Raw genomic sequence first — 51,841 nt, forward strand, 5'->3', positions numbered from 1 at the left:
ATGGGCAACAGGCAAGGTGCGCGTTCCCACCCTTCGAGACGCATCGCTGCGCGATGCTCCTCAGGGTGAGGTCGTTGTTTGAATGTTCGGCTTGATTCAATCTCGCCCAGAAGCGCTCTAGGGTTTGGCCAGCCGGTGACGCTCGGTCGCCGGGATCAAGGTGAGATTGCCCAGGATCCTGTGCTGCGGGTCGGCACTCGCGGCCAGCCGGGGCTGCAGGTCGAGCAGCGCCTTGCCGAAAAGAGTCTCGTCCCAAAGCCAGGCCTTGCGCTTCTTCGCCGTGCCGGGATCGGGGAAGGCCGAGGCGGCTTCCAGATAGTAGGCCCGCAGATCGTCGACCGCTTCCTTGAGCGTCTGGGCCGGCGGCAGATCGCCGGCCAGCGCAGCGGAGAGAAGGGCGCCGGCCGCTGGCATGTCGAGGCCGGAAACGCCCACGGTGGTGCGGCCGGTTCTCGCCACGCTCTGGTCGTGCCAGGTCGCCAGACGGTCGATCTCGGCCGCCAGCGTGTCGGTTGCCTGGGGCGCCAGGTTGATCGGGCAGGCCCAGCCGGTGAAGTCGGCCTCCTCGGCGACTTCCTCGGGATAGTCGGCGATCAGCGGCCCGTCGGTCCGCTCCAGCAGCTCGGCCGTTGCGCGCAGCACGCGCCGCTGGAAGTCCGCATCGTCGGGGATGCCGAGCGGTCGGCCCAGCTCGAACGTCACCCAGAGGGCGCGCGGCGGACGGATGGTTTCGGTGTGCTCCCGCACCAGGCTGATGCTGGCGGTCGGAATGCCCTGACGCTCGAGAAAGTGGCCCAGCGCGCCCACGGCGCGCGTGCAGGCGGGTCAAACGGGGACGAGCAGCGCCGCGTCGACCGCATCCTGTTTCAGCAGGCCGGCCAGATGCTGGGCGTGCGGCTCGGCCGCATCGGGCGGAAACGCCCCCATGAACGAATAGTGCATCGACGCCATCGACCCGACGACACCTTCGTCGACCAGCTCGCGCAGCCGGTCGATCGGGAAGGCGACGTTGTGGTCCTGCTGGAAGCCGGTGCGATCGAAGTTCACCGAGATGTGGCTCATCACCAGGTCGCGCGCCGGTGTCTCGGCCGGAATGACACGATAGCTGCCGTCGCCTGGCCGGAACGGCCGGTCGCCGCGCCGGTGCAGGCCGGCCGTGGAGATCAGCGCGACGCGGCGCCCGGTGAGCGGCTTACCGGGAAGGGCGGGCGTGTCGTCGAAGGCGGGACACTCGATGCGCCGGAGGTGATGAGCCTCGACCTCCGGCATGTCGCTGAGACGTTTGACCATGAGCTTGCGTCCCCTGTTGCCGGCGCGCGGGCTCAGCCCACCACGATGTCACGCAGGAGCGCGACGGTGGGTTCCGGCTCTGGCCTGTACTTGTAGTCCACGTCGGCTTCGACCGAGCGCACGATACCTTCGCCGTCGACGACGAAGCGCGCGGGAACCGGCAGTCGCCACGAGGCATCGCCGTTGTGCTGCGGGAGGTCGATTCCCAGGCTCAGATAGACTTCCCTGAGATCGTCGGGCAGCGTGAAGGCAAGGCCGAAGGCTTCCGCGACCGCGGACTTCTCGTCCCAGACGATCGGAAAGGTCAGCTTCTGTTTGGCGGCCATGTCGGCCGTGCGCGCCGGCCGTTCGGGAGAGATCACGACGAGGCTGGCCCCGAGGCCCGCGATGTCGGCGTATTCGCTTTGCAGAGCATCCAGCTCATGACGGCAGTAGGGTCACCAGGATCCTCGGAAGAAGGACAGGACCAACGGACCACCGGCCAGGAGATCGTCCGAGTCGACACGACGCCCGCTGTGATCGGCCAGGGCAAAGGCCGGCATCCGACGGCCGACCGGCACGATGCGGTCGAGGATTCCCGTCCGCCGCTGGTCTTCGGTGGCCCTTTCCATGATGGCCTGCTTTTCAGCGGGAAGACGCGCCGCGCTGGCCGCCCGCATGGCCGAGAGTTTGTCTGCCAATGACATCGTCTACTCCCTGGTTCGGGTTTCGCTGAACTTGCGATAGGTCTCGCGCGTGGCGACGATCGCGTGGTCGCTGCAGCCGTTCTCGCGTTCGACGTTCGCGGCCGCGTATTCGGGCGAATTCATCATGGCGAGGAACGCGGCGCGGGAGGGATAGCGGACCAGCGCCACGTAGTCCCAGCGATGGCGGTCCGGTTCGCCCAGCGCCACCGTCTCGGCATTGCCGGTCCAGATGATGGTGCCGCCCTGCGCCTTGATCAGCTTTATGGTCATCGCGCTGTAGCGCAGATAGGCGTCCCAGCCGCTGCCGTTGCCGTCGAGCGAGCGGTCGCGAAAACGCATCAGGTTCAGCATGACGACAGGACCGTCGTCCGGCAGTGCGCTCACGGCGGCTTCGTTGAGATGATCGATCAATGCGGCCTCCCCAGGAGCTCCAGCGCCGGGCGGACTACGGCTTCCAGCGTCCGCCGCCGGGCGCCCGTCCGTGCCAGCACGCGCATGCCCATCAGTACGCCCAACAGGTGAAGGGAGAGGGCATGGGCATCGGTCCCGCGCGGCGTCTCGCCGGCCTGGTTCGCCGCCTCGACCATCCGCTGGAAGAAGGCACGGATCTCTTCGAGATAGGCGGCGACCACGCGCCCCAGTTCGGCGTCGTGCGGGGCCACGTCGATCGCGGAGTTCACGAGCAGGCACCCCTTGCAGTCGGGGTCCTTCAGCGATCGGTCGATCACTTCGGCCAGGAAGGCGCGGATCGCCTCGCGCGGTGGGTGGCTCGCTTCCAGGCGCGCGATGCGCTCGCGGGTCGTGCCGTTGGCGTAGCGCTCCAGGACGCGGGCAAACAGCGAGCGCTTGTCCCCGTAGGCATTGTAGAGGCTCGCGCCACCGATCCCCATTTCTCGCGCGAGGTCGCGCACCGACGTCGCCTCGTAGCCACGACTCCAGAAGCAGTCGATCGCGGCATCGAGCGCACGGTCTTCGTCGAATTCCTTCAGGCGGGCCATGTCTCCATTCAAACCATAATTCTGGAGCGACCGCACTAAAATTCGTAGGCGGCTGGCCCGGTCCGTGCTAGCGCCGATGCATGGCCCATTCGAAGTCCGTGCAAGTCACCCGTGAACACCTGGGATTCCTGTGCGGTGCGGTCATGGCGCTCGGCGCATCGCTGTCGTTTGCATCGGCGCGTGCCGGCATCCTGGGGGGCCTCGGTGCGATCGACATGATCTTCGCGCGCTACATCGTGGCCGGCGCGATCATGCTGCCCCTGCTCCTGCGCTACGGCGTGCGCGACCTTGCCGGGATTGGCCTCCGCCGCTCGCTCGTCCTGACGGCGCTGGGTGGCGCTCCCTTTGCGCTGTTGCAGACCGGCGGTTACGGCTTCGCGCCGCTTGCGCATGGTGCGGTTATCGCGCCCTCCACCGTCACCATCGTCAGCACCATCGGTGCCGCGCTGTTCCTGCGCGAACGGTTGAGCCGCGGCCATCTGGTCGGCGCCGCCATCGTACTTGCCGGTATCTTCCTGATCGGCTGGGACGGACTGACCCAGCCGTCCGGCGAGCGCGCCTGGCTGGGCGACCTCCTGTTCTTCGCGTCGAGCGTCTTGTGGGCGGGCTTCACCCTGCTGCTGCGGCACTGGCGCCTGCCGGCGCTGCAGGCGACGGCCGTCGTGGCGGTGCTGTCGTTCGTCCTGACGACTCCCCTGTATCTCGCGGTCATGGGCGTGGCCCACCTCGACGCGCTGCCGCTCGGCATGCTCGCCTTCCAGGGGCTGGTGCAGGGTGGACTCCAGGGAGCCGTCACCATGATCGCCTATAGCCAGGCGGTCATCTTCCTCGGCGTCAGCCGCGCCGTGCTGTTCCCGGCCATTGTGCCGGCCCTGTCGGTGCTGGTCGGAATTCCGATCGTGCGCGAAATCCCGGGGCCTCTGCAGATTGCCGGCCTCTGCCTCGTCACGCTGGGGCTGATGACGACGGTCGGGCTGTTCAGGCGACTCGGCCTGCGCTGAACCCGGAGGTGATCGGGATCAGCGCATCAGCGCCGGAACGAACGACTGCAGCACGGCATCGGCGTCGGCGGCCGTCTGCTGGTGCGACTGTGCCCAGTCGATCCGGATCTTGATGAAATGGTCGCGGAAGCCCGTGAGCATCAGCTTGCTGTAGATCCGCGAGTTGGCCTGGGTGACGCCGCTGTAGGTGACGCAGCGGAACGTCACGGCGCCGTAGGCACAGGTCGACGGCACCGACGGCTTCTGGAAGGCGGTGTAGCCGGCATACTTGAACTGCTGCTCGGCCGAGGCGAGCTCGCTGTTGAACTGGGCGATCACCGTCGGATTGTCGCTGCCCGCCGGCACGCGACGGCCGAGGTCGAACACCTGCACCGTGATCGCGAGCCGCTTGGGCGTGGAATAGAAATACGACATGCCCAGGCCCGGATTGTTGGCCGGCGGGGCTGCGTAGTTGACCGAGCGTTCGAAGGTGGCGCCTCCGAGGTTCGACGCGAAGTTGAGCTTGGTGCCCGCATTCGTCGTGGGCGTCGACGACTGGGTCTGCGCGAAGGCGGGTGTGGCGACACTGCCGGCGCCGGCGCCGGCGAGCAGAGCGGCGGCGATCAACGCCGGACGGATCCTAGACATCGAGGTTGGCGACCTTCAGCGCGTTTTCCTGGATGAAATCGCGGCGCGGTTCGACCACGTCGCCCATCAGGGTCGAGAAGATCTCGTCGGCCTCGTCGGCATGGTTGATGCGGACCTGCAGCAGCGTGCGGGCCTCGGGGTCGAGCGTGGTCTCCCAGAGCTGGTCGGGGTTCATCTCGCCCAGCCCCTTGTAGCGCTGGATCGTGACGCCCTTGCGGCCGGCCTCTAGCACGGCAGCGAACAGCTCCGTGGGAGAGGAGATCCTGGTTTCCTTGTCCTTGACCGCGAAGATGCCGGGCTTCTGGTAGACGGCCTGCAGCTCGTCGGCCAGCGCATCGAGCTTGCGGGCCTCGGCGCTGCGGGTCAGCGGTCCGTCGATCACGTGGCGCTCGCTGACGCCGCGCAGGCGCCGGGTGAAGGCGAGGCCGCCGTCGGCGATCGGCTCGCCGGTCCATCCCTTTTCCAGTACCGGACTGACGACGTCGAGGCGCTTGGCGATGTAGTCCGCCGTTTGCCTGGCGAGTTCCGGATCGGCCAGAACATCGGGCTTGAGGGCACCGGCGATCGCGGCCTGCTCGATCACGGCCTGGCTGGTGACGCGACGCGACAGCGCCAGCGGCTTCACGAGGTTGGTCACGGAGCGGGCGATGTCGACCGTGCTGCGCAGGTCGTCCTTGGCCAGCACGCTGCCGCTGCCGAGCTGCAGCGTGGCGCCCTCGAGGCCTGTCTGGATCAGATGGTCGTCGAGCGCGCGCTCGTCCTTGAGGTAGATCGCCGATTTGCCCTTGGCGGCTTTGAACAGCGGCGGCTGGGCGATGTAGAGGTAGCCGCGCTCGATCAGGTCGCGCATCTGGCGATAGAAGAAGGTCATCAGCAGGGTGCGGATGTGGGAGCCGTCCACGTCCGCGTCCGTCATGATGATGATCTTGTGGTAGCGAAGCTTGTCGAGGTTGAAGTCGTCGTGGCCGATGCCGGTGCCCAGCGCCGTGATCAGCGTGCCGATTTCGGCCGAGCCCAGCATCTTGTCGAAGCGCGCGCGCTCGACGTTCAGGATCTTGCCGCGCAGCGGCAGGATCGCCTGGTTGGCGCGGTTGCGGCCCTGCTTGGCCGAGCCGCCGGCCGAATCGCCCTCGACGATGAACAGTTCGGAGAGCGCCGGATCGCGTTCCTGGCAGTCGGCCAGCTTGCCGGGCAGGGAGGAGACGTCGAGCGCACCCTTGCGGCGGGTGAGCTCGCGGGCCTTGCGCGCGGCCTCGCGGGCGGCCGCGGCCTCGACCACCTTGGTCAGGATCTTCTTGGTCTCGGCCGGATGCTCCTCGAACCACTGGCCGAGCTTGTCGCCCACCACCGATTCGACGACCGGACGCACTTCCGAGGAGACCAGCTTGTCCTTGGTCTGCGAGGAGAACTTCGGATCCGGCACCTTGACCGACAGGACGCAGGTCAGGCCCTCGCGCATGTCGTCGCCGGTGAGGCCGACCTTCTCCTTCTTCGAGATGCCGCTCTCGTCGGCATACTTGTTCAGCGTGCGGGTCAGCGCGCCGCGGAAGCCGGCGAGATGCGTGCCGCCGTCGCGCTGCGGGATGTTGTTCGTGAAGCACAGCATCGTTTCGTGATAGCTGTCGTTCCACTGCATCGCGACTTCGACCGCGATGCCGTCCTTCTCGCCGCGGATCGACACGGGCGGGTCGTGCAGCACCGCCTTGTTGCGGTCGAGGTACTTGGCGAAGGCCTCGACACCGCCCTCGTAGAACAGCTCGGAGACCTTGTGCTCGGCGCCGCGCTCGTCGGTCAGCACCACGCGCACGCCGGAGTTCAGGAAGGCGAGTTCGCGCAGGCGATGCTCGAGGGTGGCGAAGTCGAACTCGGTCTTGGTGAAGGTTCCCTTGGAGGGCAGGAAGGTCACTTCCGTACCGTGCTGGCCCTGGTCGGCCTCGCCCACGATCTGCAGGTCCCCTTCCGGCTCGCCGTGCCGGAAGCGCATGTGGTGTTCCTTGCCGTTGCGCCAGATGCGCAGGTCGAGATGCTCCGACAGCGCGTTCACCACCGCCGCGCCGACGCCGTGCAGGCCGCCCGACACCTTGTAGGAATTCTGGTCGAACTTTCCGCCGGCATGGAGCTGCGTGAAGATCACGTTGGCGGCCGAGATGCCTTCTTCCTTGTGGATGTCGGTCGGGACGCCGCGGCCGTTGTCCCGAACGGTCGCCGAGCCGTCACCGTGCAGGACGACGTCGACCCGGTCGCAATAGCCCGCCAGCGCCTCGTCGATCGCGTTGTCGACGATCTCGTAGACCATGTGGTGCAGGCCGGTGCCGTCGTCGGTATCGCCGATATACATGCCGGGGCGCTTGCGAACCGCCTCGAGGCCGCGCAGCACCTTGATGGAATCGGCGCCGTAGTCCTCGGCGCCCGGCGTCACGTCGTTGTCGCTCATGATCCTGGCCTTCGAAAAAAGTGTCAGACCGCCGCGATCGAGCCGTCGGCCACGCGCAGGATCTGCGCGCGGCCGCCGAGCGGCGCAAAGAGTTCGGCATCCGTGCCGGTCATCCAGCTCTGGGCGCCCAGCGCCACCACCTCGTCGAACAGCGCCATCCGGCGCTCCGCATCGAGATGGGCGGCGATCTCGTCGAGCAGCAGCAGGGGCGGCCGGCCGCGCGACAGCGCCACCAGCCTTGCATGCGCCAGCGCGATCGAGACCAGCACGGCCTTCTGCTGGCCGGTCGAGCCCTCGGCCGCCGGCAGGTCGAGATCGAGATGGCGTACCGCGAGGTCGCTGCGATGCGGCCCGCAGGACGTGGTGCCGGACTCGGCGTCGCGCAGGCGGCTGGCCGCCAGTTCGCCACGCAGCCGGTCCTCGACGTCGATAGCCGCCATGGTGGCGATCCAGCGGTCGACTTCGCCGGCCATCGCGAGCGAAGCGCGCGGGAAGGGGCCGACGCCCAGCCGCGCAGCGGCGTCGAGGCGCTGCACCGTGTCGGCGCGCGCCGCGGCGAGCGCCACGCCGTGGCGGGCCATCGTGTCTTCCAGGGCGGTGAACCAGTGCGGGTCGCGGTTGCCGTCGCTCAGCAGGCGGCTGCGCTGGCGCTGCGCGTTCTCGTAGGCCGCAACGTCGCCCGCATGTTCGGGATGCAGGGCCGTCACCAGCCGGTCGAGAAAGCGCCGCCGCTCCGTGGCGCCGTCGAGGAACAGGCGGTCGAGCTGCGGCGTCAGCCACACGGCGGCGACATGCAGGCCGAGCGCGGTCTGGCTCTGCATCGGCCGTCCGTCGATCCGCACGGCACGGCGCGGCAGGCTGGTCTCGCTGCGGCCGGCTTCCAGGCCGGTGCCGATGGCGACCCGACCGTCGGTCGTGTCCAGGGTCGCCGCGACCGCCCAGCCGGCGGCCGGGGGCTCCTCGCCGCGCGGGCGGCGGCAGACATCGTCGAGGCGGGCGCGCCGCAGGCCGCGGCCGGGCGCCAGGAAGGACAGTGCCTCGAGCAGGTTGGTCTTGCCCGCGCCGTTGTCGCCCACGAGGACGACAGGCTCGGCGCCGCAGTCGAGGCGGAGCTGGCGGTAGTTGCGGAAGTCGGTCAGGCGCAGCTGGCGCACGGCGAGGAGTGCCGGCGCAGCGCCCGATACGGCGTCGGAAGAGTAGGCGAGGGCGCTGATGGCCTGTGCCGTCATACCCGCATCGGCATGAGCACGTAGAGCGCGCTCTCGTCGGCACCGTCACGCACCAGGGTGGGCGAGCCGGCATCGGCCATGAGGAAGCGCGCCTCGCTGCCGGCGATCTGCTCGGTGATGTCCAGCAGGTAGCGCGAGTTGAAGCCGATCTCGAGGGCCGTGTCCTTGTACTCGACCTCGATCTCCTCGGTCGCGCTGCCGGCATCCGGACTGGTGGCCGAGAGCGTGACGACGCCCTTGGCGACCGCCAGCTTGATGGCGCGCGACTTCTCGGTGGAGATGGTCGAGACGCGGTCGACGGCGCTCGCGAACTCCTTGCACGGCACGTTCAGGACCTTGTCGTTGCCGGTCGGGATGACGCGCTCGTAGTCGGGGAAGGTGCCGTCGATCAGCTTGCTGACGAGGGTGATATTGCCGCTGGAGAAGCGGATGCGGGTGTCGGAGAGCTCGACGTCGACCGAGCCGTCGCTTTCGTCGAGCAGCTTGCGGACCTCGCCCACGGTCTTGCGCGGCACGATCACGCCCGGGATCTCGCCGGCGCCCTTGGGCAGCGGCACCTCGACCCGGGCCAGGCGATGGCCGTCGGTCGCCACGCCGCGCAGCACCTGGGTGGCGCCGGAAGTGGCCGCATGGAAGTAGATGCCGTTCAGGTAGTAGCGGGTCTCCTCGTTGGAGATCGCGAACCGGGTGCGGTCGATGATGGCCTTGAGGTCGGTCGCCGGCAGCTGGAATCGGTGCGGCAGGTCGCCCTCGGTCATCGCCGGGAAGTCGGCCGGCGGCAGGCACTGCAGGGTGAAGCGCGAGCGACCGGCGCGGATGACCAGGCTGCCGCCGTCGGAGGCCGCTTCGAGTTCGACCTGGGAGCCGTCAGGCAGCTTGCGGACGATCTCGTACAGCGTGTGGGCCGGGGCCGTGGTCGAGCCGGTCTTGGAGGCGCTCGCCTCCACCGATTCGGTGATGGCCAGATCCATGTCGGTCGCCGCCAGGGCCAGCCGCCCCTTCTGGGCGGTGATCAGCACGTTCGACAGGATCGGGATGGTGTTCCGACGCTCGACGACACTCTGGACATGGGCCAGGGCCTTCAGAAGGGCCGCCCGTTCGATCGTCAGTTTCATGTTTTGGTCGCCGTAGTCAGGGCCGGATTGGGTGGAATTTCTGGCCCGTTCCAGAGGCCGCGAAAAGCCCCGCTGGAACGGTTGAAAAGTATATCACGCCCCCTGCCCGCGGGAAGCGATTTCGCTGTTTCTAGAAGCGTTTAGACCCTGGCGCACGACGCAAAACAGGCCCCTTTCGGGGCCTGTTCCACATATCCCGGCAGTAGTTTTGTCAGCCCTGCAGCTGGCGCTTCAGCAGTTCGACGTCCTCGGCGATCGAATGGTCGGAAACCTTGAGCTCCTCGATCTTGCGCACCGCATGCATGACCGTCGTGTGGTCGCGATTGCCGAAGCGCTTGCCGATCTGCGGCAGGCTGAGGGTCGTGAGCTGCTTGGCCAGGTACATGGCGACCTGGCGGGGGCGGGCGACCGAACGGGCCCGCCGGGGCGAACTCATCTCGGCCAGCTTGATGTTGTAGTGGGCGGCCACCCGCTGCTGGATCTCGTCGACCGTGACCTTGCGGTCGGCCTGGCGCAGCAGGTCGTGCAGCACGTCCTGCGCCATCTCGACGGTGATCTCGCGGCCGATCAGCTGGCCGTGCGCGACGACGCGGTTGAGCGCGCCCTCGAGCTCGCGGATGTTGGTGCTGATCTTGTGCGCGAGGAACTCGAGCACGTTGACCGGCACCGGGACGCGCGCGTTCTCGGCCTTGGTCTGCAGGATCGACAGGCGCAGCTCGTAGGTCGAGGAGTGGATGTCCGCGACCAGGCCGCTGCCCAGGCGCGAACGCATGCGCTCCTCGATGTCCTGCAGCTCGCTCGGCGGCTTCTCCGACGACAGGATGATCTGTTTGTTCTGCTCGACCAGCGAGTTGAAGGTGAAGAAGAACTCGTCCTGGCTGGCTTCCTTGCCGCAGATGAACTGGACGTCGTCGACCATCAGCACGTCGACGTTGCGGAACAGCTCCTTGAACTGGCCGGTGTTCTTCGTGCGCAGCGCCTGGATGAAGCGGTTCACGAAGCTCTCGGCCGTCAGGTAGAGGACGCGGGTCTTGGGATCGCGCTCGCGGATGACATGCCAGATCGCGTGCATGAGATGGGTCTTGCCCAGGCCCACGCCGCCGAAAATGTAGAGCGGGTTGCGCTCCGGCAGCGGCATGTCCTGCTCGGAGATGTTGCGCGCCGCGGCGTATGCGAACTCGTTGGGCTTGCCGACCACGAAGTTGTTGAAGGTGTAGCGTGCCTCCGGGGTCTGGGAGATCTCGTCGGCGCCGCGGCCGATCGAGGGGCCCATCCGCGGCATCGGCGGCTGGTGGCTGTTCTGCGACGAGGGCACCGGCGGCATGGCGATGATCTCGTTGGGACGGCGCGGCGCCGGCGGCGGCACGAGATTCACCTCGACGTTCTTCACCTCGGCATTCACCGACTGCCAGTAGGCGAGCACGCGGTCGCCGTAGTGACGGCCGACCCAGTCGCGCACGAAGCGGGTCGGGGCGTAGAGGCGCAGCTTGCCTGCCTTGAGCTCACCCAGCTCGACCTCGCCGAACCACGTCTTGAAAGCCTTGTCCCCTATCTCCTTGCGAAGCCGATCGCAGACGCGCACCCAATGTGCTTCGAGCTCCTTTCGGCCCGCCATTTCTTCCATATCTGCCCCCGCCACGGTGTTCATTTCATATGTCGCGTTATTGTCGCCTTTGAACGGCGCTTGGATCTTGTTCAAGTTTGTCTCCAGGGAAGCCCCGTTGCCTTCCAACCCCCCGTCGCACCGCGCTTGCCGTGCGGGTCGAGAGGCCCCTCAAAGCCGTCTGCCACGTTGAGACACGTACTGTAGCCGGCTGCGGCAGCGGCCTTCGCCGCCGCGACCGAGCGAACGCCACTCCGACACAAAAAGAGCAAGGGAGTCGACTTGTCCGCCACAGCACCGGTCAGGGTGGCGACGAACTCGGGATTGACCTGCATGCTGGGGAAGACCTGCCACTCGACCAGGCCCGGCTTCTTGTCGAGACCGGTCAGGTCGGGCACGCCGACATAGTTCCATTCGGCGCGCGTGCGGACGTCGATCAGGATCGCGTCCTTCTGCTCGCCGAGAATCTTCCAAGCAACTGCAGGCGTCACATCGCCGGTGTAGCCGGCGGCGGGGGACACTTCGTATGCGCCGGCGATTTTCTTATCGTTCGACATGGCCCCCGCTTTCATTCGTCGAAGCGAGGCGTTGTCTGGCGAGCCAGCGATCTCGGGCGACACACAACACGGCAAGGGATGACGAGGGATTTTCGGCGAGCGTCGCTTATGGGACGCTTCATCTTCATTCTGTCGTCGAACTTGCGAAGCGTTGTGTACCTGTCTCCCTCGTTCGTCGTTGTGATGGAGAGGAATCCCCTCTTCTCCATCTGGCTCGCGATCCAGCGCCCCACGCCCACCGCGATGTCCCGACTCTTATCCAGACTCTCCGAAGCGCGCAAACGATTCACACGCAGAACACCGCACGCTATTCATACACTTAGCGACGTTGCTCGATTGACAAGTTGTGCGATTCGATTTTGTGCGTTGTCGATCGCGAACACGCTCTCAACATCTAGCGCTCGACGTAGCGCATCGTTCGATAAATTCGAATCGTATGTCAGTCGGCCAATCGACGACCAAACGTTCAATGTCGAATCGCGCCGAGATTTTTTTTCGAGTGGTTCGTCGCCCCAAAAGAAAACGCCGCTCGAAGGAGCGGCGTTCACAATCTCTGAAGCGAGGCTTCGAGAAGGATCAGGCCATCGCCTTGATGCGGGCCGACAGACGCGACACGCGGCGCGAGGCGGCGTTCTTGGTCACGATGCGCTTGGTGGCGCCGCGCTGGATCTCCGGCTGCGCCAGACGCAGCGCCTCCTGGGCGGCCTTCTTGTCACCCGAGGCGATCGCTTCCTCGACCTTCTTCACCGAACCGCGGACGCGGCTGCGGCGCGCCGTGTTCACGGCGGTGCGACGCTCGGTCTGGCGGGCGCGCTTCTCGGCCGACTTGTGATTAGCCATAATAGTCCTCGTTATTCGAAGGGCGCGCTTATACGGGCCGGGTGAGGGCCGGTCAAGCTTGCCAAAACCGCCGGATCAGCGGTGTTTCCAGCCCGCCTTGCGCTTCTCGGCGAACGCCGCCATGCCCTCGGCCCGGTCGTCGAAGGCAAAAGTTGCGTGAAACGTGCGCCGCTCGAAGCGAACGCCCTCCGAAAGGGTCGTTTCGAAGGCGCGATTCACCGCCTCCTTGGCGACCATGGTGGCGGGCAGGGACATGCCCGCGATCTTCTCGGCGGTGGCGATGGCGTCGTCCATCAGCTGAGCGAGCGGCACGACCCGGCTGACCAGGCCGCAGCGCTCGGCTTCGGCGGCATCCATCATGCGGCCGGTGAGGACCATGTCCATCGCCTTCGACTTGCCGACGAAGCGCGGCAGGCGCTGCGTGCCGCCGGCGCCCGGAATGGTGCCCAGCGTGATTTCGGGCTGGCCGAACTTCGCATTGTCCGCAGCGATGATGAAATCACACATCATGGCCATCTCGCAGCCGCCGCCCAGGGCGTAGCCGGCGACCGCCGCCACGATCGGCTTGCGGACCTGGCTCACCTTCTCCCAGCCGACGGTGATGAAGTCCTGCAGGAAGACGTCCTGGTAGGTCTTCTCCTTCATTTCCTTGATGTCGGCGCCGGCCGCGAAGGCCTTGTCGCTGCCCGTGAGCACCATGCAGCCGATGCCCGGATCGGCCTCGAACGCGTCGAGCGCCTGGCCGAGCTCGCGCACCAGGTCGGCGCAGAGCGCGTTCAGCGCCTTCGGACGGTTGAGGCGGATGATGCCGACCCGGCCCCGGGTCTCCGTCTGGATGTTCTCGTAGGCAGCCGTCACGTCTTCCTCCTCAAATTCCCTTGGAGCGCTGCTTAGCTACCGCTGGCAGCGCGTGCAATAGAAGGTCGAGCGGCCCGCCTGCACCAGCCGGCGCACCGTGTGGCCGCAGGCCGGCGTCGGGCAGGCGATGCCGGCCCGGTCGTAGACGTTGAAGCGCGTCTGGAAGTAGCCCAGCTCGCCGCCCGGCTGGACATGGTCGCGCAGGGTCGAGCCGCCATCCTCGATGGAGCGCAGCAGCACCCGCTTGATCGCCGCGACGAGCCGGTCGGCGCGCTCGCCCTTGACCGTGTGGGCCGAGCGGCGCGGCGAGATGCCGGCCAGGAACAGCGCCTCGCACGCATAGATGTTGCCGACGCCGACCAGGGTCTTCTGGTCCAGAAGCGCCGCCTTGATCGGCGTCCTGCGGCCGGCCAGCCGTGCTGCCAGCACCTCGCTGGTGAAGGCGTCGTCCAGCGGCTCCGGCCCCAGGCTCTTGAAGTATTTGTGCGTGGCGACGGCCTCGTCCGGCACCAGCACCATCAGGCCGAAGCGGCGGGCATCGTTGAAGCGGACCTGCCAGCCATCGTCCATGTCGAAGACCACATGGTCGTGCGCGGCGAGCGGATGGCTGGCCGCGGTCTCGGCATCGTAGAGCGTCATGCGGCCCGACATGCCGAGATGGACGATGAGGGTCTGGCCATCGTCGAGCCGGATCAGCAGGTACTTGGCGCGCCGGTCGATGCCGGTGACGGTGCGACCCTCCACCCGGGCGGCGAACTTCTCGGGCAGCGGGACCCTGAGGTCGCGTCGGCGCTGCTGCAGCCGCACGATGCGCCGGCCGGCCATGCGCGGCATCAACCCGCGCCGGACGGTCTCGACCTCGGGCAGTTCAGGCATGGTTCTCCGGCGGAGGCCGCGAACCGAACAGGGCGCTGCCGACGCGGACATGGGTGGCGCCCAGGCGGACCGCGGTCTCGTAGTCGGCGCTCATGCCCATGCTGAGTTTCGCGAGGCCGTTGCGCGCCGCCATCTTTCCGAGCAGCGCGAAATGCAGCGCCGGCTCCTCGTCGACCGGCGGGATGCACATCAGGCCCACGACCGGCAGCTTGTACTGGTCGCGGCAGAGCGCCACGAAGGCGTCGATATCCTTCGGCAGGATGCCGGCCTTCTGCGGCTCCTCGCCGGTATTCACCTGGATGTAGCAGGCGGGCCGGCGGCCGAGCTTGTCCATCTCCTTGACCAGCGCGGCGGCGAGGCGCTCGCGGTCGACCGACTGTATGACGTCGAACAGGGCGACGGCGTCGCGCGCCTTGTTGGTCTGCAAGGGGCCGATCAGGTGCAGTTCGAGGTCGGGAAACGCGGCCTTCAGGTCGGGGAACTTGCCCTCGGCCTCCTGCACGCGGTTCTCGCCGAACACGCGATGGCCGGCGTCCAGAAGCTCGCGCACCCGCTCGGGTCCGTGCGTCTTGGACACGGCGACCAGCGTGACGTCCGACGGCGAACGACCGGCCGCGCGCGCGGCCTCTGCGATGTGGCCTGTGACGTCGGCCAGTCGGTCGGCACCTTCGCTCATGCGTCGAGCCCGGCGCGGGCGAGCAGGGCCTCTTCGTTGTTGGGATCGGCCGCCAGCGCCGCATCGAGCGTCTCGCGCGCGCGGTCGCGCTCGCCCAGGGCCGCGAGGCAGATGCCGTAATGGGCCAGCAGACGGGTGTCGCCCGGCAGGCCGCGCAGGGCATGCTCGTGGTGCGTGCGCGCTTCCGCGGCCCGGCCAAGGCCGACCAGGGCGCGGCCGAAGTTGGTCTGCACGAACGGATCGTCGGGCGAGATGCGGGCGGCCTTCTTCAGCACGCGGCGGGCATCGTCGAACCGCTTGAGGCCGAGCAGCGCCAGACCGTGATTGTTCAGGGCGCGGGCATCGCCGGAAACCGCCTTCAGGTAGGGATCGAGGACCTGGAGGGCCTCGTCGAAGCGGCCGAGCTGCACGTAGAGGTTCGAGAGCTGTAAAACGCTGTCCTGATCGAGTGGGTCTCGTTCGAGGACCTTCTTCAGGATGTCCGTCGCCTGATCGGCCTGGCCGGCGGCCGTCCGTGCCAGCGCCATGGTATTCAGGGCGACGGTGAAGGCGGGATCCAGTTCCAGCGCCTTCTCGAGATGCGGGATCGCATCGCTCGGGCGGCCGCTGAAATAGAGGACGAATCCCACCGTGTGATTGAGCGTGGCGCTGCCCGGCGCCAGTTCGAGCGCCCGGCCCGCCTCGGCGATGGCCTCGTCGTAGTGGCCGAGGGCCGCCAGCGACAACGAGCGGTCGCCCAGGATCTGGGCGCGGCGCTCGGCATTGTCGCCGGCGTCCTGCAGCGCCATGTCGAATACTTCGATGGCCGCGGAGTGCTGGCCCAGCCGGTAGAGCGCATAGCCCAGCATGTTGCGGGCGCGCGCCTGCAGCGGCTTCAGCGTCTCGGTGCCATGCTCGTGGATGGCGCGATCGACGTTGGCCACGAATTCCGACAGTTCGCGCTCGGCGGCGGCGAAGCGGCCCATGTCCATGTGGATGGAGGCCAGCGCCAGGCGCGCCTCGACGTGGGTGGGAGCGCGGCGGATCGTGTCGCGGAAACGGCGCGCCGCCTCGTCGAGATTGCCGAGCCGCCGGGCGGCGAGGCCGAGATTGTAGATCAGCATCGGCTCGTTGGGGTCTTTCGCGACCGCCTTCCGCCACAGGCCCTCGGCTTCCTTCACCGCGCCGCGCTGCGACAGGCAGACCGCGAGATAGTGCAGGATGTCGGGACGTTCCCCGAAGCGGACCATGGCGCTGCGGAACAGCGGCTCGGCGCGGTCGTACCAGCCAGCGCGCAGATACTGCAGGCCGGTCTGGAGATCAGGGTCGGGTTGAGGCGGGCCGGAAGGCCGGGAAGGGGGCGCGATCGCCATGCCGGGCTGTGTAGACCCGCCCCACGGCCAAGGCTAGACGAAACGGATGGTCAAGGACCTCGACTTGTTTGCCGCCGCGATGGCCGGCGTGAAGCCGCTGAAGCGCAAGCGGGCGGCCGCGTCGCGGGTGCCCGCCGTCGAGGCCAAGGCCGCGTCGAAGTCCGCAGCGAACCCGGTCGCCGGGGCACCGAAGCCGCTCCGGCCGGCCGCCACGCCGGCGCCCCGGCCGCGCCCCGTCCCCGTCCGGCCGCGCGTTCCGGATCTTTCCCCCACCGACAATCAATTCGACCGCGACGTCTCGCGGGCGCTGTCGCGTCGCAAGCTCTCGCCGGAGGCCAGCATCGACCTGCACGGCATGACCCTCGCGGCGGCGGAGCGCGCCGTGACCGCCTTCCTGGCAAGGGCATCGGCCCAGGACATGCGCGTGGTGCTGGTGGTCACGGGCAAGGGACTGCGCCGCGAAGGCGAGCGCCTGATCGACGGCCGCATCCGGGCGGAGTTCGTGGGATGGCTCAATCGCGGCGACAACCGTGAGCGGGTCCGCGCGGTCCGGGCCGCCCATGCGCATCATGGCGGCACGGGCGCCTTCTACCTGCTGCTGCGCCGGCGTTCCTCGGCCAGCAGCCGCTCCTTGCGTGCCACACCCCAGCGATAGCCGGTCAGGGCGCCGCTCGATCCCACGGCGCGGTGGCAGGGAATGACCACGGCCGCCTGGTTGGTGGCGCAGGCCCGTCCCACCGCGCGGGCCGCCTTGGGCTCGCCGATCTGTCGGGCGATCTGGCCGTAGGTGCGGGTCTCGCCGGCCGGGATCTCGGTCAGCGCCTTCCAGACCTTCCACTGGAAGGCGGTGCCCACGATGTCGAGCGGCACGTCGGGCGCGTCGAGGGCGGTGGGCTTGCGGCCGTAGAGCCGCGACAGGACGGCTTTCACACGCGGCCCGAGGACCGTGTCGTTGCGCTGGAGTTCGGCGGCGGGAAAGTCCTGCTTCAGGCTTTTCTCCAGCGAACGGTCGTCGTCGCCCAGGAACACCGCGGCGATGCCCTTGCCGGTCGAGGCCACCAGCACGCGACCATACTCGGAGTCGGCCATCGTGTAGTCGATCCGGGCGCCGGCGCCGCCGCGGGCGTAGGTCGCGGGCGTCATGCCCAGCACCTTGTCGCTGCTTTCGTAGACGCGGCTGGGCGAGCCGTAGCCCGCGCCATAGATCGCGTCGGCCACGCTGGCGCCGCCGCGCAGCGCGCTGCGGAAGCGCTCGCGCTTGCGCGCCACCAGCCAGTCGCGCGGGGCGACCCCCAGCTCGGCGAGGAAGCGCTTGCCCAGCGCCCCGCTCGAGAGGCCGACCGCGCGCGCCACCTCGGCCAGCGACGGCGGCGTGTCGGCATCGGCAGCCTCGAACAGCGCGCAGGCGCGCGCCACCGGCTGGCTCAGGCCTGCGTCGGCCTGCCAGGCGCGCGGCTTGCACCGCTTGCACGCACGGAAACCCGCCGCTTCCGCCGCCTCGGGCGAGGCGTGGAAGTCGACGTTGCGCCGCAGCGGCGGACGCGCCGCGCACGACGGCAGGCAATAGACCCCGGTTGTACGAACCGAGAACCAGAACCTGCCGTTGTAGGCACGGTCGCGCCGCTGGACGGCGTTCCAGCAGGTTTCCGCGTCGGGAAGGAGGGAAGTGGCGAGGGCCACGGCGGCGAACGAAAGAGGATGTTGGGTCATGGCGCCATCAAAGCACCACGACCCGAACCTGCTCTATCCGGCGCCCGCCGGCAATTCCGTACCGGCCTTACGACCAGAAGGACTTGCCGGCCTCGAACCGGGCGGTGGCCCGGTCGATGCCGATGTCTCGCAGCAGTCGCTCGTCCAGCTGGGCCAGCTGATGTCGCGAACGGGCCAGCTCGGATCGGGTCATGATTTTCTCGATCCCGACCACGACCGTACCCGCCAGCAGCGCGACGGCGCGGCCGAACGAGAAGGAGGGGGCGCTCGCGTGGGAAACCCGCGCGGTGGATACGATCGACATGACTTAGCTCCGCTTGAGGCGATGATGCCGGGAATCGGCGGTTACGCCTCGTTTCTGGGCCGTATTTGCTGTATCCTGTGGATACTTGCAAAGGATGAAAGCTCGGGGGAGGCATAGAATTTCTATGAGCGTGTTTCCAAGATGAGCCGGTCGCAGCTGCCACTCAACGCCCTGCGCGCCTTCGAGGCCGCCGCCCGTCACGCCAGTTTCACCCATGCCGCCGAAGAGCTTCACGTCACGCAGGCCGCCGTCAGCCACCAGGTGAAGGCGCTGGAGGAGAGGCTCGGCGTCGCCCTGTTCGTGCGCCGGCCGCGCGGGCTGGAGATCACCAGCGAGGGCGAGGCGCTGCTGCCCGATCTGCGCGACGCGTTCGACCGCATGACCAACGCGCTCGAGCGGGTCGGCCGCAAGGCCAACTCCGGGACATTGAACGTCAGTCTCGTCACGACCTTCGCGCTGGGCTGGCTGGTGCCGCGCCTGCATCGCTTCCAGGCCAAGCATCCCGAGATCGAGGTGCGCATGACGACGAGCCAGAAGCGCGTCGACTTCGCGCGCGAGGATGTCGACTGCGCCATCCGCTTCACCGTGCAGCCGGAGCCCGATCTGCATGCAACGAGGCTGTTCAGCGACGTGCTGACGCCGCTCTGCGGCAAGCGCTATCGCGACAAGCTGAAGACGCTCGACGATCTCAAGCGCGTGCCGTTCATCGACATGACGCACGATCCCGAATGGGCGATCTGGCTGCGCGCTGTCGGGCTCGGCGACTTCAAGCCCAAGCGCGTGCTCACCTTCGACTCGACGATGATCGCGGTGGAGGCGGCGATGGAAGGCGCGGGCGTGGCGGTGGGGCCGCCGCAGCTCTTCCGCGAGGAGTTGGCGGAAGGACGGCTGTTCCAGCCGTTCGAGCAGATCGTCGACAGCGGCAAGGCCTGGTGGTTCGTCTGTCCGCCGGCCTCGGTCAGCCGGCCGAAGACCAAGGCGTTCGAGGAGTGGCTGATCGAGGAGCTGGCTGCGCCGCAGGCGCGCACCGTGCGCCCGGCGCTGGCGACGACGGCCCGCCGCTGAGGCCCCACGCTGACGGTGGCCTAGAGAAAATCTAATGACGGGACGTCAGGCCGGCGGGTAGCGATGCTGCCCGCCGAACGCGTCCTCGACGGTCATCGCCTGGGGATCGTCCGCGAGATAGGCGGGGCCGACCGGCACCTTGCCGTGGCCGCCGGGCACGTCGAGCACGTAGGTCGGCTGGGCGAGCCCCGAAAGCCGTCCGCGCAGGGCCCGCATCAGGGCCTGGCCGTGTTCGATGGACACGCGGAAATGTCCGGTACCGCGCACAAGGTCGGGATGATGCAGGTAGTAGGGCTTCACCCTCGCTGCCACCAGCGCGCGCATGAGTTGCTCTAGGGTCTCGACCTCGTCGTTCACGCCCTTCAGCAGGACCGTCTGGCCCATCAGCGGCAGGCCGGCATCGGCCAGCCGCGCCAGCGCGGCCCGTGTGGGGCCGGCGAGTTCACGCGCGTGGTTGCAGTGGACGGCCAGCCAGACGCCGACGCGGCCGGGCTTCAGCGCCTGCACCAGCTCGGCCGTGACGCGCCCGGGATCGACGATCGGCACGCGACTGTGCAGGCGCACGATCGCCACGTGCGGGATCGCAGCCAGCGCGTTCATCAGGTCGGCCAGCCGTCGCGGCGCCAGCATCAGCGGGTCGCCGCCGGTCAGGATCACTTCCCAGATCTCGGGCCGCGCGCGGATATAGGCCAGGGCGGCCGCCATCTCATCGGCCGACAGCGCCTCGCCGCCGGGCCCCACCTTCTCGCGGCGGAAGCAGAAGCGGCAATAGACCGGGCAGACATGCAGCGGCTTCAGCAGAACGCGGTCGGGATAGCGATGGACGATGCCCTTCACCGGCGAGCGCGCCTCGTCGCCGATCGGATCGGCCAGTTCCGCGGCGGCGATCTCGGTCTCCTGCACGCTCGGCACGAACTGCCGCGCGATCGGATCGTTTGCGAGATTCGCGCGATCGATCAGCGCCGCCATTTCGGGCGTTACGGCGATGGCCATCGATTGCGCGGCTTCCTCCAGCCGCGGATCGGGCAGGAGAAGGCCCTCGCGTTCCAGGGCGTCGAGCGAGCGCAGCGTCGGCATGAGGGCGGGGAGATAGGCGGGGCGGCCGCCCGAGTCCAGCGGCCCCTCAGGTCCGTGTCTCAGTTCCGTGCTTCAGGTCCAAGGCCTCAGGTCCAGCGGGCGGTGTCCGCGCGATCGACGGCGGTGAGAAGCGTCGCGGTCGAGACGACAGTCCAGTCGCAGAGGTCGTAGCGGCGGCTGAGCTTGTCGCGCACCGCCGCCTCGGCCTCGCCTTCGGGCAGCTTGGAACGCTCCCACATCGCCAGGTTCGGTCGCCGGGTCAGCAGCAGGCTGCGGATGCCGCCGTGCAGGCCCGCGCCCGTGACCTCGTCCGGAGCCGCGCCGGTGCGGTCGCCGGTCGCCTGCCAGAGGCCCACGACCTGCGAATCGTAGGCGCCCTCGAAACCCGGCCAGGCGGCGGCGCAGAGGTCGAGGAACTCCGGCCAGTGCGGGTCGGGCACCGCGAACCAGCGGAAGGCGTAGTTGCCCTGGCGGGTCGGCGGAACGGTGTCCGTCGGACGCAGCGTCGGCACCATCGTCTCGCTGGCGACGGCGCGGATGTCGGTCCGGTCCGCCAGCAGCGCGGCCTCGGCGGCTGCGGCCGTGATGCCCTGCGGCCAGACGGTGATCGCCTGCACCTCGTCGCGCGGCCGGCCGATCTGGCTGCGCCAGGCGCCGTAGAGCCGGCCGCCGGCCTCGGTGACGCGGCGCGTGCCGTCGCCCGGCAGGCGGTCGGCGACGGCCTGCCACCGCCGCGGGGCGGCGTCGAGGCGGTGATGGACGTAGGTGGCGCTCACGCGACCTCGACCTTGTGACGGCTGAGCGTGAAGCCCTCGTAGCCTTTGCCCACGATCTCGTCGCAGTGGCGCTTGTAGCGGTCGAAGCCGCCGACATAGGGCATGAACACGCGCGGCTTGCCCGGGATGTTGGCACCCACGTACCAGGAGTTGGCCAGCGGATAGAGCGTGCTGTCGGCCACCGCGTTGACGTGTCCGACCCACTCGGCCTCGGCCTGCGGCGATGGCTCGATACGGTCCAGCTGGTGCCGGCCGAGATGATCGATCGCGTCGGCGATCCAGTCGACATGCTGTTCGATCGAGGCGATCATCTGCGTCTTCACGCCGGGGCTGCCCGGGCCGGTGACGACGAACATGTTGGGAAAGCCCGACACCATCAGGCCGAGATAGGTGAGGGGACCGCCCGCCCAATGGTCGGCGAGGACGGCGCCGTCGCTGGTGCGGATGTCGATCTCGCGCAGCGCGCCGGTCATGGCGTCGAAGCCGGTGGCGAAGACGATGGCGTCGAGCTCGTACTCGGCCTCGGTCGTGCGCACGCCCTTCTCGGTGATCTCCTGGATCGGAGCGGAACGCACGTCGACCAGCACGACGTTGTCGCGATTGTAGGTCTCGTAATAGTTCGTATCGAGGCAGAGGCGCTTGGTGCCGATCGGATGGTCCTTGGGCGCCAGCAGCTCGGCCGTGCGCTGGTCCTTCACGATGCCGCGGATCTTGTTGCGCGCGAACTCCGAGGCCGTGTCGTTGGCCTCCTTGTTCACCAGAAGATCGGTGTAGGTGTAGAGGTAGCTGATGCTGCCGCCCTCCTGCCACTTGGCCTCGTAGGCGGCGTTGCGCTCCTCCTCGGTGACGTCGAGCGCCGACTTGGTCGGGCGCGGATAGCCGCCGATCGCGAAGGGCGTGTCGTAGGCGGCGCGGCGGCGCGCGGGATACTCGGCCTTGTGACGGCTCTCCCGCGCCTCGTCCATCGGCGCGTTGCGGGCCGGCAGGCTGAAATTCGCGGTGCGCTGGAAGACGTGCAGGTGTTTGGCCTGGCGGGCGATCAGCGGAATCATCTGCACGCCTGAGGATCCGGTGCCGATGACGCCCACGCGCAGGCCGGTGAAGTCGACGCCCTCGTGCGGCCACAGGCCCGAATGGTACCACTTGCCCTTGAAGCTGCCGATGCCCTTGAAGTCGGGCACGCGCGGCGTCGAGAGGTTGCCGGCTGCCATGATGCAGTAGCGCGCGCGGATCTCCTCGCCGCTCTCGGTGCGCAGCGTCCATTCGTTGGCGGCGCCGTCGAAGGTGGCGGCCTTGATGCGGGTGTTCAGCTGCACGTCGCGGCGCAGGTCGAAGCGGTCGGCAACGTGGTTGATGTATTTCAGGATCTCGGGCTGCGTGCCGTAGCGCTCCGGCCACTTCCACTCCTGCTGCAGTTCGTCGGAGAAGCTGTAGGAATATTCGAGGCTCTCCACGTCGCAGCGCGCGCCGGGATAGCGGTTCCAGAACCAAGTGCCGCCGATGCCCGAGCCGGCCTCGTAGGCCCGCACCCGGAGGCCGAGCTTGCGCAGGCGATGGATGGCATAGAGACCACCCAGGCCGCCGCCGACGATCGCCACTTCGAGCTGGCGGGGGGCGGGAGCGTGCGAAGCGTCGGGCATGGCGTTCCTCATTGTATTTTTGCTGTGCGAATGGCGCCGGGCAGGCTGCAGTCGGAGCGTCCGCCCGACGCTCCGGTTTGGCAAGCGCGGCGAGCACGGATGCGGAACGGCGAGCCGTCATGCGTCCGGCGCGGTGCAGCCTGTCGGCTGCTCGCGTGAAGATCATTGGCCCGCCGATTGTTTCGGCCGTATTCTTTTTTCATGACAGCAGCGCAAAAGCCCGGTTGAGAACGGCACGGTAAGTCGTGGATCAGTCGGTGCCGCCGCCCGCCCTGAAATCGTCACCCGTCTCCCCCGCGATCGGCGTGCTGCCGCGCGAGCGCGTGAGCCGGACATCGGGCCTCGTCCGGGTGCTCCTGCGCCCGCGCTTCATCGCCATCGGCATCGTGTTGCTGCTGGCCGTGGCCTATGGCGGCCGCGAACTGCATCTGCGCCTGACCCATGTCTACGAGTACGACGCCCGGGTGACCGCCGACATCGTCACGGTCTCCAGCCGCGCCGAGGGCTGGATCGTCGACCTCGCGGTGCGCGAGGGGCAGCGTGTCGAGGCGGGCCAGGTCCTGGTCAGGATCGACGACCGCGCCGCCAAGCTGCGGGTCGACGGCCTGAAGGCGCAGATCGAAGGCGTGCGCGTCGAGCGGGCGCGCCTGCGCGCCGAGCGCAAGCTCGACCAGAACCAGGCCGATGCCGCGATGCGCACGCGCACCTCCAGCATCACGGTGCGCGAGAAGGCGCTGGCGGCCCTGCGCGCCGACCTCGATTTCGCCAAGCTTGAACTCGACCGCAGCCGGACGCTGTTTGCCAGCCGCGTCATCAACGAGCGGCAGCTCCAGGTGGCGCAGGCGCTGGTCACGAAGCTCGAGATCCAGATCCTGCAGCTCCAGGCCGAGCACGAGCAGGCCGAGGGTAGCTTGGCTGAAGCGAAAGTGGGCCATGACCGGCTCGGCGTGATCGACGCCCAGATCGAGGCGCTGACCCACCAGGTGGCGGTGCTGGCGGCGCAAATGCGCCAGCAGCAGGTCGATGTGGAAGACCGTACGATCAAGAGCCCGATACCGGCCGTGATCGACCGCACCTTCACGCTGCCCGGCGAATACGTGGCGGCGGGCCAGCGCATCCTGCTGCTGCACAATCCCGACGAGGTCTGGGTCGAGGCCAACATCAAGGAAACGCAGGTCGGCAAGCTGAAGATCGGCCAGCCGGTGCGCGTCTCGGTCGACGCCTATCCCGACGACACCTTCATTGGCCGCGTGGGCCGCATCGGCAGCGCCACCACGGCGCGCTTTGCCCTGCTGCCCACGCCCAATCCCTCGGGCAACTTCACCAAAATCACCCAGCGTGTGCCGGTCAAGATCGACATGGTCCAGATGCCCAAGCCGCTGACCCCGGGCATGATGGTCGAAGTCGAAATTGACATCCGGTAGGTTGGAGCGGGCGGTCATGTCGTTGCCCATCCTTCGAGACGGCCGCTCGGCGGCCTCCTCAGGATGAGGTCTCCGGTGTCGATAAAGACAGCACGTCATGCTGACGAGCGAGCACGTCGAGCGTCCCGAAGCATGGGCCACGACGACGCCATCGCCGCATCATGACGGCCGCCGCCGCTCCCCTGCAGACCGCCGCCGTGACAAGGACGAGGTCTTCGGTGTCGCCTAAGACGACACCTCATGCTGAGGAGCGAGCGCAGCGCGCGTCTCGAAGCATGGGCCACGACGAAGCCGTCGCCGCACCATGAGCGCAGCCGCCGTTCCCCTGCAGACCGCGGCGGCGCTCACCGAGCGCTACGGGCCGTCCTATCGCTGGCTGGTCACCATCACCGGCATGATGGGCGTTGTGTCGATGGTGCTGGCGATGACCACCGTCAACGTCGCGGTGCCCGATGTCATGGGCGCCTTCGGCATCGGCCAGGACAAGGCGCAGTGGATGTCGTCGGCCTACATGGCGACGATGACCGCCGGCATGCTGATCAATGCGTGGCTGAGCGGCATCCTGGGCGAGCGCCGCACCTTCGTGGGCGCGCTGTTCTTCTTCTCGGTGGGCGCGCTGATGGGCGGCTCGGCGCCGACCGAGGATGCGTTGATCTTCGCCCGCGTCCTGCAGGGCTTCAGTGCGGGCGTGGCGCAGCCTCTGGTCATGGCCACGATCTTCACTGTCTTTCCGCCGGAGCGTCGCGGCATGGCGATGGGCGTGTTCGGCCTCGGCGTCGTCTTCGCGCCGGCGATCGGCCCGACGCTGGGCGGGTTGATGATCGAATACTTCTCGTGGCGCTACGTCTTCTTCATCTCGCTGCCGTTCTGCGTCGTCGCCGCCGTGCTCGGCATGGTCTTCATGCCGACCCGGCCGATCCCCAAGGTCATCCCGCCGTTCGACTGGCTGGGCTTCGGGCTTCTCTGCACCGCGCTGCTGGGCCTGATGACCGGCATCGCCGACGGCCAGCGCGAGGGCTGGGGCTCCGACGCGATCGTGTTCCGGCTGGTCCTCGGCGCCGTGGCCACCGTGGCCTTCGTGTGCTGGGAGCTCTACACGCCGCGGGCGCTGCTCGACGTGCGCATCTTCGGAAATGTGGAGTTCGCCGCGGCAGCCCTGATCGCCTTCATCTTCGGCGCCGGTATGATGGGCTCGACCTACATCATCCCGGTCTTCGTGCAGACCATCATCGGCTTCACGCCGCTTCTGGCCGGGCTGATGATGATGCCGGCGGGCATCATGCTCGCCTTCATCTTCCCGCTCGCGGGACGGCTCTCGGACGCCATGCCGGCCTCGACCATGATCATCGGGGGGCTGCTGCTGTTCGCCCTGGGCTTCGCCTGGATGACGACGGCCGACGTCGACACGACCTTCTGGACGCTGGTCAGCATGGTGATGGTGTCGCGGCTGGGGCTGGGCTTCATCAATCCCAGCCTCAACGCCTCGTCGCTGAAGGCCCTGCCGGCCGACAAGGTGCGCCAGGGCTCGGGCGTCGCCAACTTCATGCGCCAGCTCGGCGGCGCCTTCGGCATCAACCTCATGGTCGCCTTCTTCGAGATCCGCACGCGCTTCCATGCCGACGCGCTGACCGGGACCCAGGACTGGGGCAACCGCACCACCGAGCGGATGCTGACGCAGCTCGAGCATCTCCTGCAGAAGAGCGGCCTGCCGCACCAGCAGCAGAAGGCCGGCGCGATCGACTACCTGGCGACGATCGTGCAGAGCAAGGCCCAGATCATGGCCTTCTCCGACACGTTCATCGTGGTCGGCGTGGTCGCGCTGGCCGCCCTGATTCCCGCGGCGATGCTGTCGCGCTCGCAGCGCCGGTCGCGCGGCTGAGTCACACGATGCGGCTCTTCTTGTCGCCCCAGTAGCGGTCGCGCAGCAGGCGCTTGTAGAGCTTGCCGGTCGGCAGGCGCGGCAGCTCGTCCTCGAAGTCGATCGAGCGCGGCACCTTCTGGCGGGCGAGATGCTGGCCGCAGAAGGCGATCAGTTCCTCGGCGGTGGCGGCCGCCTTCGGCACGCCCGGCATCAGCTGGACGACCGCCTTCACCTCCTCGCCGAGATCGGCGTTGGGCACGCCGAACACCGCCGCGTCGGCCACCTTCGGATGGGTGATCAGCAGGTTCTCGCATTCCTGCGGGTAGATGTTCACGCCGCCGGAGATGATCATGAAGGTCGCGCGATCGGTCAGGTAGAGATAGCCGTCGGCATCGACATAGCCCACGTCGCCGACCGTGCTCATCGTGCCGTCCTCGGAGCGCGCCTCGCGGGTCTTGGCGGCGTCGTTGAAATACTCGAACGGAGTCGCGGTCTTGAACCACAGCGTCCCGGCCGTGCCGGTGGGCAGCGGCTTCATGTCGTCGTCCAGCACGTGCAGTTCGCCCAGCAGGACGCGCCCCACCGTGCCCTTGTGCGCCAGCCATTCCTGCGAATTGCAGGCGGTAAAGCCCAAACCTTCGGTGGCGCCGTAGTATTCGTGGATGATCGGGCCCCACCAGGCGATCATCTGCTCCTTCACCTGCACCGGGCAGGGGGCGGCCGCATGGATGGCGATCTCCAGCGAGGAGAGATCGCAGCGCTTGCGCGTCTCCTCCGGCAGCTTGAGCATGCGCGAGAACATGGTCGGCACCAGCTGGCTGTGCGTGACGCGATACTTCCCGATCAGCTGCAGGTAGTGCTCGGGGTCGAAGCGCTCCATGACGATCACGGTGCCGCCCATGCGGATCGTGAGGTTCACCGCCGCCTGCGGCGCCGAATGGTAGAGCGGCGCCGGCGAGAGATAGATCATGCCCTCGCGGTACTGCCAGAGCTTCAGCAGGAAGGAGAAGATCGGCAGGAGCTGCGACGGCGGCTGCTCGGCCAGCGGCCGCACGATCCCCTTCGGCCGTCCCGTGGTGCCGGACGAGTAGAGCATGGCCGTGCCGAGAGATTCGTCGGCGATCGGCGTCGCGGGCAGGCCGGCCGTCGCCTCCGCGAGATTGACGATCTTCGCGCTGCCGGCCGATCCGCCGCCCGGCCCGTCGACGACGATGCAGAGGGAGATCTCCGGGCACTGCGGCAGAGCCGCGAGAGCGACGTCCCGCTTGGCCTGGGAGGTGACGAGCACCTTCGAGGCGCTGTTGTTCAGGATGTAGGCCAGCTCGTCGGCCGTCAGGAACGAGTTCACGCAGGTGTAGTAGGTCCCGGTGCGCTCGCCGGCGGTACAGCACTCCACGTAGCGCGCATTGTTCTCCATGAAGATGGAGTAGTGGTCCAGCCGGTTCACGCCGTGGGCGCGCAGCAGATGCGCCAGCCGGTTGCTGCGCGCCTCCAGCTCGCCATAGGTCACGGTCTCGCCGCTGCCGGCCATGATCACCGCAGGATGGGACGCCTGCGTCGTCGCGTGTTTGCCCGGGTACATCTTGTTTCCTCCGGCCGAAACTATAGACGCGGTACCGGGCCTGCGCCAAAGTCCGCGCATGCTCGAATCATCGCTCAAGTCCAGGATCATGGACGAAGTCGATCGCCGCTTCGACGATCAGACCAACGTGCTGGCCGATCTGGTCCGCATTCCCTCCACCCGTTTCCAGGAAGCGCCGGCCCAGGACATGATGGCGCGGCTGTTCAAGGAGGACGGACTCGGCATCGACCGCTGGCAGGTCAAGATCGACGACCTGAAGCACCTGCCGGGCTATTCGCCACACTCGCTCGACTACGATGACGCCTGGAACGTCGTCGGCGCCTGGCGGCCGTCGAACCCGAAGGGCCGCTCGCTGATCCTCAACGGCCACATCGATGTGGTGCCCGAGGGGCCGCACGAGATGTGGACGCGCAATCCCTACGACGCCTATGTCAAGGACGGTTGGATGTACGGCCGCGGCTCGGGCGACATGAAGGCCGGGCTGATCCTGAATGTCTTCGCCCTGCGTGCGCTCCGCGCCCTGGGCTACATGCCGGCGGCCGACGTCTACCAGCAGTCCGTGGTCGAGGAGGAATGCACCGGCAACGGCGCGCTGGCCTGCCTGCAGCGCGGCTACCGCGCCGATGCCGCGCTGATCCCCGAGCCCTCAGGCTGCACGCTCACCGTGGCGCAGGTCGGCGTGATGTGGTTCCAGGTGAAGGTCACCGGCCATCCGGTCCACGTCTACAAGGCCGATGCCGGCTCGAACGCCATCGAGTCCGCCTACCGGATCATCCAGCAGCTCCGCGAGCTGGAGAAGAAGTGGAACGCGCTCAAGGTCCACGACAAGAATTTCTGCGACCATCACCACCCGGTGAACTTCAACGTCGGCAAGATCGCCGGCGGCGACTGGGCGAGCTCGGTCCCGTCCTGGTGCACATTCGACATGCGCGTGGGCGTGCTGCCGACCCAGACGCTGAAGGAGTGCCGCCAGGAAGTGGAGGACACGATCCGCCAGGCCGCGGCCAACGATCCGTTCCTCGGCAACAACCTGCCGACCGTGAGCTGGGAAGGCTTCCAGGCCGAACCCTACGTGCTCAAGAACCACGAGCATGTGCGCGACATCCTCGCCGAGGCGCACAAGACGGTGTTCGGCGCCGAGCTCGACGACCGGCGCACCACCGGCACGACCGACGCGCGCTTCTTCGGCCTCTATGCCGGCCTGCCCGCGCTGGTCTACGGCCCGCAGTCCGACGACGTGCACGGCTTCGACGAGCGCGTGAACCTGGAATCGATCCGCAAGATCACCCAGTCCACGGCGCTGTTCATCGCCGAATGGTGCGGGCTGGAGAAGGTCTAGGCATTCAAGCCGGGACCATGAAGGCCTTCGTGTATCGACGCTACGGCGGTCCCGACGTCGTCGAGCTCGCCGATGTGCCGAAGCCGGTGCCGCGCGACAATGAGGTGCTGGTCAGGATCCTCGCCACGACGGTGACGTCGGGCGACTGGCGCCTGCGAACGTTGCACGTTCCGGCAGGCCTCGGGCTGGTGGCGCGCCTCGCCTTCGGCATCACGCGGCCGCGCCGGCCCATCCTGGGCACCGAACTGGCGGGGGTCGTCGAGGCCGTCGGATCGAAGGTCACGCGCTTCCGTCCGGGCGACGAGGTGTTCGGCTTTCCCGGCGGTGCGATGGGCTGCCATGCCCAGTACCGGACGATGCCCGAGGACGGACGCATTGCGCGCAAGCCCGCCAACCTGTCGTTCGAGGAAGCGGCCTCGTTGCCCTTCGGCGCCTCGACCTCGCTGCACTATCTTCGAAAGGCGGGTCTCGAGCCGGGCGACAAGGTGCTGGTGATCGGCGCCTCAGGCTGCGTGGGCAGCGCCACCGTGCAGCTCGCGCGGCATATCGGCGCCGAGGTCACGGGTGTGACCAGCACCCGGAACCTGGCGCTCGTCCGATCGCTCGGCGCGCACCATGTGATCGACTACACGACGGACGACTTCACGGCGGGCGGCGGAGCCTTCGACATCGTCGTCGACACGGTCGGCGGGACGCCGTTCTCCCGCTTCAAGCCGGTGCTGAAGGAGAGGGGCCGCGTGCTCGCCGTGGCGGCGGGCGTGCCGGAGATGCTGGCGTCGCTATGGGCGCCGTTGGCCGGCAGTCGGCGGATCATCGCCGGACCCGCGGCGGAGCGCGTTGAAGACATACCGGAGATCGCCGCGCTGGCCGAAGCAGGTGCGCTGCAGCCGGTGATCGACCGGCGCTACGCCTTCACGCAGATCCCCGAGGCGCACGCCTACGTCGAAACCGGCCGCAAACGCGGCAGCGTCGTCGTGAGCGTCGAGCACCCGTGAACTCTCCTCATTGGTCCTCTCCGCCACGAAGTGGGGGAGAGGACACGAAAGATCACGCCGCGATCGCCTGCTCGGCCGGGGCGTAGGGCAGGCCGAGGCTCTCGGCGACGGCCTTGTGCGTAAAGCGGCCGCGATGGACGTTCAGGCCGGCGCGCAGATGCGGGTTTTCGGCGACGGCGGCGAGGCCCTTGGCGGCGAGTGCCAGGCCAAAGGGGAGCGTCGCGTTGTTCAGCGCTTCGCTCGAGGTCAGCGGCACGGCGCCCGGCATGTTGGCGACGCAATAGTGGATGATGCCGTCGACCTCGTAGGTCGGCTCCGCGTGCGTGGTCGCATGCGAGGTCTCGAAGCAGCCGCCCTGGTCGATGGCGACGTCGACGATCACCGATCCCGGCTTCATTGACTTCAGCATCGCCCGGGTCACCAGCCTCGGTGCGCTGGCGCCGGGCACCAGCACGGCGCCGATCACGGCATCGGCCGAGAAGACCTCCTGTTCGACGGCGGCAAGGGTCGAGTAGCGCGTGCGGACGCGGCCCTCGAACAGCTCGTCCAGTTCGCGCAGCCGCGGCAGCGATCGGTCGAGCACGGTCACGCTGGCGCCGAGGCCCGCGGCCATGCGCGCGGCATGAGTGCCCACGACGCCGCCACCCAGCGCGACGACATGGGCCGGTTGCACGCCCGGCACGCCGCCCAGCAGCAGGCCGCGGCCGCCGCGATGGCGCTGTAGCGCGCCGCCCGCCGCCTCGATGGAGAGACGTCCCGCCACCTCGCTCATGGGCGCGAGCAGGGGCAGGCCGCCGCGGGCGTCGGTGACGGTCTCGTAGGCGATGGCGGTGCAGCCCGAGGCGATCAGACCCCTGGCCTGCTCGGGATCGGCGGCGAGATGGAGATAAGTAAACAGGATCTGGCCCGGCCGCAGCTGGGCCCACTCGCCGGGCTGCGGCTCCTTCACCTTCACGATCATATCGGCGGTCGCGAAAATCTCGGCGGCGCTGGCGGCGATGCGGGCACCGGCCGCGCGATAGACCTCGTCGGTGGCACCGATGCCGGCACCCGCCTCGGTCTCGACCACGACCTCGTGGCCGGCATGGACGTATTCGCGGACCGCGCCCGGTGTCAGCCCGACGCGATACTCGTGGACCTTGATCTCCTTCGGCACACCGACGCGCATGCGGATTCCCCTGGCTGTTGCGGCAGGTATCAAACCAAGAAAAGCAGGTTTGTTTCCCGGCATTCTGGAGACGAATTGTGTCACTTGCGCCGGAAGTCTACGCTTTGGGGCTAAACCGCGCAGGATTCCAAACATGGATATCGACAAGATCGACGCCGCCATCCTGTCGGAGCTGACGCAGAATGCCCGCGTGAGTCAGGTCGACCTCGCGACGCGGGTCGGCCTCTCCAGCACCGCGGTGGCGCGCCGGCAGCGGGCGCTCGAAGAGGGTGGCCTCATCCGGGGCTATCAGGCGGCTCTAGATCTTCGCCGCTTCGGACTGGCCACCACGGTGGTGGTGCGGATCACCCTGGACAGCCAGAGCGACGAGGCCTTGAAGGCGTTCGAGGCGGGCGTGCTCGACTGCCCCTCGGTGGTGCGCTGCTTCCTGATGTCGGGCAGTGACGACTATGTCGTGATCGTGCTGGCGCGCGACATCGAGGATTTCGAGCGCATCCACCGCACCGAACTCTCGCGCCTGCCGCGCGTGGCCCGGCTGGAATCGAGCTTCGCGCTGCGCGAGGTCGTGAACCGCGCCGTGCCGCCCTCGGTGTTCGGCAAGATCGCGCGCGGCGCTCGTCGTCGGCGCTGACGGTGCGATTCGTGATCCTGGGACCACAGCCTCACAGGAACCGGGCGAGATCGCCATAGTCGATGAGGCGTCTGGTCGGATTGGGCGATATGGGTTTGTCGGCCGCATATTCCTTGGGCCACCAATCAAGGGCAGGGTGCACCAGCCGTGTGATGCGTCGACGGCTTGCGTCATCAAGCTTCACGGTTGGAAACAAGCCGCCATACTGTCTGGGAAGCAGATGATCAGGACGCGCGGGAGAAGAACCGCCTATGCTCGAGTTCCACGCCCATATCGTGCCTCTGAAAATTTTCCAGTCTGGACACGACGACGGCACATTCTTCTCAAGCGTGTAGTCGCTTAGCGAGAAGTACGCCCACATCGTTTCGGTCACGATGTGGCATTCATGAACGCCAGAATGATAATTGGGATCCAACCATACAACGACGTTGGGATCCTCGCAGATTGCCGCCAGTCGACAGAGCGTGCCAACTCCAGGAGGGCCGATAACCGGGCGAATCTCGAAACGATAGGATTTTGGAAAGCTCGTCGACGCGACCATCCGTTTCTCTTCAGGACAACGCTATGTCAGCGGGGCTGGAGTCTAGCGCAAGCGGCGCGCCGAGGCGTAGACGCCGAGCGCCACGCCGCCCAGCACGACGGCGACGCCGAGCAGGCGCAGCCCGTCCAGCGGCTCGCCGGTGAGATAGCCGGAGATCGCGAGCGCGGCGCAGGGCACGAGCAGGCTGACCGGCCCGACCTTGGCGGCGGGATAGGTGCGCAGCAGCGTGCCCCAGATCAGGTAGCCCAGCCACATCACCGGAACGACCGTGTAGAAGAGCACGAACCAGCCGCGCCACGTCGGCGCCAGGATCGGTGCGGCCAGTGCCGCGGGTCCGTCGAGCAGCAGCGACGCCAGCGCCAGCGGGATGGGCGGCAGCACGCTCGCCCAGACGGTGACGGCGAACATCGAGACGCCGCGCGCCGAGCGGAAGACGAGATTGCCCAGCGCCCAGGTGAGCGCCGACATCAGCGCGAGGCCCAGCGCCAGCAGCGGCGTGTCGCCCGAGATCGACTGCGCGAGCAGCACGACGCCAGCGACCGCGATGGCGAGGCCGAGCCACTGTCCGCGCGTCGCATGTTCGCGCAACAGGAGGGCTGCCAGCACGACGGTGAGCGGCCCCTGGAGCTGCACCAGCACCGAGGTGAGGCCGGGCGGCAGGCCGGCCTGCATGGCGAAGAACAGGAAGACGAACTGGCCGCCGAACATCAGGCCGCCGATGCCCGCCAGCACCGACCAGGGAACGGTGGGTTTCGGGATGAACAAGGCGGGCAGCGCGCCCAGCAGGAAGCGCCAGGTCGCGAAGGCGAAGGGCGTGAACTCGTCGAGCCCGAAGCGGATGACCGTGAAGTTCAGCCCCCACATCGCCACGATGAGGAGGGCCGCCGCCAGATGCAGCGGGCTCATGCCCGCCGCCGGGGATGCAGCCGGCTCAAGCGCCTACAGCCAGACCCACGGACGCGCGCTCTTGTCGGACGTCTGCCACGCCTCGATCTCGTCGCGCCGCGACATGGTCAGCGCGATGTCGTCCAGCCCGTTCAGCATCGCGTGCTGGCGGCGGGCATCGACCTGGAACGGGATGGTCCGGCCGGTCGGCGAGATCACCTGGCAGTTCTCGAGATCGACGGTGACGCGCGCATTGCCGGGCGAGGCCTTCATCTCGTCGGCCAGCTGCTCGATCTCGTGGATCGGCAGCGCGACCGGCAGCAGGCCGTTCTGGAAGCAGTTGTTGTTGAAGATGTCGCCGAAGTAGGGCGCGATCACCGCCTTGATGCCCATGCCCTTCAGTGCCCATACCGCGCCCTCGCGGCTGGAGCCGCAGCCGAAATTCTCGCGGCTGAGGATGATCGGCGCGTCGCGATAGGGCTTCTGGTTGAAGACGCAGTCCGGATCCTCGCTGCCGTCGGGCTTGAAGCGGATCTGCTCGAAGGCATAGGGGCCGAGACCCTCGCGCGTCACATTGTCGACCAGCCGTTCGATGCGGATGATCAGGTCGGTATCGACGTTCTGGCGCATCAGCGGTGCGGCGACGCCCGTCACCTTGGTGAACTTGTCCATCTTGCGTTTCCTCCTCCCGCCTCATCCTGAGGAGCGCGTGCAACGCGCGTCTCGAAGGATGGGCAACAAACGTGGTGCTCGTTCTCACCCTTCGAGACGCGGCCCGGTGGGCCGCTCCTCAGGGTGAGGCCTTTCGTCAGATCTTCCTTACGTCGGCGATGGCGCCCTTGATCGCGGCGGCCGCGGCCATGGCGGGGCTCGCGAGATGGGTGCGGGCGCCGGGACCCTGGCGGCCGACGAAGTTGCGGTTGGACGTCGAGACGCTGCGCTGGCCGGGCGGCACGCGCTCGCCGTTGGAGGCGAGACACATCGAGCATCCCGGCTCGCGCCATTCGAAGCCCGCCTCGGTGAACACGCGATCGAGGCCCTCGGCCTCGGCCTCGGACTTGATGCGCACCGAGCCGGGCACCACCCAAGCGGTGACGTGCTCGGCCTTGTGCCGGCCCTTCACGATCTCGGCGGCGGCGCGCAGGTCGGAGAGGCGGGAATTGGTGCACGAGCCGATGAACACCCAGTCGACCTTGGTGCCCTCGATCGGCTTGCCGGGTTCGAGACCCTGGTACTTGAGCGCGGCTTCCCAGGCGCCGCGCTTCTCCTCCGGTCCCGTGCCGGGATCGGGGATGGCGCGGTCGACGGCGATCACATGCTCCGGGCTGGTGCCCCAGGTGATCTGCGGCGCGACGTTCTTCATGTCGATCGTGTGCTCGCGATCGAACTCGGCGTCGGGGTCGCTGGGCAGGGTCCGCCAGTGGGCGACGGCGCGATCCCACATCGCGCCCTTCGGCGCATAGTCGCGGCCGTTCAGATACTCGTAGGTCGTGTCGTCGGGCGCCACCATGCCGGTGCGCGCGCCCATCTCGATGGTGAGGTTGCAGAGCGTCAGCCGCGCCTCGGCCGGCAGGGCGCGCACCGCCGAGCCGGCATACTCGACCGAAAAGCCCGTGCCGGCGGCAGTGCCGAGCTCGCCGATCAGGTGAAGGATCATGTCCTTCGCCGTCACGCCCGGCAGCAGCTTGCCCTCGAAGCTGGCGCGCATGCGCTTGGGCTTGCGCTGGACCATCGTCTGCGTGGCGATCACATGCACCAGCTCCGAGGAGCCGATGCCGAAGGCCAGCGCGCCCAGGCCGCCATGGGTCGACGTGTGGCTGTCGCCGCAGACCAGCGTCGTGCCGGGCAGCGTCAGCCCCTGCTCGGGACCCATGACGTGCACGATGCCCTGGCCGTCCTGGCCCAGGTCGAACAGCTTGATGCCATAGGCGCTGGTCGTCTCGCGCATCGACTTGATGAGCGGCAGGCCCGGCGGATGGGTGTGCTCGGTGCGGCCGGGCTTGGTCGACATGGTGTGGTCGGGCGTGCCGTAGATCAGCCGTGGCTGCGACGGCGGATAGCCCTTCTCGATGGCTTCCTTCAGCGACTTGCCACCCGACATGTCATGCAGCAGCAGCCGGTCGATGTGCAGGAGCACGAAGCCGTTCCCGAGATCGGTGATGACGTGGCTGTCCCAGATCTTGTCGAACAGGGTCTTGCCCATGGGTGTGGCCTCTGGGGTGAGTGGTTTATCCGCGGGACGCGGATATCAGCACCCGGCGAGCCGCGCCGCCAGTCCTTCGCGATCATCGTCGCGCAGCAATTCCGCTGACGGATACCAGGGCGACGTTCCGAGGTTCGGACCCCAGAGCCAGTCTGCGGTACGCGGCAGCAGGATCACCGTGGGGATGCCGAGCGAGGCCGCGGCGTGCGCGGGCCAGGTATCGTCGGCGACGACGAGGCGGCAGGCCGGGATGTCGTCCGGCGTGCGTGTGATCGCGAGACCCGCCGGCGGCTCGACGACACTGAACCAGCCGACGGATGAAGACGGTGTCGCCTGCCGGTGCAAGCGAGCGGGGGCAGGCAACGCGTCGAGGGACCAGTTCAGCAGATGCGGCACGCTGCGCAGCGGCGCGGCGGCGACGAAATTCTCCAAAGAGTCGCCTCGCCGCACGCTTGCCTCCGCGAGCCAGCCGGCCAGCGTCCCGGCGCACTGGACGATGGGCTCGATGCCGGCGGGGAAGCCGTTGAGGCCGCGGGCCAGCATCAGCGTATCGCGCAGGGCGGCTTCGCTCTCGATGTCGGCCTGCTCGGGATAGAGGAGCAGGCGGCCGGTCATCGGCTCGCCCTGCCAGTTCGGCAGATCGGGCGTGTGGCGCTCGCCGGGGATCTCCAGCCGCGCCTCGTGGTCGCCGAGGCCGCGCCACCAGTCGCCCTGGCGCAGCAGCAGCTCGCCGCGCCGCAGGCGAAGGCGCGGATCGGCGGGATGGCTGACCAGCGCGGTCTCGAGATCGGTGAGGGCGCCGGCCCATTCGCCGCGCGCCGCCAGCAGGCCGGCCCGCGCACTGAGGCTGGGCACCAGGCGGTTGTCGATCGACAGGGCCTGGTCGTAGGCGCGCTCGGCCTCCTCGGCGCGTCCCAGCGCTTCAAGGGCACGGCCGGTATTGTGGGCGATGCCGGCATCGTTCGGCTTCAGACGCGCCGCGCGGGCCAGCGCCGCCAGCGCCTGTTCATTCAGGCCGAGCTGGATCAGGCAGCCGGCGAGGTTCGTCTGCGCCGCGACCTCGCGCGGCAGGAACTGCGCGGCGCGTTCCAGCGGTTCGCGGGCTTCGGCGAAGCGGCCGAGCTTCAGCCGCACCTGGCCCAGCAGGTGGAGCGCCTGGCCCATGTTGGGACGCGCCTCGACGATACGGGCGAACATCTCCTCGGCCTGCGCGAAATCCCCCGCCGCCGCGCGCTGCAGGGCGTCGCGGCCGAGGGTCTGGATCTGCTGGTCGTTGAGTGGCACGCGGCGGCTCTAGCAGAGGCCGGGCGATGCGCAAAGAAGAACAACGGGCAAAGAAAAAGCCGGCGGTCGCAAGGGAGGCAGGAGCGACCGCCGGCCAGGTACCGGAGTGGGATGGTCCCGTGCAGGGTAAGGACGGGACCCCTCCGGATCTCGAAAGGTCAGACGCGCCAGAAGGGCTTGCTCGCCTCGAACTGCACGTCCGTCGGGCTGATGCCGAGGTCGCGCATCGTGCGGTAGTCGAGGTTGGCAAGCTCGCGGCGCTGCTTGGCGCGCTCACGCCAGGTGGCCAGGATCTGGCCGAAGGCGGCGACGGTGCCGGCCAGCGTGGCCTGCGACGTGTAGTGGAGCGATATGTTGGCCATGGGACTTCTCCCGAAGGGGTTGAACTCTGTTGAGGGTGATTTGCGCCCCGGCAGCCCTCTTTACAAACGACCCTTTGTCCTGTTTTGATAAAAATAGCTCATGTGAAGGACACGCGATGAAACGATCCCTGCCGCCGCTCAATGGCTTGCGTGCCTTCGAGGCCGCCGCGCGCCATATGAGCTTTACCGATGCCGCCGAGGAGCTGAGCGTCACGCAGGCCGCGATCAGCCATCAGGTCCGCGGCCTCGAGCAGAGACTCGGATTAAAATTGTTCGTGCGGCGCAATCGCTCCCTGCTGCTCTCGGAAGCGGGCCAGGCCTACCTGCCGGCGGTGCGCTCCGCCTTCGACCAGCTCAACGAGGCGACCGAGAAGCTGCTGCAGAAGGACAAGGGCGGCCATCTCACGGTGACCACCACGGCCTCCTTCGCGATGAAGTGGCTGGTGCCGCGGCTGGGCGGCTTCCAGCGCGCCAATGCCGAGATCGACGTGCGCATCTCGACCGGCACCGGACTGGTCGACTTCTCGCGCGAGGATGTCGACATCGGCATCCGCTACGGCCGCGGCCAGTGGCCGAACCTGATGGCCGAGCGGCTGGTCGCCGAGGATGTGATGCCGGTCTGCGCGCCGTCGCTGCTCAAGGGACCGAACGGGCTGAAGAAGCCGGCCGATCTCAAGCGCTTCACCCTGCTGCACATCGGCAACTTTCCCGACGACTGGCAGGTCTGGCTGACCGCCGCCGGCGTGAAGGGCGTCGATGCCTCGCGCGGCGTCTCGTTCGACTTCGCGCTGGCGGCCTACCAGGCCGCGATGGACGGGCTCGGTGTCGCGCTGGGGCGTAACCCGCTCGTGGAGCCCGACCTCAAGGCCGGCCGGCTGGTCGTGCCCTTCGAGTTCAAGCGCTCCTCGGACTTCGCCTACTATCTCGTCTATCCGCCGGAGGCGATCCGGCGGCGCAAGATCAAGGCGTTCCGCGACTGGATCGTCTCGCTCTCCGAAGTCGCGCAACAGGCGGCCTGATCATGCAGTTCGGTTACTTCACCCTCTCGGACAACCGCTACCCCAACAATCCGCGTTCGGCGGAGAGCTTCATCAAGGACATCTACGCCGAGGCGCTGTGGGCGGAGGCGGTCGGGCTGAACTCGGCGTGGATCGGCGAGCATCATTTCAACCTGTTGGGCGTCAACGCCTCGCCGCTGGCGATGCTGGCGCAACTGGCCGGAGCGACGACGAAGCTGCGGCTGGCGCCGGCCGTGACCCTGCTGCCGGTACACCATCCCCTGCACGTCGCCGAGGAATGGGCGACGCTCGATCTCCTGTCCGGCGGGCGCGTCGACTTCGCGGCGGGTCGCGGCTACGACCGCAAGGAGTACGATCCCTTCCAGATGCCGTTCGACGACTCGGCCGAGCTGTTCGCCGAAGGTCTCGAGATCGTGTGGCGCGCCTGGACCGAACCGGGCAAGTGGTCGCACAAAGGTAAGTTCTACCAGTTCGACGATGTCGAGGTGCGGCCGAAGCCGGCACAGAGCCCGCTGCGGCCCTATGTGGCCTGCTTCTCGCGGCCCTCGATGGAACTCGCGGCGAAGAACGACTGGAACGTGATCTACGCGCCCTTCGCGGCCGCCATGGTCTACGGCTCGCTCGCCGATGCCGTGCGGGTCTATCGCGAGACCTGCGAGACCGGCTTCAGGCGGCCGATGCGGCGTGCCATGTGCTCCTACTTCGTGCACATCGCCTCGACGCCGGAGGAGGAACGCTACGGCAAGGAAGCGCTGGTGCGATACTTCCAGGACGCGCTGATCGCGGCCTTCCCGTCCTCGTCGGGCGAGAAGGTGCCACCGACCTACAAGTACTTCGTCGACATCGTGAACATCCTGCGCGACATGCGGCCCGAGAAGCTGACCGACAAGTCGATCCTGTGCGGCAGCCCGCAGCACATCGTCGATACGCTGAAGCAGGTCGAGGCGGCCGGCGTCGCCGAGGTCATCCTCTACTTCAACTACGGCCAGAAGCCGCACGCGATGGTGAAAGAGCAGATGCAGCGCTTCATGCAGGAGGTGGCACCGCATTTTTCCTGACCGACCGTTGTTGCAAGTCGTTCGCAAGTGACGGATGGTGGCGGGGAACGCGTTCGCACGGAGAGTTTGTTCATGGCCCGCATCACCACGCAGGAAGAGCTTCGCCGCGTCATTGCCGAACCGCGGCCGGCCACGCGCGCGAAGATCCTCGACGCGCTCGACGAGCAGTCGATCGACTTCCTGAAGCGCTGCCCCTTCGCCCTGGTCAGCACGGCCTCGGCCGACGGCACGATCGAAGTCTCGCCCAAGGGGGACGAGCCCGGGTTCATCCGGATCGAGGACCCCAGGACCCTGCTGATCCCGGAGCGGGTCGGCAACAACCTCGCCTTCGGCCTGAGCAACATCATCGCCACCGGTAAGATCGGAATCATCGCCCTGGTTCCCGCCACCGGAGAAACGCTGCGCATTTCCGGTACCGCGGAAATCCACGACGATGCCGATCTCGTGGCGTCGCTGAGTTCTCTGGGCAAGCCCGCCCTGCTGGCCACCCGCGTCCGCATCCAGCACTGCTATTTCCACTGCGCGCGTTCGATCGTGCGGGCCAAGCTGTGGAATCCCGAGGCGTGGCCGGCGCCCGGCCGCATCTCGTTCGGCCGGATCATCGCCCCGAGGATCGGCGAGAGCGAGACCGTGGCGGCGCAGATCGACGCCAATGTCGAGGGCGCCTACACGACCCGGCTGTGGCAGAATACCTGACCGGCTGAAGGACCGGGCTTTCGATGAAGCGAAAGGTCGGTCTGTTCCTGCTGGCGGTGCTGGTCACCGTGAGTCTCGGCGCCACGATCGTGGCGTCGCTGGCCATGTACCGTCTGGTGTCGCGGCTGCAGGACGAGGAACTGCGCCGCATCGAGAAGAGCCTCAGCCAGCGGTTCGACGTCTTCGAGACGATGCTGCGCAGCGAGAACGAGCGCAACAACGCGGCCATGGCGAAGGTGCTGCCGGAGATCGCGGTCGACATCGAGCGCGGCGGTCGCAGCCCTGCCGATCTGTCTCTCGAGGAGCTGAACGCCCTGGCCGCGAAGTACGGCGTCGAGCATCTCTACTTCATCGGCCGCGACCACAAGGTCTTCAACACCAACCTCGACACCGACAGGGGTCTCGTCTTCCCGAAAGGCCCCTTCACGGCCTTCCTCGATTCGGTGTTCGGCAAGGGCCGGGTGATGAGCGACGGCATCGATCTGTCGTCGGTGACCGGCACGCTGCGGACCTATGCCTATTACGGCCCGCCCGGCAGGGACTATATCATCGAGGGCTCGACGGATGTCCGCACCACGCTGAAGCAGAGCGACTTCGGCTGGATGAGCGACTTCTTCTTCAAGGACTATTTCCCGGACGCGGTCCAGTCGAACGCCTACGTGACCGACGTCGACATCTTCCTGATCAATGCCTCGGGCACCTGGTCGCTCATCCGGCCCGGCGAGAAGCTCGATCCCGGCCTCGCCGCCGAGATCGTGAGGGAGGGCCGCCGCGAGTTGCCCGATGCCGCCGGTCACCTCGTCACGATCTACAGCCGCTACAACAGGGCGGACGCCGTCAAGGACGCTTCGCCGATGACGATCGTGCGCAAGGTCACCTACGATCTGGCGCTGGCGCGCGAGGCCGTGATGCATGTCTTCGTGAGCGCGATGGTCATGCTCGCCCTCATGCTGCCGCTGGTCTACTGGCTGGCCTCGCGCCTGCTGCAGCGACAGATCCTCGACCCGCTGCTGCATCTGCGCGGCGAGGCGGGCGCGATCGCGGGCGGCGACCTCGAGCACGCCATCGCCAACACCGATCGCCGGGACGAGATCGGCCATCTCGCCCGCAGCTTCGCCGCCATGCGCGACGCGGTGCGCACGACCATCAACGACCTGCGCGAGACCAACGTGGCGATCGAACGGTTCGTGCCGCAGGCCTTCCTCACCAAGATCGGCAAGCCGAACATCGTCTCGGTGGCGCTGGGCGACAACAAGCGCGAGCACATGACCATCATGTTCTCCGACATCCGGAATTTCACCGCCTTGTCGGAGACGATGACGCCCGACGAAAACTTCGCTTTCATCAATGCCTATCTCGAATACATGGGACCGGTGATTCGCGAGAACGGCGGCTTCATCGACAAGTATATCGGCGACGCCATCATGGCCCTGTTCGAGAAGGCCGACGACGGCGTGCGCGCCGGGGTGGCGATGATCGACGCCCTGGAGCGTTTCAATGCCGCGCGCGTGCCTCAGGGCCTGCCGCCGGTTCGTATCGGGATCGGGCTCAATACCGGCTCGCTGATGATGGGCACGATCGGCGAGCTGCATCGCATGGACGGCACCGTGATCTCCGACGCCGTGAATCTCGCATCGCGCGTCGAGAGCCTGACCAAGGTCTATCGGGTCGGCATGCTCCTGTCGCAGTACACCTACGAACATCTCGCACGGCCCGACGCCCATGCCATTCGGCCGATCGACGTCGTCGTCGTTCGCGGCAAGACCCGTCCCGTGGTGTTGTTCGAGGTTTTCGAGCGCGACCCGACGCCCGTGCGCGCGGAGAAGCTGAGGACGCGGGGGCCGCTGCTCGAAGGTGTGGCGGCCCTGCTCAACAACGACCCGGGCGCCGCACGCCGCCATTTCGAGACCAGCCTCGAACTGGCGCCCGGCGATCCGGCCGCGGAGAACCTGCTGAAGTCCTGTCCGTCAACCGGCTGACGCACGGGCCTCGCGGAACGAGACGAGGCGGCGCTGGGTCTCGTCCCACAGAACAAGGCGCACGCAGCGGAAGCTCTGGAGCAGGGTCAGCCGCCCCACGTCCCTGAGCTCCGGATGGTCGTGCAGCACGTGGGGCAGCCGGTAGTAGGGAATGCGGCTGCTGAGATGGTGGACGTGGTGGATGCCGATGTTGGCGGTGAACCAGCGCAGGAAGGCCGGCAGGTCGTAGTGCGAGCTGCCGTGCAGGGCGGCCTCGTGCAGGTTCCAGTCCGGATCGTTGTCCCACTTGGTGTGCTCGAACTGGTGCTGGACGAAGAACAGCCACACGCCGACGGAGGCGGCGACCAGCAGGACCGGCAGGTGAACCAGCAGGAAGGCCTTGATGCCCACCAGCCAGATCAGCAGACCGGCGACCAGCACGATCGCGACGTTGTTCGTCATGGTGCTGATCCAGGGCCGCCAGCCTTCGCGCATCAGGCCGATCGGCAGCCGATGCTGCACGATGAACAGATAGGCAGGCCCGAGGCCGAACATGATCAGCGGGTGACGATAGAGCCGGTAGCGCAGCCGGCCCCACATCGAGCGCGCGCGATATTCCTCGACCGTCAGCGTGTCGACGTCGCCGAAGCCGCGCTTGTCGAGATTGCCCGTGCTGGCATGGTGGGTCGCGTGCATGCGACGCCAGACGCCGTAGGGCGTCAGCGTCGCCACGCTGGCGATGCGGCCGATCCAGTCGTTGGCCGAGCGTTTGCTGAAGAACGCGCCGTGGCCGCAGTCGTGCTGGATGGCGAACAGCCGCACCATGAAGGCGCCGGCGGCCAAGGCGAGGGGCAGCGTCAGCCAGTAGCCCACTTCGAGTGTCGCCCAGGCCAGCGCCCACAGGGCGGCGAGCGGCACCACCGTCACGGCGATCTCGAATATGCTGCGGCCGTTGCTGGGTTGCCGATAGCGGGACAAGACCCGGGTCCAGGCGAAGGCGGCGTTCGCCAAGGGTACGTGCGACCCGGCGACTTCCGGTTGGATGCTCAAACGAATTGATGTCCTTGAGAGAGGGGGCGGGCGTCGGCCAGTCGCCCGTCGGCCTTAGGGGCCGCTGCGGACAAAAGCAACGCGCGAAGTGGCCTGGCGCTGCAGATGCCGCCGCTTACGCCGATTGCGACCGGGGAGGGGCACCAGTGCCTGCCCGGCGGCGTCCCCGCCCGCGTCCCGCGGTGCGTCCGGCAGCCGGTGCCGCGTCCGGTGCCTTCACCGGCTTGGCGCGTATGCGCACGGTGCGTCCGTCAGGCTGGTCCATGTCGAAGGCGCCGGTCTTGCGGATCAGGTCGCTCAGCTTGCGGAAGCCGTAGGTGCGCGGGTCGAAGTCGGAGGCGATGTTGGCTAGGCGCTGGCCGACGGCGCCCAGGCTCACCCAACCATCCTCGCTCTCCATCTGGGCGATCGCCTTGGCAAGAAACGGCACGGCCGCGCTCGCGGGCTGCAGCGAGCTCGGGGCCTGACTCTCGCCGGTCGTCGTCGCCGCGGCCTCTGGCACGAGATTTTCGGTGTAGATGAAGCGGCGGCAGGCCTGGCGGAAGCTCTCGGGCGTCTTCTGCGCGCCGAAGCCGTACACATCGGCTCCCTCTTCGCGCAGGCGCGAGGCGAGCCGGGTGAAATCGCTGTCGGAGGACACCAGGCAGAACCCGTCGAAGCGCCGGCTGTGCAGCAGGTCCATCGCGTCGATCACCAGCGCGATGTCGGACGCGTTCTTGCCCGACGTGTAGGCGAACTGCTGGTAGGGATCGATCGCGTACTTCTGCAGGATCTCTGCCCACGACTTGAGGCGGGTGCTGGAGAAGTCGCCGTAGATGCGGCGCACGCTCGCCTCGCCGAACTTGGCGATCTCCTCGAACAGACCGGCGGCGATGCGCGGCGAGGTGTTGTCGGCGTCGATCAGGACGGCGAAGCGGCGCGGGCGGTTGTCGTCGGCCATGGGGGGACTCCGGGTCGGCTCAGCGGGCCGAGGTGGCGAAGATCGCGTCGACGTGGATGTCGGCGCAATCGATGACGGGAAAGCCGGGATCGTGGCCGGCAAAGGCGAGGAAGAGATCGGTGCCGCCCAGCATGATCGCCTCGGCGCCGCGCGCACGGAGCCTGCGGCCCTCTTCGAAGAAGACCTGGCGCTGCGCTTCGGTGACGTGGCCGATTGTGGCCATGGCGACGTAGGTGTCGTGCACCCGGTCGAGCGCTTCGGTCGGCACCACCTCGACCGAGGGAATGCCGCCGTAGAGATGCGATTCCATCACGGCCCTCGTGCCGAGGATGCCGATCTTCCGCAGCCCGCGCTTCGCCAGTGCCGCATCGACCGCGGGAATGGCGTTCAGCACGGGCAGGGGCGAGATCGCCGTCAGCTCCTTCACGCAGAAATGGCCGCCCATCGAGGTGATGACGGCGGCTTCCGCGCCGGCGCCCTTCATGCGCTGCACGAGGCCCGCGAATATCTCGGCCTGCCGGGTCGGATTTCCAGCCACGAGATTGCGGCTCATCTCGCGCACGTCGGCATGCGCCATGGTGAGGTCGAGCGGAATGCCGGCCGCGGCATGCCGGTCGATCAGGCCGCGATAGTAGAAGTCGGTGGCGGCCGGCCCGATGCCGGCGATGAGTCCTATGTGCATGGGCGACTGTCCCCGATTGGGCACGGCCGGGCAATGCCGGGGTGTGGCGAAAAGCGTTCCTGCAAGTCGAGCGCCGCGGACGCTAGAGTTTGGCCATGCGACGCGTGGTGGTGTTTGGAACGACCGGATCGGGAAAGAGTTGGCTGGCGGAACGGCTCGCCGACCGCACCGGCCTGCGCGTGGTCGAACTCGATGCGCTGTTTTGGGGTCGCAACTGGCAGCCGGCCCTGCCCGACCTGTTCCGCCATCGTGTCGAATGCGAGACCCGCGAAGACGGCTGGATCGTCGTCGGCAACTACGGCCAGGTGCGCGACCTGGTGTGGCGGCCGGCCGACACATTGGTCTGGCTCGACCTGCCCCTGCCCGTCGTCATGGGACGCCTGCTGCGCCGGACGGTGAAGCGCGCCGTGACGCGCGAGGAACTGTGGGGCACCGGCAATCGCGAATCGCTGGCGAACGCCTTCCTGAGCCGCAATTCCATCCTGCTCTATGCGCTGAAGACGCACCGCCTGAACCGCGAGCGCTTCGCCCGGGAATGCGAGGCGCTTGCCGGAGAAAAACGCATCGTGCGGCTCTGCAGCCGCCGCGATGTCGAGCGTTTCGCGCTCAGTCCGCTGCCTTGACGGCGGACACCGGTGCGCGCACGCCGCCGCGCGCGAACATCGCGTCGATGTCGGCGGTGCCGTAGCCCAGTTCCTTCAGGATGTCCGGCCCGTCCTCGCCGATGTGCGGGGCATGCTGCTGCGGCGCATGTTCCGAGGCGGGCGGCAGGCCCGCGATGTTGGCGACCGGCATGCGGCCGAACCCGTCCTGCTCGATCCAGTCGATCGCGCCCGATTCCTTGACGTGCGGATGGTCGAGATAGTCCTGGTAGTTGTTCACCCGCTCGCAGAACACGTCCTTGGGCTGCAGGATCGAGATCCACTCCTCGGTGGTCTTGGTCGGCATCGTCTCGTTCAGCGCCTTGATGATCTTGGGCGCGTTCTTGATGCGGTTCTCGTGGGTCTGCAGGTCCGGATCGTTGGCGATGTCGTCGCGGCCGATCAGCTCGAACAGCAGGCGGAAATGATGCGGCCGCATCGCCGAGAGCATGATGTAGCCGTTCGACGACTTGAAGCTGCCGGCCGGCATGTAGAGGACCGGCGGGTTGCCCTTTGACAGCACCCACTCCATCAGCTTGGCGCCCTGGAAAGCGGCGGCCGCGCGCATCAGGCTGGAATCGATGAAGCAGCCCTCGTTGTAGCGGAACTGGCGCATCAGTGCGGTGCTGAGCGCCTGGAAGGTGTAGAGGCCGGTCGTGACGTCGACGGCGATCATGCCCTGACGCCACGGCGTTCCGTCCGGCATCCTGTTCATCACCATCATGCCGCTGAACGCCTGGATCAGGCCGTCCACCGTGGGCCGCTTGCTGTAGGGGCCGGTCTGGCCGAAGCCCGACACCGAGCAGTAGATGACGTTCGGGTTGATCTTCTTCACGTCCTCGTAGCCGAAGCCCAGCCGCGAGATGACGCCGGGACGGAAGCTCTCCATCACCACATGCGCCTTGGCGGCCAGCTTCTTCACGACGGCGATGCCGTCGGCCGACTTGAGGTCGAGCGCGATCGAGCGCTTGCCGCGGTTGAACGCGACCGAATGGGCGCAATGGTCGCCCTTCAGCTCGCCCAGCGCCCTGCCCCAGTCGCCCTCGGGCGGCTCGATCTTGATGACGTCGGCGCCGTGCAACGCGAGCAGCATGGAGGCATGCGGCCCCGCGATGCCCTGCGTGAAGTCGAGAACGGTAATGCCGTCGTAGGCGCCCTTGATCGTGGTCACTTGTTCCTCCCGAAGGCGCTGAACGTACGTTCAGCGGCGCCGGTCACGCAAGGCCAAGGCTGCAGCCGAGCCATGCGTGGCATTCACTCTGCTCCCGCGTGATCGCCGGAGAGGGTTGGCCGATCGCCCTCAGGCGATGACCGGCAGGGTCTCGATGTCGTAGGCGTGGGTGATCTTGCGGCCGAGCACAGGATCGTCGAGTTCCATCTCGAAGCGCGAGGACGGCCGGATGGCGCCGATCGCCGGCATGGTGCCGCAGAACATCGCGGTGCCCATGGGCAGCCGCTTGTTGTCCTGCCATCCGAAGATCAGCTCGCGCGGGTCGCGGATCCGGGCCAGCGGACCTTCCTGGTAGAGGACCCTCTTGCCGCCTTCCTGCACGTAGCTGCGCAGGATCAGCCGGTCCCAGTGCGGCTCGACCTCCTCGAAACGCCAGGCGGTACGGCCGATCGGCTTGGCGCACATCTGCTTGGACACGGCGATGCCGTAGCTCTCGACCTTGCGGTCGGTATGGTCGGCGCCGACCGTCACCCAGAGACGGTCGGCGGCGCCGACCAGCACCGGCTCGACCTCGCCCGAACTGTCGTCGCCCAGCACCTGGATACGGTCGGCCTGGGTCAGCATCTGCGCGGCGGCGCGATAGTAGATCGGCACCCGCGACGGCGGCTGCACGCCGATCGCCTTCAGCTCCTCGATGTGATGGTTGAGCGCCGTGACGTCGCGCCCGGTCCAGCCGGCGATGACGAGATCCTTGATGTCGACGGCGACCTTTTCGACCGCGCCCTTGGCGTGGCCCTCGAACTCCAGGCGCGCCATCGTCAGAGGACGGCCAGGCGCGAGTTGAGCAGGTCGGTGATCAGCATGTAGCCCGGCGCGTGGGTGATGCAGAACTCGGGCTTCACGGTCGCCACGACCGATTGCGGGGTGACGCCGCAGGCCCAGAACACGGGCAGTTCGTCGTCCCGCACCGGAACGGCATCGCCGTAGTCGGGCTTGCCGATGTCCTTGATGCCGATCATCTCGGGCTTGCCGAGATGCACGGGCGCCCCGTGCACCGAGGGAAAGCGCGTCGTGACCTGCACTGCGCGGATCGCGTCGGCGGGCTTGAACGGGCGCATCGAGACGACCATCGGCCCATGAAAGGGACCGGCGGGCGCGCACTCGATGTTGGTGCGGAACATCGGCACGTTGCTGTTGCAGCTCTGGTGGCGCAGCTCGAGGCCGTTCTCGATCAGCGCCTCCTCGAAGGAGAAGGAGCAGCCCAGCACGAAGGAGACGAGATCGTCCCGCCACACGCCCTTGAGATCGGTCACTTCCTCGACCATCTCGCCGTTCTTCCAGATGCGGTAGAGCGGGATGTCTGTGCGGATGTCGAGATCCTCGCCCAGCGTCGGCAGCCGCCAGTCGCCCGGCTCCGACTGTCCCAGCAGGGGACAGGGCTTGGGGTTCAGCATGCAGAAGCGCGCGAAGTCGGCGGCGAGCGCCTTGGGCAGGATCGCGAGATTGCCCTGCACGAAGCCCGGCGCCATGCCGGAGGTCGGCAGGCGGGCGGCGCCTGCGCGGATGCGGCGACGCGCGTCGCGGCCGGTCTCGCCCTTCAGCGTGGTGATCGTGCTGTCCATCGCGAACTCCTAGACGTGCTGGCCGCCGTTGATCTGGATCTCGGCGCCGGAAACGTAACTCGATCCCTTCTCGCAAAGAAAGTGGATCACGTCGGCGACCTCGTCGGGCGTGCCCAGCCGTCGCATCGGGATCTGCTCCTCGACGATCTTCTCGGTGCCGGGCGACAGGATCGCCGTGTCGATCTCGCCGGGCGCGATCGCGTTGACGCGAATGCCACGCGGCCCGAAATCGTGGCTCATCTCGCGCGTGAGCGCCGCGAGCGCGGCCTTCGACGTCGCATAGGCGGAGCCCGCGAAGGGATGCACGCGGCTGCCCGCGATCGAGGTCACGTTGACCACGCAGCCCTGGGCCTTCGACAGTTCGTCGACCAGGCCGCGGGCCAGCGCGACGGGTGCGAAGAAGTTCACGTTGAAGACCTGCCGCCACAGGTCGAACGGCGTGTCGATCGCGCCGAGGCGGCCGCCGCCCTTGCCCTTGGGCGAGATCGCTGCGTTGTTCACCAGCGCATCGAGCCGGCCGCCGTCGAGACGCGAGCGGATCTGTTCGATGCCGCGGCCGATGTCGACCGGATCGGCGAGGTCGAGCTGGACATGGTTTTCGCCGCCGCTGGGCCACGGGCAGAGCGCACTGAAAGGCTGGCGCGAGATCGTGATGATCCGCCAGCCGTTGGCGCTGAATTTCTTCACGGTCGCATGGCCGATGCCTCGGCTGGCGCCGGTCAGGACCAGGGTCCGGACATTGTCGCGTGGGGCTGCATTCATGGGATGATCCTAACCCGGACGGGGCCGGAGTTCGCGGACGATATTCGGCATGGGTTTCACGCAAGCGGCACGCCATGCCTTGTGGGGTTCGCTTTTGTTCTTCACATCATCTATTAAGTCTTTGTGATTCCACGGCTTTGTTGGATTTTTAAGGCAACTTCATCTATGCTCGTGTCCGGCTTGGCCCAATTTTTCGGGCCGCTCGGCCATCGTTTTTGAAGCAGTCATTTTTTTGGAGTTGTCCGACATGGCGGACGAACGACGGGCCTCGCTGCCCACGCCCTATCTGCGCACGGGGCCTGCCACGATGCTCACCGGGATCGGGTTGTGCGTCCTCCTCATGATCCTGCAACTGATGCCGGAAATTCGCGACGCCGGACCGCAATCGGCGATCACCGTGTCGACCCACAGAAGCTGATCCGGCTTCCAGCCGCTTGTGCGGCCGAGCAAGAGCGCGCATCTAGGGGCCGAGGTTGCGCGTACCCATGACAGCAGAACACGATCAGGCCCTGCCGGTGGGCACGCAGCTTGGCGATTATCGCCTCGATGCACTGATCGGCCATGGCGGCTTCGGCATCACCTATCGGGCCTTCGACACCCAGCTGGCCAAGTTCGTCGCCATCAAGGAATACATGCCGGTCGAGTTCGCGACGCGCCGGCCCGATGGCACGGTGGCGCCGCGCAGCGCCCGCTATGCCGACGACTTCGCCTGGGGCCGCGAGCGCTTCCTCGACGAGGCGCGCGCGCTGGCGCGCTTCCGCCATGTGCACATCGTGCCGGTGCTGCGTTATTTCGAGGCCAACGGCACGGCCTATACGGTCATGGAGTTCGAGGACGGTCACAGCGTCGCGCAGATCCTGCGCCAGCCCGGCCGGCGCTTGCAGCCGGACGAGGTGCGCAGCCTCACCGAGGGCATGCTGAGCGGCCTCGGCGCCGTGCACGCCCAGGGCTTCCTGCATCGCGACATCAAGCCGTCGAACGTCATCGTGCGCCGCGACGGCGTGCCGATCCTGATCGACTTCGGCGCGGCGCGGCAGGCGATGGGTGGCCGCACCCGCACGCTCACCAGCATCCTCACGCCGCAATATGCGCCGATCGAGCAGTATGCGATGGACGGCAAGCAGGGGCCTTGGACCGACATCTACTCGACGGCCGCGGTGCTGCATCATGCGATCGCGGGCTTTCCGCCGCCCGAGGCGGTGAGTCGCGTCGGCAGCGATCCCTATCGTCCGCTCGCCGTCACCCATGCCGATCGTTTCGACGGCTCGATGCTGTCGGCGATCGATCGCGGCCTCGCCTTCGCGCCGGAGCAGCGCCCGCAGACGATCTCCGAATGGCGCACCCTGTTCGGCGCTTCGTTGCCGCGGGCCGAGGATGCACCGACGCAGCGGATGGCCACTCCCGTTTCCGCATCGCCGCGGCTCGGCGGTGTGAACCGTCCGGCGGAGGAGCCGGCGGAGAGGAATGTTTCCCAGACGCCGCCGTCGTCCGGCAGGGTGCGCTCGCGCCGGCGCTGGCCGATCATCCTGCTGGTGCTGGGCGCCATCGCCCTCTGGAAGTATCAGCCCCAGATTCGCGAACGTGTCTTCGGCACACCCAAAGTAGAGACCCAGACCGCGATGCCGGCGCCCGTGCCGGTCGCGCCGTCGGGAGAAACGCCGGCGACCTCGACGCCCGCGCCCGCGCGCGCGCCCGTGTCCGCGCCAGCGCCGGTGCCGGCGACACCGCAGCCGCCGCCCGCCGCATCGGAGAGCACCGCGCAGAAGGCGCTCGTCGACCAGGCACAGCGCGCGGCGGGTGAAGCGCGTGCCATGGTTGAACGGGCGGAAGAGGCGGCCCGCGCCGCACGCGCCATGGCGGGCGAGGCCCGCATCGTGGCGGCGCGCGCCGGTCGGCCCGATCTCGAGAACAGCGAACGCCTCACCTACGGTGGCGGCGCGAGCTATGTCGGCCAGGTCGCCGACGGCAAGCGGCAGGGTCTCGGGGTCGCCGAGCTTGGGGACGGCGAACGCCAGGCCGGCGACTGGAGCGCCGACCGGATGAACGGTCTGGGCACCGTCCGGCTGGCCGACGACACGCGCTACGCCGGCCAATGGAAGGACGGCCAATCCACCGGTCTCGGTGTCCGCGAGAAGCCGGGGGTCGAACGGGCCGAGGGCAACTTCGTCGGCGGGCGGCTCGAAGGGTTCGGGCTGCAGCGCACGCTGGCCGAGCCCAATGTCGTCCGGCTCGGCGAGTTCCATGCAGACCTCCTCGATGGGCCGGGGGTCGAGCGCATCGGCGAACGCGAACGCTACGAGGGCGCCTTCCGTAACGGTCAGCGCAACGGCTACGGCCAGTACACCGATGCCGACGGCAAGACGCGCGCGGGCCGCTGGGCCGACGGAAAGCTCGTGGAATCAGCGCCTTAGTCTCATTCCACGGTCGCTGGCACGGTTGTTGCGCCTGCGGGCTCGAAGAGAGCGATCGTGTCGAAACCCCTGTCCGTAGTGCTGATCGACGATAATCCCGCCCGCGCCGAAATCGTGGAGCGCGGGCTGCGCGATGCCGGCTACGTTCTTCTCGCGCGGCTCGACGGCACTTACGACCTCGCAACACGCGTCAACGTCCTGCAACCCGACGTGATCGTGGTCAGCATCGACAGTCCCGGCCGCGACGCGATCGAGGATCTGCGGCGGACGACGGAGCAGCAGCCGCGCCCCATCGCCCTGTTCGCCGATCGCTCCGATCCCGCGACCATCGCGGCCGGCATGGAGGCGGGCGTCTCGGCCTATGTGGTGAAGGGACTGACGCAGGATCGCGTGCAGCCGGTCGTCGACGTCGCGGTCGCGCACTTCAATCGCTATCACGCAATGCGCGAGGAACTCGAGCGCGCGCGCCTGTCGCTCGTGGAGCGCAAGACCGTCGATCGCGCGAAGGGTCTGCTGATGGAGCAGAAGGGCATCGGTGAGGAGGCGGCCTACAAACTGCTGCGCAAGCTCGCGATGGATCAGAACAAGCGCATCGGCGAAGTCGCGCAGGACCTGCTCACCTACGCGAAGGCACTGAAGTTTTGACCTAGAGCACTTCTGGGCGAGATTGAATCAAGCCGAACATTCAAACAACGACCTCACCCTGAGGAGCATCGCGTAGCGATGCGTCTCGAAGGGTGGGAACGCGCACCTTGCCTGTTGCCCATCCTTCGAGACGCGCTGCTCCCGCAGCACTCCTTGTATCAAGAGACGGCCGCGTCGGCGTAGAGTTGCGGGCGCGG

The 51,841-nt window shown here is 67.7% G+C and carries 52 protein-coding genes and 1 pseudogene; 16 read left to right on the forward strand and 37 right to left on the reverse strand.

From position 1 onward, the window contains the following. Positions 1-117: 117 nt before the first annotated feature. The 6 genes and pseudogenes from LJ725_RS28230 to LJ725_RS28255 form a co-directional block, all read right to left on the reverse strand. The gene (locus LJ725_RS28230; protein WP_230554254.1) at positions 118-807 is read right to left on the reverse strand and encodes a hypothetical protein; all 690 of its coding nucleotides are present in this window, start codon (positions 805-807) and stop codon (positions 118-120) included. Positions 808-825: 18 nt separating this feature from the next. Next, positions 826-1,326, reverse strand: a complete 501-nt coding sequence (locus LJ725_RS28235; RefSeq protein WP_268990913.1) for a glycine/sarcosine/betaine reductase selenoprotein B family protein — start codon at positions 1,324-1,326, stop codon at positions 826-828. Next, positions 1,323-1,715 (reverse strand): annotated as a pseudogene (locus tag LJ725_RS28240) (redoxin domain-containing protein); the annotation flags it as partial. The gene LJ725_RS28235 and the pseudogene LJ725_RS28240, both read right to left, overlap by 4 nt. 12 nt (positions 1,716-1,727) lie before the next feature. Beyond that, positions 1,728-1,976, reverse strand: coding sequence for a thioredoxin domain-containing protein (locus LJ725_RS28245; protein ID WP_230554256.1), 249 nt, complete (start codon positions 1,974-1,976; stop codon positions 1,728-1,730). Positions 1,977-1,979: 3 nt separating this feature from the next. Beyond that, positions 1,980-2,387, reverse strand: a complete 408-nt coding sequence (locus LJ725_RS28250; protein WP_408015779.1) for a DUF1330 domain-containing protein — start codon at positions 2,385-2,387, stop codon at positions 1,980-1,982. After that, positions 2,384-2,974, reverse strand: coding sequence for a TetR/AcrR family transcriptional regulator (locus tag LJ725_RS28255; RefSeq protein ID WP_230554257.1), 591 nt, complete (start codon positions 2,972-2,974; stop codon positions 2,384-2,386). The genes LJ725_RS28250 and LJ725_RS28255 overlap by 4 nt, the downstream gene beginning before the upstream one ends. 98 nt (positions 2,975-3,072) lie before the next feature. On the opposite strand from LJ725_RS28255, the gene LJ725_RS28260 reads away from it, so the two are divergent. Then, complete coding sequence (locus LJ725_RS28260; RefSeq protein WP_230554258.1) at positions 3,073-3,975, forward strand: DMT family transporter; 903 nt, start codon at positions 3,073-3,075, stop codon at positions 3,973-3,975. 18 nt (positions 3,976-3,993) lie between these two features. Here the strand turns inward: LJ725_RS28260 and LJ725_RS28265 are convergent, their stop codons facing one another. The 11 genes from LJ725_RS28265 to LJ725_RS28315 all read right to left on the reverse strand — a co-directional run bounded on the left by LJ725_RS28265 (position 3,994) and on the right by LJ725_RS28315 (position 16,142). Then, positions 3,994-4,602, reverse strand: a complete 609-nt coding sequence (locus tag LJ725_RS28265; protein WP_230554259.1) for a hypothetical protein — start codon at positions 4,600-4,602, stop codon at positions 3,994-3,996. After that, positions 4,595-7,036, reverse strand: a complete 2,442-nt coding sequence (gene gyrB, locus LJ725_RS28270) for a DNA topoisomerase (ATP-hydrolyzing) subunit B (RefSeq protein ID WP_230554260.1) — start codon at positions 7,034-7,036, stop codon at positions 4,595-4,597. Before gyrB ends, LJ725_RS28265 begins: the two co-directional genes overlap by 8 nt. 23 nt (positions 7,037-7,059) lie before the next feature. Beyond that, positions 7,060-8,265 carry a DNA replication/repair protein RecF gene (gene recF / locus LJ725_RS28275; protein WP_230554261.1) on the reverse strand — a complete coding sequence of 402 codons (1,206 nt, stop codon included), beginning with the start codon at positions 8,263-8,265 and terminating at the stop codon, positions 7,060-7,062. Then, on the reverse strand, positions 8,262-9,380 hold the full coding sequence (dnaN, locus tag LJ725_RS28280) for a DNA polymerase III subunit beta (RefSeq protein ID WP_230554262.1): 1,119 nt from the start codon (positions 9,378-9,380) through the stop codon (positions 8,262-8,264). Before dnaN ends, recF begins: the two co-directional genes overlap by 4 nt. 211 nt (positions 9,381-9,591) lie before the next feature. Next, positions 9,592-11,079 (reverse strand): chromosomal replication initiator protein DnaA, encoded by a 1,488-nt coding sequence (gene dnaA / locus LJ725_RS28285; protein WP_230554263.1) that lies wholly within the window; start codon positions 11,077-11,079, stop codon positions 9,592-9,594. Then, a complete protein-coding gene (locus LJ725_RS28290) occupies positions 11,076-11,540 on the reverse strand; it encodes a rhodanese-like domain-containing protein (RefSeq protein ID WP_230554264.1) in 465 nt (154 codons plus the stop codon). The genes dnaA and LJ725_RS28290 overlap by 4 nt, the downstream gene beginning before the upstream one ends. Positions 11,541-12,116: 576 nt before the next feature. Beyond that, positions 12,117-12,380: a 30S ribosomal protein S20 gene (gene rpsT / locus LJ725_RS28295; protein WP_230554265.1), complete on the reverse strand. Its 264-nt coding sequence runs from the start codon at positions 12,378-12,380 to the stop codon at positions 12,117-12,119. A 75-nt stretch (positions 12,381-12,455) separates the two neighbouring features. Beyond that, positions 12,456-13,238: an enoyl-CoA hydratase gene (locus tag LJ725_RS28300; protein WP_230554266.1), complete on the reverse strand. Its 783-nt coding sequence runs from the start codon at positions 13,236-13,238 to the stop codon at positions 12,456-12,458. Between the two features lie 36 nt (positions 13,239-13,274). Then, positions 13,275-14,114: a bifunctional DNA-formamidopyrimidine glycosylase/DNA-(apurinic or apyrimidinic site) lyase gene (gene mutM, locus LJ725_RS28305; protein ID WP_230554267.1), complete on the reverse strand. Its 840-nt coding sequence runs from the start codon at positions 14,112-14,114 to the stop codon at positions 13,275-13,277. Further along, the gene (locus tag LJ725_RS28310) at positions 14,107-14,790 is read right to left on the reverse strand and encodes a YggS family pyridoxal phosphate-dependent enzyme (protein ID WP_230554268.1); all 684 of its coding nucleotides are present in this window, start codon (positions 14,788-14,790) and stop codon (positions 14,107-14,109) included. Before LJ725_RS28310 ends, mutM begins: the two co-directional genes overlap by 8 nt. Continuing rightward, the gene (locus LJ725_RS28315; protein ID WP_230554269.1) at positions 14,787-16,142 is read right to left on the reverse strand and encodes a tetratricopeptide repeat protein; all 1,356 of its coding nucleotides are present in this window, start codon (positions 16,140-16,142) and stop codon (positions 14,787-14,789) included. Before LJ725_RS28315 ends, LJ725_RS28310 begins: the two co-directional genes overlap by 4 nt. A gap of 46 nt (positions 16,143-16,188) precedes the next feature. On the opposite strand from LJ725_RS28315, the gene LJ725_RS28320 reads away from it, so the two are divergent. After that, positions 16,189-16,797 (forward strand): Smr/MutS family protein, encoded by a 609-nt coding sequence (locus LJ725_RS28320; protein WP_230554270.1) that lies wholly within the window; start codon positions 16,189-16,191, stop codon positions 16,795-16,797. Here LJ725_RS28320 and ada read toward each other — a convergent pair. Next, entirely contained in the window at positions 16,731-17,852 is a 1,122-nt protein-coding gene (ada, locus tag LJ725_RS28325) for a bifunctional DNA-binding transcriptional regulator/O6-methylguanine-DNA methyltransferase Ada (RefSeq protein WP_230554271.1), read from the reverse strand. The genes LJ725_RS28320 and ada overlap by 67 nt on opposite strands. Before the next feature lie 67 nt (positions 17,853-17,919). Continuing rightward, entirely contained in the window at positions 17,920-18,156 is a 237-nt protein-coding gene (locus LJ725_RS28330; protein WP_230554272.1) for a DUF1127 domain-containing protein, read from the reverse strand. Positions 18,157-18,297: 141 nt separating this feature from the next. Here LJ725_RS28330 and gcvA point away from each other — a divergent pair, with 141 nt between their 5' ends. After that, positions 18,298-19,221 carry a transcriptional regulator GcvA gene (gcvA, locus tag LJ725_RS28335; RefSeq protein ID WP_230554273.1) on the forward strand — a complete coding sequence of 308 codons (924 nt, stop codon included), beginning with the start codon at positions 18,298-18,300 and terminating at the stop codon, positions 19,219-19,221. A 45-nt stretch (positions 19,222-19,266) separates the two neighbouring features. Here the strand turns inward: gcvA and LJ725_RS28340 are convergent, their stop codons facing one another. From LJ725_RS28340 to LJ725_RS28350, 3 genes are all read right to left on the reverse strand, one after another. After that, the gene (locus LJ725_RS28340) at positions 19,267-20,298 is read right to left on the reverse strand and encodes a lysine-2,3-aminomutase-like protein (RefSeq protein ID WP_230554274.1); all 1,032 of its coding nucleotides are present in this window, start codon (positions 20,296-20,298) and stop codon (positions 19,267-19,269) included. Between the two features lie 86 nt (positions 20,299-20,384). Beyond that, positions 20,385-21,074, reverse strand: coding sequence for a hypothetical protein (locus LJ725_RS28345; protein ID WP_230554275.1), 690 nt, complete (start codon positions 21,072-21,074; stop codon positions 20,385-20,387). Then, positions 21,071-22,714: a flavin-containing monooxygenase gene (locus LJ725_RS28350; RefSeq protein WP_230554276.1), complete on the reverse strand. Its 1,644-nt coding sequence runs from the start codon at positions 22,712-22,714 to the stop codon at positions 21,071-21,073. Before LJ725_RS28350 ends, LJ725_RS28345 begins: the two co-directional genes overlap by 4 nt. A 257-nt stretch (positions 22,715-22,971) precedes the next feature. On the opposite strand from LJ725_RS28350, the gene LJ725_RS28355 reads away from it, so the two are divergent. After that, on the forward strand, positions 22,972-24,138 hold the full coding sequence (locus tag LJ725_RS28355) for an HlyD family secretion protein (protein WP_230554277.1): 1,167 nt from the start codon (positions 22,972-22,974) through the stop codon (positions 24,136-24,138). 304 nt (positions 24,139-24,442) lie between these two features. Continuing rightward, positions 24,443-26,017, forward strand: a complete 1,575-nt coding sequence (locus tag LJ725_RS28360; RefSeq protein WP_230554278.1) for a DHA2 family efflux MFS transporter permease subunit — start codon at positions 24,443-24,445, stop codon at positions 26,015-26,017. 1 nt (position 26,018) lies between these two features. On the opposite strand, the gene LJ725_RS28365 is transcribed toward LJ725_RS28360, so the two are convergent. Then, positions 26,019-27,581: an AMP-binding protein gene (locus LJ725_RS28365; RefSeq protein ID WP_230554279.1), complete on the reverse strand. Its 1,563-nt coding sequence runs from the start codon at positions 27,579-27,581 to the stop codon at positions 26,019-26,021. A gap of 58 nt (positions 27,582-27,639) precedes the next feature. Between LJ725_RS28365 and LJ725_RS28370 the strand changes: the two genes are divergently transcribed. Both LJ725_RS28370 and LJ725_RS28375 read left to right on the forward strand, forming a co-directional pair. Next, entirely contained in the window at positions 27,640-28,920 is a 1,281-nt protein-coding gene (locus tag LJ725_RS28370; RefSeq protein ID WP_230554280.1) for an ArgE/DapE family deacylase, read from the forward strand. A gap of 17 nt (positions 28,921-28,937) precedes the next feature. Continuing rightward, the gene (locus tag LJ725_RS28375) at positions 28,938-29,915 is read left to right on the forward strand and encodes an NAD(P)-dependent alcohol dehydrogenase (protein ID WP_230554281.1); all 978 of its coding nucleotides are present in this window, start codon (positions 28,938-28,940) and stop codon (positions 29,913-29,915) included. 52 nt (positions 29,916-29,967) lie between these two features. Here LJ725_RS28375 and ald read toward each other — a convergent pair whose 3' ends face one another. Next, positions 29,968-31,083: an alanine dehydrogenase gene (gene ald, locus LJ725_RS28380; protein WP_230554282.1), complete on the reverse strand. Its 1,116-nt coding sequence runs from the start codon at positions 31,081-31,083 to the stop codon at positions 29,968-29,970. Between the two features lie 133 nt (positions 31,084-31,216). Here ald and LJ725_RS28385 point away from each other — a divergent pair, with 133 nt between their 5' ends. After that, positions 31,217-31,714, forward strand: a complete 498-nt coding sequence (locus LJ725_RS28385; RefSeq protein ID WP_230554283.1) for an Lrp/AsnC family transcriptional regulator — start codon at positions 31,217-31,219, stop codon at positions 31,712-31,714. 31 nt (positions 31,715-31,745) lie between these two features. Here the strand turns inward: LJ725_RS28385 and LJ725_RS28390 are convergent, their stop codons facing one another. The 6 genes from LJ725_RS28390 to LJ725_RS28415 all read right to left on the reverse strand — a co-directional run bounded on the left by LJ725_RS28390 (position 31,746) and on the right by LJ725_RS28415 (position 36,989). Beyond that, a complete protein-coding gene (locus LJ725_RS28390) occupies positions 31,746-32,255 on the reverse strand; it encodes a hypothetical protein (protein ID WP_230554284.1) in 510 nt (169 codons plus the stop codon). Positions 32,256-32,297: 42 nt separating this feature from the next. After that, positions 32,298-33,161: an EamA family transporter gene (locus LJ725_RS28395; protein ID WP_230554285.1), complete on the reverse strand. Its 864-nt coding sequence runs from the start codon at positions 33,159-33,161 to the stop codon at positions 32,298-32,300. Between the two features lie 33 nt (positions 33,162-33,194). Next, complete coding sequence (leuD, locus tag LJ725_RS28400) at positions 33,195-33,812, reverse strand: 3-isopropylmalate dehydratase small subunit (protein WP_230554286.1); 618 nt, start codon at positions 33,810-33,812, stop codon at positions 33,195-33,197. A 136-nt stretch (positions 33,813-33,948) separates the two neighbouring features. Further along, positions 33,949-35,343 (reverse strand): 3-isopropylmalate dehydratase large subunit, encoded by a 1,395-nt coding sequence (gene leuC, locus LJ725_RS28405; protein WP_230554287.1) that lies wholly within the window; start codon positions 35,341-35,343, stop codon positions 33,949-33,951. A gap of 45 nt (positions 35,344-35,388) precedes the next feature. Beyond that, entirely contained in the window at positions 35,389-36,627 is a 1,239-nt protein-coding gene (locus LJ725_RS28410; protein ID WP_230554288.1) for a tetratricopeptide repeat protein, read from the reverse strand. Positions 36,628-36,785: 158 nt separating this feature from the next. Next, positions 36,786-36,989 carry a DUF1127 domain-containing protein gene (locus LJ725_RS28415; RefSeq protein WP_230554289.1) on the reverse strand — a complete coding sequence of 68 codons (204 nt, stop codon included), beginning with the start codon at positions 36,987-36,989 and terminating at the stop codon, positions 36,786-36,788. Positions 36,990-37,105: 116 nt separating this feature from the next. Between LJ725_RS28415 and LJ725_RS28420 the strand changes: the two genes are divergently transcribed. The 4 genes from LJ725_RS28420 to LJ725_RS28435 all read left to right on the forward strand — a co-directional run bounded on the left by LJ725_RS28420 (position 37,106) and on the right by LJ725_RS28435 (position 41,741). Then, positions 37,106-38,008, forward strand: coding sequence for a transcriptional regulator GcvA (locus LJ725_RS28420; protein ID WP_230554290.1), 903 nt, complete (start codon positions 37,106-37,108; stop codon positions 38,006-38,008). A gap of 2 nt (positions 38,009-38,010) precedes the next feature. Further along, on the forward strand, positions 38,011-39,066 hold the full coding sequence (locus tag LJ725_RS28425; protein ID WP_230554291.1) for an LLM class flavin-dependent oxidoreductase: 1,056 nt from the start codon (positions 38,011-38,013) through the stop codon (positions 39,064-39,066). 72 nt (positions 39,067-39,138) lie between these two features. After that, positions 39,139-39,762, forward strand: coding sequence for an MSMEG_1061 family FMN-dependent PPOX-type flavoprotein (locus LJ725_RS28430; protein ID WP_230554292.1), 624 nt, complete (start codon positions 39,139-39,141; stop codon positions 39,760-39,762). A gap of 23 nt (positions 39,763-39,785) precedes the next feature. Continuing rightward, positions 39,786-41,741, forward strand: coding sequence for an adenylate/guanylate cyclase domain-containing protein (locus LJ725_RS28435; protein ID WP_230554293.1), 1,956 nt, complete (start codon positions 39,786-39,788; stop codon positions 41,739-41,741). Here the strand turns inward: LJ725_RS28435 and LJ725_RS28440 are convergent. The 3 genes from LJ725_RS28440 to LJ725_RS28450 form a co-directional block, all read right to left on the reverse strand. Continuing rightward, the gene (locus LJ725_RS28440; protein ID WP_408015780.1) at positions 41,730-42,698 is read right to left on the reverse strand and encodes a fatty acid desaturase; all 969 of its coding nucleotides are present in this window, start codon (positions 42,696-42,698) and stop codon (positions 41,730-41,732) included. The two genes, LJ725_RS28435 and LJ725_RS28440, sit on opposite strands and share 12 nt — an antisense overlap. Positions 42,699-42,885: 187 nt before the next feature. Then, the gene (locus tag LJ725_RS28445; RefSeq protein WP_230554294.1) at positions 42,886-43,710 is read right to left on the reverse strand and encodes an NYN domain-containing protein; all 825 of its coding nucleotides are present in this window, start codon (positions 43,708-43,710) and stop codon (positions 42,886-42,888) included. 19 nt (positions 43,711-43,729) lie between these two features. Continuing rightward, complete coding sequence (locus tag LJ725_RS28450; RefSeq protein ID WP_230554295.1) at positions 43,730-44,392, reverse strand: aspartate/glutamate racemase family protein; 663 nt, start codon at positions 44,390-44,392, stop codon at positions 43,730-43,732. Positions 44,393-44,487: 95 nt separating this feature from the next. Here LJ725_RS28450 and LJ725_RS28455 point away from each other — a divergent pair, with 95 nt between their 5' ends. Further along, on the forward strand, positions 44,488-45,015 hold the full coding sequence (locus tag LJ725_RS28455; RefSeq protein WP_230554296.1) for a P-loop NTPase family protein: 528 nt from the start codon (positions 44,488-44,490) through the stop codon (positions 45,013-45,015). Here LJ725_RS28455 and LJ725_RS28460 read toward each other — a convergent pair. The 4 genes from LJ725_RS28460 to LJ725_RS28475 form a co-directional block, all read right to left on the reverse strand. After that, entirely contained in the window at positions 44,999-46,204 is a 1,206-nt protein-coding gene (locus tag LJ725_RS28460) for a CaiB/BaiF CoA transferase family protein (protein ID WP_230554297.1), read from the reverse strand. The two genes, LJ725_RS28455 and LJ725_RS28460, sit on opposite strands and share 17 nt — an antisense overlap. 129 nt (positions 46,205-46,333) lie before the next feature. Then, the gene (locus tag LJ725_RS28465; protein ID WP_230554298.1) at positions 46,334-47,020 is read right to left on the reverse strand and encodes a DUF2848 domain-containing protein; all 687 of its coding nucleotides are present in this window, start codon (positions 47,018-47,020) and stop codon (positions 46,334-46,336) included. 2 nt (positions 47,021-47,022) lie between these two features. Then, the gene (locus tag LJ725_RS28470) at positions 47,023-47,826 is read right to left on the reverse strand and encodes a putative hydro-lyase (protein WP_230554299.1); all 804 of its coding nucleotides are present in this window, start codon (positions 47,824-47,826) and stop codon (positions 47,023-47,025) included. 9 nt (positions 47,827-47,835) lie between these two features. Next, positions 47,836-48,588: an SDR family oxidoreductase gene (locus LJ725_RS28475; RefSeq protein ID WP_230554300.1), complete on the reverse strand. Its 753-nt coding sequence runs from the start codon at positions 48,586-48,588 to the stop codon at positions 47,836-47,838. Between the two features lie 247 nt (positions 48,589-48,835). Between LJ725_RS28475 and LJ725_RS28480 the strand changes: the two genes are divergently transcribed. The 3 genes from LJ725_RS28480 (at position 48,836) to LJ725_RS28490 (ending at position 51,644) form a co-directional block, all read left to right on the forward strand. Then, positions 48,836-49,006: a hypothetical protein gene (locus LJ725_RS28480; RefSeq protein WP_230554301.1), complete on the forward strand. Its 171-nt coding sequence runs from the start codon at positions 48,836-48,838 to the stop codon at positions 49,004-49,006. Positions 49,007-49,073: 67 nt separating this feature from the next. Next, positions 49,074-50,999: a serine/threonine-protein kinase gene (locus LJ725_RS28485; protein ID WP_230554302.1), complete on the forward strand. Its 1,926-nt coding sequence runs from the start codon at positions 49,074-49,076 to the stop codon at positions 50,997-50,999. Positions 51,000-51,056: 57 nt separating this feature from the next. Next, complete coding sequence (locus LJ725_RS28490) at positions 51,057-51,644, forward strand: ANTAR domain-containing response regulator (protein WP_230554303.1); 588 nt, start codon at positions 51,057-51,059, stop codon at positions 51,642-51,644. Positions 51,645-51,841: the final 197 nt, after the last annotated feature.

The organism is Reyranella aquatilis (genome assembly GCF_020880995.1).
Classification (GTDB): domain Bacteria; phylum Pseudomonadota; class Alphaproteobacteria; order Reyranellales; family Reyranellaceae; genus Reyranella; species Reyranella aquatilis.

Excerpts from the sequence above, each read along its gene's own strand:
- LJ725_RS28245 (WP_230554256.1), bottom strand. The coding sequence starts at position 1,976 with ATGTCATTGGCAGACAAACTCTCGGCCATGCGGGCGGCCAGCGCGGCG.
- LJ725_RS28255 (WP_230554257.1), bottom strand. The coding sequence starts at position 2,974 with ATGGCCCGCCTGAAGGAATTCGACGAAGACCGTGCGCTCGATGCCGCG.
- LJ725_RS28265 (WP_230554259.1), bottom strand. The coding sequence starts at position 4,602 with ATGTCTAGGATCCGTCCGGCGTTGATCGCCGCCGCTCTGCTCGCCGGC.
- gyrB (WP_230554260.1), bottom strand. The coding sequence starts at position 7,036 with ATGAGCGACAACGACGTGACGCCGGGCGCCGAGGACTACGGCGCCGAT.
- recF (WP_230554261.1), bottom strand. The coding sequence starts at position 8,265 with ATGACGGCACAGGCCATCAGCGCCCTCGCCTACTCTTCCGACGCCGTA.
- dnaN (WP_230554262.1), bottom strand. The coding sequence starts at position 9,380 with ATGAAACTGACGATCGAACGGGCGGCCCTTCTGAAGGCCCTGGCCCAT.
- LJ725_RS28290 (WP_230554264.1), bottom strand. The coding sequence starts at position 11,540 with ATGTCGAACGATAAGAAAATCGCCGGCGCATACGAAGTGTCCCCCGCC.
- rpsT (WP_230554265.1), bottom strand. The coding sequence starts at position 12,380 with ATGGCTAATCACAAGTCGGCCGAGAAGCGCGCCCGCCAGACCGAGCGT.
- mutM (WP_230554267.1), bottom strand. The coding sequence starts at position 14,114 with ATGCCTGAACTGCCCGAGGTCGAGACCGTCCGGCGCGGGTTGATGCCG.
- LJ725_RS28310 (WP_230554268.1), bottom strand. The coding sequence starts at position 14,790 with ATGAGCGAAGGTGCCGACCGACTGGCCGACGTCACAGGCCACATCGCA.
- LJ725_RS28315 (WP_230554269.1), bottom strand. The coding sequence starts at position 16,142 with ATGGCGATCGCGCCCCCTTCCCGGCCTTCCGGCCCGCCTCAACCCGAC.
- LJ725_RS28320 (WP_230554270.1), top strand. The coding sequence starts at position 16,189 with ATGGTCAAGGACCTCGACTTGTTTGCCGCCGCGATGGCCGGCGTGAAG.
- ada (WP_230554271.1), bottom strand. The coding sequence starts at position 17,852 with ATGACCCAACATCCTCTTTCGTTCGCCGCCGTGGCCCTCGCCACTTCC.
- LJ725_RS28330 (WP_230554272.1), bottom strand. The coding sequence starts at position 18,156 with ATGTCGATCGTATCCACCGCGCGGGTTTCCCACGCGAGCGCCCCCTCC.
- gcvA (WP_230554273.1), top strand. The coding sequence starts at position 18,298 with ATGAGCCGGTCGCAGCTGCCACTCAACGCCCTGCGCGCCTTCGAGGCC.
- LJ725_RS28340 (WP_230554274.1), bottom strand. The coding sequence starts at position 20,298 with ATGCCGACGCTGCGCTCGCTCGACGCCCTGGAACGCGAGGGCCTTCTC.
- LJ725_RS28350 (WP_230554276.1), bottom strand. The coding sequence starts at position 22,714 with ATGCCCGACGCTTCGCACGCTCCCGCCCCCCGCCAGCTCGAAGTGGCG.
- LJ725_RS28360 (WP_230554278.1), top strand. The coding sequence starts at position 24,443 with ATGAGCGCAGCCGCCGTTCCCCTGCAGACCGCGGCGGCGCTCACCGAG.
- LJ725_RS28365 (WP_230554279.1), bottom strand. The coding sequence starts at position 27,581 with ATGTACCCGGGCAAACACGCGACGACGCAGGCGTCCCATCCTGCGGTG.
- LJ725_RS28370 (WP_230554280.1), top strand. The coding sequence starts at position 27,640 with ATGCTCGAATCATCGCTCAAGTCCAGGATCATGGACGAAGTCGATCGC.
- LJ725_RS28375 (WP_230554281.1), top strand. The coding sequence starts at position 28,938 with ATGAAGGCCTTCGTGTATCGACGCTACGGCGGTCCCGACGTCGTCGAG.
- ald (WP_230554282.1), bottom strand. The coding sequence starts at position 31,083 with ATGCGCGTCGGTGTGCCGAAGGAGATCAAGGTCCACGAGTATCGCGTC.
- LJ725_RS28385 (WP_230554283.1), top strand. The coding sequence starts at position 31,217 with ATGGATATCGACAAGATCGACGCCGCCATCCTGTCGGAGCTGACGCAG.
- LJ725_RS28390 (WP_230554284.1), bottom strand. The coding sequence starts at position 32,255 with ATGGTCGCGTCGACGAGCTTTCCAAAATCCTATCGTTTCGAGATTCGC.
- LJ725_RS28395 (WP_230554285.1), bottom strand. The coding sequence starts at position 33,161 with ATGAGCCCGCTGCATCTGGCGGCGGCCCTCCTCATCGTGGCGATGTGG.
- leuD (WP_230554286.1), bottom strand. The coding sequence starts at position 33,812 with ATGGACAAGTTCACCAAGGTGACGGGCGTCGCCGCACCGCTGATGCGC.
- leuC (WP_230554287.1), bottom strand. The coding sequence starts at position 35,343 with ATGGGCAAGACCCTGTTCGACAAGATCTGGGACAGCCACGTCATCACC.
- LJ725_RS28415 (WP_230554289.1), bottom strand. The coding sequence starts at position 36,989 with ATGGCCAACATATCGCTCCACTACACGTCGCAGGCCACGCTGGCCGGC.
- LJ725_RS28420 (WP_230554290.1), top strand. The coding sequence starts at position 37,106 with ATGAAACGATCCCTGCCGCCGCTCAATGGCTTGCGTGCCTTCGAGGCC.
- LJ725_RS28425 (WP_230554291.1), top strand. The coding sequence starts at position 38,011 with ATGCAGTTCGGTTACTTCACCCTCTCGGACAACCGCTACCCCAACAAT.
- LJ725_RS28430 (WP_230554292.1), top strand. The coding sequence starts at position 39,139 with ATGGCCCGCATCACCACGCAGGAAGAGCTTCGCCGCGTCATTGCCGAA.
- LJ725_RS28435 (WP_230554293.1), top strand. The coding sequence starts at position 39,786 with ATGAAGCGAAAGGTCGGTCTGTTCCTGCTGGCGGTGCTGGTCACCGTG.
- LJ725_RS28445 (WP_230554294.1), bottom strand. The coding sequence starts at position 43,710 with ATGGCCGACGACAACCGCCCGCGCCGCTTCGCCGTCCTGATCGACGCC.
- LJ725_RS28450 (WP_230554295.1), bottom strand. The coding sequence starts at position 44,392 with ATGCACATAGGACTCATCGCCGGCATCGGGCCGGCCGCCACCGACTTC.
- LJ725_RS28455 (WP_230554296.1), top strand. The coding sequence starts at position 44,488 with ATGCGACGCGTGGTGGTGTTTGGAACGACCGGATCGGGAAAGAGTTGG.
- LJ725_RS28465 (WP_230554298.1), bottom strand. The coding sequence starts at position 47,020 with ATGGCGCGCCTGGAGTTCGAGGGCCACGCCAAGGGCGCGGTCGAAAAG.
- LJ725_RS28470 (WP_230554299.1), bottom strand. The coding sequence starts at position 47,826 with ATGGACAGCACGATCACCACGCTGAAGGGCGAGACCGGCCGCGACGCG.
- LJ725_RS28475 (WP_230554300.1), bottom strand. The coding sequence starts at position 48,588 with ATGAATGCAGCCCCACGCGACAATGTCCGGACCCTGGTCCTGACCGGC.
- LJ725_RS28480 (WP_230554301.1), top strand. The coding sequence starts at position 48,836 with ATGGCGGACGAACGACGGGCCTCGCTGCCCACGCCCTATCTGCGCACG.
- LJ725_RS28485 (WP_230554302.1), top strand. The coding sequence starts at position 49,074 with ATGACAGCAGAACACGATCAGGCCCTGCCGGTGGGCACGCAGCTTGGC.